The organism is Actinoplanes sp. NPDC051388, assembly GCF_055586225.1.
Genome location: NZ_JBVJIP010000001.1, coordinates 190226 through 247461, shown reverse-complemented (window position 1 = coordinate 247461; position 57236 = coordinate 190226). Strand labels below are relative to the sequence as shown.

Annotated in this window: 49 protein-coding genes and 1 pseudogene (1 of these 50 cut by a window edge); 22 read left to right on the top strand and 28 right to left on the bottom strand. The window is 70.8% G+C overall.

What is annotated here, in order from left to right:
• Window positions 1–539, bottom strand: partial view of an SDR family NAD(P)-dependent oxidoreductase gene (locus ACZ6TI_RS01230; protein ID WP_465342958.1) — the 5' portion only. 355 nt of this gene lie to the left of the window's left edge; only the first 539 of its 894 coding nucleotides appear in the window; its start codon is at window positions 537–539; the stop codon falls past the left edge of the window.
• Between the two features lie 89 nt (window positions 540–628).
• Here ACZ6TI_RS01230 and ACZ6TI_RS01225 point away from each other — a divergent pair, with 89 nt between their 5' ends.
• Complete coding sequence (locus tag ACZ6TI_RS01225; RefSeq protein ID WP_465342957.1) at window positions 629–1171, top strand: TetR/AcrR family transcriptional regulator; 543 nt, start codon at window positions 629–631, stop codon at window positions 1169–1171.
• Here the strand turns inward: ACZ6TI_RS01225 and ACZ6TI_RS01220 are convergent.
• Window positions 1168–2835 carry an acyl-CoA mutase large subunit family protein gene (locus ACZ6TI_RS01220; RefSeq protein ID WP_465342956.1) on the bottom strand — a complete coding sequence of 556 codons (1668 nt, stop codon included), beginning with the start codon at window positions 2833–2835 and terminating at the stop codon, window positions 1168–1170. The two genes, ACZ6TI_RS01225 and ACZ6TI_RS01220, sit on opposite strands and share 4 nt — an antisense overlap.
• Before the next feature lie 54 nt (window positions 2836–2889).
• Between ACZ6TI_RS01220 and ACZ6TI_RS01215 the strand changes: the two genes are divergently transcribed.
• On the top strand, window positions 2890–3750 hold the full coding sequence (locus ACZ6TI_RS01215) for a DNA-3-methyladenine glycosylase family protein (RefSeq protein WP_465342955.1): 861 nt from the start codon (window positions 2890–2892) through the stop codon (window positions 3748–3750).
• A gap of 15 nt (window positions 3751–3765) precedes the next feature.
• Here the strand turns inward: ACZ6TI_RS01215 and ACZ6TI_RS01210 are convergent, their stop codons facing one another.
• Window positions 3766–4362, bottom strand: a complete 597-nt coding sequence (locus ACZ6TI_RS01210; protein WP_465342954.1) for a DUF416 family protein — start codon at window positions 4360–4362, stop codon at window positions 3766–3768.
• The gene (locus tag ACZ6TI_RS01205; protein ID WP_465342953.1) at window positions 4363–12252 is read right to left on the bottom strand and encodes a ricin-type beta-trefoil lectin domain protein; all 7890 of its coding nucleotides are present in this window, start codon (window positions 12250–12252) and stop codon (window positions 4363–4365) included.
• 449 nt (window positions 12253–12701) lie between these two features.
• Between ACZ6TI_RS01205 and ACZ6TI_RS01200 the strand changes: the two genes are divergently transcribed.
• Window positions 12702–15854 carry a DNRLRE domain-containing protein gene (locus ACZ6TI_RS01200; protein ID WP_465342952.1) on the top strand — a complete coding sequence of 1051 codons (3153 nt, stop codon included), beginning with the start codon at window positions 12702–12704 and terminating at the stop codon, window positions 15852–15854.
• Between the two features lie 68 nt (window positions 15855–15922).
• Window positions 15923–16927: an acetamidase/formamidase family protein gene (locus tag ACZ6TI_RS01195; RefSeq protein ID WP_465342951.1), complete on the top strand. Its 1005-nt coding sequence runs from the start codon at window positions 15923–15925 to the stop codon at window positions 16925–16927.
• A gap of 876 nt (window positions 16928–17803) precedes the next feature.
• On the opposite strand, the gene ACZ6TI_RS01190 is transcribed toward ACZ6TI_RS01195, so the two are convergent.
• Window positions 17804–19075: an FAD-dependent oxidoreductase gene (locus ACZ6TI_RS01190; RefSeq protein WP_465342950.1), complete on the bottom strand. Its 1272-nt coding sequence runs from the start codon at window positions 19073–19075 to the stop codon at window positions 17804–17806.
• A 62-nt stretch (window positions 19076–19137) separates the two neighbouring features.
• Between ACZ6TI_RS01190 and ACZ6TI_RS01185 the strand changes: the two genes are divergently transcribed.
• A complete protein-coding gene (locus ACZ6TI_RS01185; protein WP_465342949.1) occupies window positions 19138–19710 on the top strand; it encodes a PadR family transcriptional regulator in 573 nt (190 codons plus the stop codon).
• Here the strand turns inward: ACZ6TI_RS01185 and meaB are convergent.
• Together meaB and ACZ6TI_RS01175 are read right to left on the bottom strand one after the other, a co-directional pair.
• Entirely contained in the window at window positions 19707–20702 is a 996-nt protein-coding gene (meaB, locus tag ACZ6TI_RS01180; protein WP_465342948.1) for a methylmalonyl Co-A mutase-associated GTPase MeaB, read from the bottom strand. The genes ACZ6TI_RS01185 and meaB overlap by 4 nt on opposite strands.
• A complete protein-coding gene (locus tag ACZ6TI_RS01175) occupies window positions 20648–21832 on the bottom strand; it encodes an acetyl-CoA C-acetyltransferase (protein ID WP_465342947.1) in 1185 nt (394 codons plus the stop codon). The genes meaB and ACZ6TI_RS01175 overlap by 55 nt, the downstream gene beginning before the upstream one ends.
• A 47-nt stretch (window positions 21833–21879) precedes the next feature.
• On the opposite strand from ACZ6TI_RS01175, the gene mce reads away from it, so the two are divergent.
• From mce to ACZ6TI_RS01155, 4 genes are all read left to right on the top strand, one after another.
• Entirely contained in the window at window positions 21880–22314 is a 435-nt protein-coding gene (gene mce, locus ACZ6TI_RS01170) for a methylmalonyl-CoA epimerase (protein ID WP_465342946.1), read from the top strand.
• 279 nt (window positions 22315–22593) lie between these two features.
• Complete coding sequence (locus ACZ6TI_RS01165) at window positions 22594–23901, top strand: DivIVA domain-containing protein (protein ID WP_465342945.1); 1308 nt, start codon at window positions 22594–22596, stop codon at window positions 23899–23901.
• 215 nt (window positions 23902–24116) lie between these two features.
• The gene (locus tag ACZ6TI_RS01160; RefSeq protein WP_465342944.1) at window positions 24117–25568 is read left to right on the top strand and encodes a coiled-coil domain-containing protein; all 1452 of its coding nucleotides are present in this window, start codon (window positions 24117–24119) and stop codon (window positions 25566–25568) included.
• 22 nt (window positions 25569–25590) lie between these two features.
• Window positions 25591–26727, top strand: a complete 1137-nt coding sequence (locus tag ACZ6TI_RS01155; protein WP_465342943.1) for an AI-2E family transporter — start codon at window positions 25591–25593, stop codon at window positions 26725–26727.
• Between the two features lie 37 nt (window positions 26728–26764).
• Here ACZ6TI_RS01155 and ACZ6TI_RS01150 read toward each other — a convergent pair whose 3' ends face one another.
• Together ACZ6TI_RS01150 and ACZ6TI_RS01145 are read right to left on the bottom strand one after the other, a co-directional pair.
• Window positions 26765–27565 carry an alpha/beta hydrolase gene (locus ACZ6TI_RS01150; RefSeq protein ID WP_465342942.1) on the bottom strand — a complete coding sequence of 267 codons (801 nt, stop codon included), beginning with the start codon at window positions 27563–27565 and terminating at the stop codon, window positions 26765–26767.
• A gap of 4 nt (window positions 27566–27569) precedes the next feature.
• The gene (locus ACZ6TI_RS01145; protein WP_465342941.1) at window positions 27570–27902 is read right to left on the bottom strand and encodes a hypothetical protein; all 333 of its coding nucleotides are present in this window, start codon (window positions 27900–27902) and stop codon (window positions 27570–27572) included.
• A 38-nt stretch (window positions 27903–27940) separates the two neighbouring features.
• On the opposite strand from ACZ6TI_RS01145, the gene ACZ6TI_RS01140 reads away from it, so the two are divergent.
• The 3 genes from ACZ6TI_RS01140 to ACZ6TI_RS01130 are packed head-to-tail and all read left to right on the top strand — an operon-like array spanning window position 27941 to window position 31577.
• Window positions 27941–29434, top strand: coding sequence for an aldehyde dehydrogenase family protein (locus ACZ6TI_RS01140; protein ID WP_465342940.1), 1494 nt, complete (start codon window positions 27941–27943; stop codon window positions 29432–29434).
• Between the two features lie 23 nt (window positions 29435–29457).
• Window positions 29458–30093: an ABC transporter ATP-binding protein gene (locus tag ACZ6TI_RS01135; RefSeq protein ID WP_465342939.1), complete on the top strand. Its 636-nt coding sequence runs from the start codon at window positions 29458–29460 to the stop codon at window positions 30091–30093.
• Window positions 30090–31577 carry a DUF6297 family protein gene (locus ACZ6TI_RS01130; RefSeq protein ID WP_465342938.1) on the top strand — a complete coding sequence of 496 codons (1488 nt, stop codon included), beginning with the start codon at window positions 30090–30092 and terminating at the stop codon, window positions 31575–31577. Before ACZ6TI_RS01135 ends, ACZ6TI_RS01130 begins: the two co-directional genes overlap by 4 nt.
• Window positions 31578–31594: 17 nt before the next feature.
• Here ACZ6TI_RS01130 and nucS read toward each other — a convergent pair whose 3' ends face one another.
• Window positions 31595–32254 carry an endonuclease NucS gene (gene nucS / locus ACZ6TI_RS01125; protein WP_465342937.1) on the bottom strand — a complete coding sequence of 220 codons (660 nt, stop codon included), beginning with the start codon at window positions 32252–32254 and terminating at the stop codon, window positions 31595–31597.
• A gap of 56 nt (window positions 32255–32310) precedes the next feature.
• On the opposite strand from nucS, the gene ACZ6TI_RS01120 reads away from it, so the two are divergent.
• Genes ACZ6TI_RS01120 through ACZ6TI_RS01105 form a run of 4 tightly spaced genes read left to right on the top strand, consistent with a single transcriptional unit; the run spans window position 32311 to window position 37651 of the window.
• A complete protein-coding gene (locus ACZ6TI_RS01120) occupies window positions 32311–32910 on the top strand; it encodes a DUF4126 domain-containing protein (RefSeq protein ID WP_465342936.1) in 600 nt (199 codons plus the stop codon).
• Between the two features lie 9 nt (window positions 32911–32919).
• Window positions 32920–34272 (top strand): hypothetical protein, encoded by a 1353-nt coding sequence (locus tag ACZ6TI_RS01115; RefSeq protein ID WP_465343517.1) that lies wholly within the window; start codon window positions 32920–32922, stop codon window positions 34270–34272.
• Between the two features lie 57 nt (window positions 34273–34329).
• The gene (locus tag ACZ6TI_RS01110; RefSeq protein WP_465342935.1) at window positions 34330–36933 is read left to right on the top strand and encodes an FtsK/SpoIIIE domain-containing protein; all 2604 of its coding nucleotides are present in this window, start codon (window positions 34330–34332) and stop codon (window positions 36931–36933) included.
• Window positions 36920–37651 carry a hypothetical protein gene (locus ACZ6TI_RS01105; protein WP_465342934.1) on the top strand — a complete coding sequence of 244 codons (732 nt, stop codon included), beginning with the start codon at window positions 36920–36922 and terminating at the stop codon, window positions 37649–37651. The genes ACZ6TI_RS01110 and ACZ6TI_RS01105 overlap by 14 nt, the downstream gene beginning before the upstream one ends.
• Window positions 37652–37728: 77 nt before the next feature.
• Here the strand turns inward: ACZ6TI_RS01105 and ACZ6TI_RS01100 are convergent, their stop codons facing one another.
• Entirely contained in the window at window positions 37729–38142 is a 414-nt protein-coding gene (locus ACZ6TI_RS01100; RefSeq protein ID WP_465342933.1) for a hypothetical protein, read from the bottom strand.
• Window positions 38143–38253: 111 nt separating this feature from the next.
• On the opposite strand from ACZ6TI_RS01100, the gene ACZ6TI_RS01095 reads away from it, so the two are divergent.
• Both ACZ6TI_RS01095 and ACZ6TI_RS01090 read left to right on the top strand, forming a co-directional pair.
• Window positions 38254–39117, top strand: coding sequence for an ABC transporter ATP-binding protein (locus ACZ6TI_RS01095; RefSeq protein ID WP_465342932.1), 864 nt, complete (start codon window positions 38254–38256; stop codon window positions 39115–39117).
• Entirely contained in the window at window positions 39114–39905 is a 792-nt protein-coding gene (locus ACZ6TI_RS01090) for an ABC transporter permease (protein WP_465342931.1), read from the top strand. The genes ACZ6TI_RS01095 and ACZ6TI_RS01090 overlap by 4 nt, the downstream gene beginning before the upstream one ends.
• Here ACZ6TI_RS01090 and ACZ6TI_RS01085 read toward each other — a convergent pair.
• The gene (locus tag ACZ6TI_RS01085) at window positions 39902–40750 is read right to left on the bottom strand and encodes a 3-hydroxyacyl-CoA dehydrogenase family protein (protein ID WP_465342930.1); all 849 of its coding nucleotides are present in this window, start codon (window positions 40748–40750) and stop codon (window positions 39902–39904) included. The two genes, ACZ6TI_RS01090 and ACZ6TI_RS01085, sit on opposite strands and share 4 nt — an antisense overlap.
• Before the next feature lie 126 nt (window positions 40751–40876).
• On the opposite strand from ACZ6TI_RS01085, the gene ACZ6TI_RS01080 reads away from it, so the two are divergent.
• Window positions 40877–41224, top strand: a complete 348-nt coding sequence (locus ACZ6TI_RS01080) for a hypothetical protein (protein WP_465342929.1) — start codon at window positions 40877–40879, stop codon at window positions 41222–41224.
• Window positions 41225–41227: 3 nt separating this feature from the next.
• Here ACZ6TI_RS01080 and murA read toward each other — a convergent pair whose 3' ends face one another.
• Window positions 41228–42514: a UDP-N-acetylglucosamine 1-carboxyvinyltransferase gene (gene murA, locus ACZ6TI_RS01075; protein ID WP_465342928.1), complete on the bottom strand. Its 1287-nt coding sequence runs from the start codon at window positions 42512–42514 to the stop codon at window positions 41228–41230.
• A 41-nt stretch (window positions 42515–42555) separates the two neighbouring features.
• Between murA and ACZ6TI_RS01070 the strand changes: the two genes are divergently transcribed.
• Window positions 42556–43128 carry a cob(I)yrinic acid a,c-diamide adenosyltransferase gene (locus ACZ6TI_RS01070; RefSeq protein WP_465342927.1) on the top strand — a complete coding sequence of 191 codons (573 nt, stop codon included), beginning with the start codon at window positions 42556–42558 and terminating at the stop codon, window positions 43126–43128.
• Window positions 43125–43514: a VOC family protein gene (locus tag ACZ6TI_RS01065; RefSeq protein ID WP_465342926.1), complete on the top strand. Its 390-nt coding sequence runs from the start codon at window positions 43125–43127 to the stop codon at window positions 43512–43514. The genes ACZ6TI_RS01070 and ACZ6TI_RS01065 overlap by 4 nt, the downstream gene beginning before the upstream one ends.
• Here the strand turns inward: ACZ6TI_RS01065 and ACZ6TI_RS01060 are convergent.
• The 13 genes from ACZ6TI_RS01060 to ACZ6TI_RS01000 form a co-directional block, all read right to left on the bottom strand.
• Entirely contained in the window at window positions 43481–43954 is a 474-nt protein-coding gene (locus ACZ6TI_RS01060; RefSeq protein ID WP_465342925.1) for a DUF2550 domain-containing protein, read from the bottom strand. The genes ACZ6TI_RS01065 and ACZ6TI_RS01060 overlap by 34 nt on opposite strands.
• 6 nt (window positions 43955–43960) lie before the next feature.
• Window positions 43961–44242, bottom strand: coding sequence for a F0F1 ATP synthase subunit epsilon (locus ACZ6TI_RS01055; RefSeq protein ID WP_465342924.1), 282 nt, complete (start codon window positions 44240–44242; stop codon window positions 43961–43963).
• 69 nt (window positions 44243–44311) lie between these two features.
• Complete coding sequence (locus ACZ6TI_RS01050) at window positions 44312–45460, bottom strand: LCP family protein (RefSeq protein ID WP_465342923.1); 1149 nt, start codon at window positions 45458–45460, stop codon at window positions 44312–44314.
• Window positions 45461–45616: 156 nt separating this feature from the next.
• Window positions 45617–47059 carry a F0F1 ATP synthase subunit beta gene (gene atpD, locus ACZ6TI_RS01045; protein ID WP_465343516.1) on the bottom strand — a complete coding sequence of 481 codons (1443 nt, stop codon included), beginning with the start codon at window positions 47057–47059 and terminating at the stop codon, window positions 45617–45619.
• A complete protein-coding gene (locus ACZ6TI_RS01040) occupies window positions 47059–47988 on the bottom strand; it encodes a F0F1 ATP synthase subunit gamma (protein WP_465342922.1) in 930 nt (309 codons plus the stop codon). The genes atpD and ACZ6TI_RS01040 overlap by 1 nt, the downstream gene beginning before the upstream one ends.
• 2 nt (window positions 47989–47990) lie before the next feature.
• Window positions 47991–49643, bottom strand: coding sequence for a F0F1 ATP synthase subunit alpha (gene atpA / locus ACZ6TI_RS01035; RefSeq protein ID WP_465342921.1), 1653 nt, complete (start codon window positions 49641–49643; stop codon window positions 47991–47993).
• 62 nt (window positions 49644–49705) lie between these two features.
• A complete protein-coding gene (locus ACZ6TI_RS01030; RefSeq protein WP_465342920.1) occupies window positions 49706–50527 on the bottom strand; it encodes a F0F1 ATP synthase subunit delta in 822 nt (273 codons plus the stop codon).
• Window positions 50527–51069 carry a F0F1 ATP synthase subunit B gene (locus tag ACZ6TI_RS01025; protein ID WP_465343515.1) on the bottom strand — a complete coding sequence of 181 codons (543 nt, stop codon included), beginning with the start codon at window positions 51067–51069 and terminating at the stop codon, window positions 50527–50529. The genes ACZ6TI_RS01030 and ACZ6TI_RS01025 overlap by 1 nt, the downstream gene beginning before the upstream one ends.
• 35 nt (window positions 51070–51104) lie before the next feature.
• Window positions 51105–51338, bottom strand: coding sequence for a F0F1 ATP synthase subunit C (locus ACZ6TI_RS01020; RefSeq protein WP_465342919.1), 234 nt, complete (start codon window positions 51336–51338; stop codon window positions 51105–51107).
• Window positions 51339–51432: 94 nt separating this feature from the next.
• Window positions 51433–52224: a F0F1 ATP synthase subunit A gene (atpB, locus tag ACZ6TI_RS01015; protein ID WP_465342918.1), complete on the bottom strand. Its 792-nt coding sequence runs from the start codon at window positions 52222–52224 to the stop codon at window positions 51433–51435.
• Between the two features lie 15 nt (window positions 52225–52239).
• A complete protein-coding gene (locus tag ACZ6TI_RS01010; protein ID WP_465342917.1) occupies window positions 52240–52473 on the bottom strand; it encodes an AtpZ/AtpI family protein in 234 nt (77 codons plus the stop codon).
• Window positions 52474–52679: 206 nt separating this feature from the next.
• Complete coding sequence (locus ACZ6TI_RS01005) at window positions 52680–53177, bottom strand: hypothetical protein (protein ID WP_465342916.1); 498 nt, start codon at window positions 53175–53177, stop codon at window positions 52680–52682.
• Window positions 53174–54442: a serine hydroxymethyltransferase gene (locus ACZ6TI_RS01000; RefSeq protein WP_465342915.1), complete on the bottom strand. Its 1269-nt coding sequence runs from the start codon at window positions 54440–54442 to the stop codon at window positions 53174–53176. The genes ACZ6TI_RS01005 and ACZ6TI_RS01000 overlap by 4 nt, the downstream gene beginning before the upstream one ends.
• 79 nt (window positions 54443–54521) lie before the next feature.
• On the opposite strand from ACZ6TI_RS01000, the gene ACZ6TI_RS00995 reads away from it, so the two are divergent.
• Window positions 54522–56027 (top strand): SDR family oxidoreductase, encoded by a 1506-nt coding sequence (locus ACZ6TI_RS00995; RefSeq protein ID WP_465342914.1) that lies wholly within the window; start codon window positions 54522–54524, stop codon window positions 56025–56027.
• Here ACZ6TI_RS00995 and ACZ6TI_RS00990 read toward each other — a convergent pair.
• Window positions 55960–56871, bottom strand: coding sequence for an L-threonylcarbamoyladenylate synthase (locus ACZ6TI_RS00990; RefSeq protein WP_465342913.1), 912 nt, complete (start codon window positions 56869–56871; stop codon window positions 55960–55962). The two genes, ACZ6TI_RS00995 and ACZ6TI_RS00990, sit on opposite strands and share 68 nt — an antisense overlap.
• Window positions 56868–57236 (bottom strand): annotated as a pseudogene (locus tag ACZ6TI_RS00985) (arsenate reductase/protein-tyrosine-phosphatase family protein); the annotation flags it as partial. The pseudogene ACZ6TI_RS00985 and the gene ACZ6TI_RS00990, both read right to left, overlap by 4 nt.

Here is a 57236-nt window from a genome sequence, read left to right as displayed (position 1 = left end):
TCCAGCTCCAGTCCGAACAGGAGGTTGGCGAGCTTGCTCTCGTTGTATGCCGCGGACGCCGAATAGCCCTCCCGGACGGCCGGATCGGCGAGCGGCAACCGCTTGGCGAACAGGGCGAGGCCGGACGAGACGTTGACCACGCGGGCGCCGCCGCGCAGGTGGGGCAGCAGCAGGCCGGTGAGCGCGAAGTGCCCGAGGAAGTTGGTGGCGAACGTCGACTCGATGCCCTGCGGGCTGAGGCGCCACGGGACGAGGCTGATTCCGGCGTTGTTGAGCAGCAGGTCGACCGGGCGGTCGCCCCAGGCGTCGGCGAAGGCGCGCACCGAGTCGAGGTCCTCGGTGTCGAGCCGGCGGATCTCCACGCCGGTGGGGAACAGCCCCTCGGCCTTGGCCACGTTGCGGACGGCCACCACCACGTCGGCGCCGCGGGCGGCCAGCTCGCGGGCGGCGACCAGCCCGAGCCCGCTGGTGGCGCCGGTCACGACCGCGGTGCGGCCGGTCTGGTCGGGGATGTCGTCGAAGGTCCAGGTCACCGGCATGGCAGCGCCTCCCGCTCGGAAGTCTGAACGGATTATCTATCCGCTCAGCGTCGACCGTAGCACTAAGCGGATGAGTTATCCTCTGAGACGTGCCTCTCCGTTCCGACTCCGCGCGCGTCCGCGACCAGATGCTGGCCGCGGCCCGGCGCCGGGTCGACGCGGGCGACCTCGACCTGCCGATGAACGCCGTGGCAAAGGACGCGGGCGTCGGCGTGGGCACGGTCTATCGGCACTTCCCGAGCCGGTTGGCGCTGCTCGAGGCGCTCGCCGAGGCCAGCCTGGCCGAGATGGCCGCCGCGGCCGACCGGGCCGCGGCCGACCCCGATCCGGCCACCGCTCTGGCGGACTACATCCGGTCCGCTCTGCGCTGCCTGCGCACCGATCCGGCCCTGGCGCTCGTGCTGGCCGCCTCCGACGCCGCCTGCCCGGCCACGCTGGAGCTGGGCGGCCGGTTGCTGGCCAGCCTCGACCGGCTCCTCGCCCACGCCAAGGCCGAGGGGCTGATCCGCGCCGACATCACCGGCGACGACGTGCGCGCCCTCGTCTGCGGCGTGCAGCACGCCGCGGACGTGGCCGGCGCGCAGCACTCCGACCGCTACCTGGCGATCCTGCTGCAGGGCCTCAAGCCCTAGAAACGGGCGGGCTCGCGATAGATGCCCCACTCGCCCTTGAGGGCGTCGCAGATCTCGCCGAGCGTGGCTTCGGCCCGGGCCGCCTCGAGCATCGGGGGGATCATGTTCTCGGCGGTGCGGCTCGCCTCGATCAGGCGGCGGAGCGCGGCTTTCACCCGTACCCCATCGCGGTTGGTCTTGCGAGCGATCAGCTCGCCGCGCTGCACCACCTCGACCTCGTGGGAGACGCGCAGGATCTCGAGCTCCTTGGCGACCGTGCCGGTGTGCGCGTTGACCCCGACTATCTTCTTGTCGCCCTTCTCCAGCGCCTGCTGATAGACGAACGCGGCCTCGGCGATGTTCGCGGTGAACCAGCCGTCCTCGATGCCGCGCAGGATGCCGGCCGTCATCGAGCCGTCGTCGCCGAGCTCGCGGATGCGGGTGAAGATCTCCTCCGCCTCGGCCTCGATGCGGTCGGTCAGCTCCTCCAGGTACCACGAACCGCCGAGCGGGTCGGCGACGTTGGTCACCCCGGTCTCCTCCAGCAGCACCTGCTGGGTGCGCAGGGCGATCTCGGCGGACTCGTCGGTGGGCAGCGCGAGCGTCTCGTCCAGGGCGTTGGTGTGCAGCGAGTTGGTGCCGCCGAGAATCGCGGCCAGCGCCTCGACCGCCGTGCGCACCACGTTGTTGACCGGCTGCTGCGCGGTCAGGCTGACCCCCGCGGTCTGCGTGTGGAACTTGAGCCAGAGCGCCTTTTCGCTGGTCGCGCCGTAGTCGTCACGCAGGTGCCGGGCCCAGATGCGGCGGGCCGCGCGGAACTTGGCGATCTCCTCGAAGAAGTCGATGTGCGCGTCGAAGAAGAAGGAGAGACCGGGGGCAAACGTGTTCACGTCGAGGCCGCGGCTCAGGCCCAGCTCGACATAGCCGAAGCCGTCGGCCAGCGTGTAGGCCAGCTCCTGCGCGGCGGTCGAGCCGGCCTCGCGGATGTGGTAGCCGCTCACCGACAGCGGCTTGTAGCGCGGGATCTCCCGGGCGCAATATTCCATCAGGTCGCCGATCAGGCGCAGGTGCGGCTCGGGCGGGAAGAGCCACTCCTTCTGCGCGATGTACTCCTTGAAGATGTCCGTCTGCAGCGTGCCGTCGAGGTCTCTGATCGAGGCGCCCTGCCGCTCGGCGGCCACCAGATACATCACGAAGACCGGCACCGCCGGGCCGGAGATGGTCATGCTGGTGGTCACGTCGGCCAGCCGGATGCCGTCGAAGAGCACGTCCATGTCGGCGGCCGAGTCGATCGCCACGCCGCAGTGGCCGACCTCACCGAGCGACTGCGGGTCGTCGGAGTCGCGGCCCATCAGCGTGGGCATGTCGAACGCCACGCTCAGCCCGCCGCCGCCGGCCGCGAGGATCATCTTGTAACGCTCATTGGTCTGCCTGGCGTTGCCGAACCCCGCGAACTGGCGGATGGTCCAGGTGCGTCCGCGATAACCGGTCGGATAGAGACCCCTGGTGTACGGGAACTCGCCCGGCCAGCCGATCCGCTCGAAGTCCTCATGATCGCCTCGCGGCCCGTAGACCGGGTCGACCGGCATGCCGGACAGCGTGGTGAAGTCGGCGTCCCGGGTGCGCGCCGCGTCAAAGCGCTGCTGCCAGCGCTCGCGACCGGCGGCGATGTCGGCTGCGTCCATGCCGCCATCCTAGAGGCATTTCCTGAACGATTATTAAGCTGGTTGGATGCTGGGGTGACGTTTTCCCTGAAGGCACGTGGGCCGTTCGCGCTCGCGGAGGCCGCCCGCTTCCAGGAGACCTTCCCCGGCTTCCACGGCGACACCTCCGGAGAGCCGCATCTCGATCTTGCCTTTCCGGCGGACGGCTCGTGGCAGACCGTCGGCGTGCGGGTCACCGAGGACCTGACCGGGCACGTCGTCGCCAACCCCGGCCGGCTGCCCACGTCCTCGATCAAGCACGAGGTCGAGCGGATCCTGTCGCTCGACGTCGACGGCCGGGGGTTCTCGTCGATCGGCGACCGCGATCCGGTCGTCGGCGATCTGCAGCGGCAGTTCCCCGGGCTGCGGCCGGTGCTGTTCGGGAGCCCCTACGAGGCGGCGGCCTGGGCCCTGCTCACCCACCGGATCTCGATGGTCCAGGGCGGCACGCTGCGCCGGCGGCTCTGCGACGACCTGGGCGAGAAGGTGGACTTCGGCGACTACGTGCTGTCCGCCTTCCCGCCGCCGGAACGGCTGGCCGCACTCGACCCGATGCCCGGCATGACGATCCGCAAGGTGGAGAACCTGCGGGCGCTCGGCGAGGCGGCCGCGGCCGGCGAGCTGGACGTCGACCGGCTGCGCGAGATGTCGATCGAGGAGGCGCTGGCGCATCTGGAGAAGCTGCCCGGGATCGGCCCGTTCTCGGCCGAGCTGACCCTGATCCGCGGCGCCGGTCTGGTGGATCTCTTCCCGAGCCAGACGCCGCGGCTGCACCGGGCGATGGGCGAGCTCTACGATCTGGGCCCGGAGCCGCCGCTGGCCCGGCTGCGCGCGATCGGCGAGGGCTGGAAGCCATTCCGCGGCTGGGTGGCGTTTCTGCTCCGCAACGCCGTCTAGGCGCCGGGCGAACTGCTAGCCGCCGATCGGTGACCGCGCCGCGTCCCCGCGCAGTTGTGCGATCACGGCCGGGCCCGCGGCGGGGTCCTGCAGGAGTCGCATCGCGTCCACCTGACGCTGCAGCTCGGTCTGGATCGAAGAGGACTCCAGGAGCGCCTCACGGCCGGCGGCATCGAGCACCTCCAACTCCTGCTCACGAGCCTCGAACTCGTCCGCTCCCGCGTAGGCCCGCTGGGCCGTGTAGGCCGCGAGATCGACGTCGTCGTTCTCCAGCAGCTGCAACAGGTAGACCAGTGCCGCGATCGCGTCTTCCGCCTGCGGCGCCCACTCGTTCCAGTCTTCCTCTTCCGGCAGCAGCTCCTCCGCCGCCTCCGACGAAGGCAGCTCGCCGGCGACGACGCCCCGGTCGGGGCTTTCCAGCCCCGACCAGACGGCGTCGATCGCGGACCGGACGAGACCGGGTTCACCGGTCTCCTCCAGATCGCAGAACTTCACATACGCCGGCCACAGCACCTCGGCACAGCTGGCGGCGAACGCGATTCGCTGCCAGTGAGCAAGGGTGGCGAGCTGCTCCCGCAGCCGCTCCGGCTCGAAGTGCACTGTGGCCGGCATCTATTCCTCCTTGAAGGAGCGCATTACCGCACTCATCCCGTCCGACGTGACTGTATAGCCCTCTTCCTCGAGGTACTCCTGGCAGGCCGGGCAGATCGGATGCGGGAAGCTGGACAACGCCCGCGGCTTCAGTCCGAGGTCGATCGCCCGCAAGTTCGCGGTGACCTCGGCGTGCTGGCCGGGCAGCCGAGCCTCGAGCTCGGAGCCGCCCAGTTCGGCCCGCTGCGTCGGGTCGACGTCGCGCACTCCGGAGGCCACCAGGTCGGGCCCGTTCTCGGTGCTCATCACCACGGTGTCGCGGTTTTTGGCGGCGATCGGGTCGAGCGTCTGGTTGATGCGCTGCGCACTGCGTTCCAACCGGGGCAGATCGCAACTCCGTGCGGTCACCCCCGCGTCTTCGTTGTGGGTGAGCAGCGGCTGGTTCCCGGCCAGCACATAGAAGGTGTGAATGTTGCCGACGGTCAGGTTGTGGACCTGCTGACGCGGGCTGGTGCGGTGGGAGACAGCGGTGATCTGCGCCCAGGCACCGGCGCTCGTCCGGAGCCACTGGCCGGCTTCCAGGTCACCCGCGTCGACCCACTCACGCAGTTCGGGGACCCAGAAGGGGTGGTTGGCGGTCGCGGTCGTCTTGGTCACCCCGCCCTTGGCGGCCGGGTCGCCCTTGGCCTTGACCGAGATGGTGACCAGACGCTTCTCGCCGTCACCTCGAATCGCCGCCGTGACGGTCTCGGAGCTTTCGCGCCGGGTCTCCGGGTCGGTGACCCGGACCTTGTCCCCCGGTTTGACGTCCTCGATCCGCTTCGTTTTCCCATCGGCCATCAGAACCCGGGTGCCGGGAACGAAGCTGTTGCAGGAACCGCCGCCGCCACCGCCGCTCGCCCGACCGCTGTTGCCGCTGCCGCTGGCGCCGCCGTTGCCACGGGACGAAGCTCCGGCGTTGCCACCCGGTTTGTTGCCGCCGGCCTTCCCGCCGCCTCCGCCGGCGGCGGTGGAGCCCTTGGGGTTGGCCTTCCCCTGGGCGGCCTTCTGAGCCGGGTTGCCGGTCTTCTTCGCCTTGTTGACGGCGTCGTCGCTGGTTCTTCTCGCCTGCTCGGCGGCCTTCTTCGCGGCCGCTTGAGCGGCGCGTTTGGCCCGCTCGATGGCTGCTTTCTTGGCCGCCAGCGCCACCCGTTCCGCTGCTCGCGCCGCGGCTAGAACTGCCTCGGCCGCCTTGCGGGCCGTGCGCCACGCCATGATCGCGTTGATCGTGGCGTTGATCGCCTTGGCGATCTTCGGCAACTTGACGATCTTGCCCCATGGGATGGCGCCCAGGATCAACGAACCGCACGCCCACAGATCACCGGCGAAGCAGTTCATCGCGTCGTTGATGCCGAGGAGCTCGGACAGGATGCCCCAGGCCGCACCCAGGATCACCGACACCAGCGACGTGTTCATCGCCGATTCCGCCTGGGCGACCTGCGCTGCCGACAGGCCCGCACCGGCCAGCGCCGCCGCTCGCTCGGACGCGGTCAGCGAGATCGACAGGCCGGACGGGTCCGAGTGCGTGACCGGATTGTTGTGCCCATAGGTGAATCCGTTGTTCTGCGCCGGATCCGCCAGGTCCAGCACCGGGTCCGGGGAGAGGAACCGGCCGACCTTCGGGTCGTACCAGCGTGCGCCCAGCATCACGAAGCCGGAGGGGTCGTCCCGGTCCGCCCCGAGGAAGCCCTTCTGGGTCTGCATGGTCGAGCCGCGCCCGGCCAACTCGCCACGCTCATTGCCGAACGCGTCCTGCTTGCGGATCCGGACCGGCATTCCGTCGGTCAGTGAGACTTCGGCGTACGGCGTCCCTTGATGATCCGTGGTGACCGCGACAAGCGTGCCGCTCCCGCCGGCACCGGACTGGTACCGCGTGATCATGCCGCCCGGCGTCGGGTACGTCCGCTGGGTGCTGATCAGGGTGCCGTTGGGGCGGGTCACGACCTGAACCTCGCCGAGGTTCAGGGTGGCCTGTCCGGCCTGCAGCGAAAGAACGCGGCTGCCGTCGGGGGTGTAGATGTGCCGGGTGTCGGACTGCGAACGCCAAACCTGGCCGCCGCCGGTGGTCGTGTCACAGGTGGCCAGGACCAGCGGCGTCGCGTCCGTGGTCACGCTGCCCTGCACCGCCATGCAGAGCCCGGACGCCTTGTGCTTGAGATGGGCGTCGTTCGTCCGCACGAACTCCTGCGCGGCGGACCCGTCGCAGGATCGGACCTGGGCCGCCGATCCGGCGGTGTTCGCGGCCGGCTGGACACACCAGTTGCTGTGCACCGAGAGCGTGCCGACGTTCGCGTCGGCCTGACCGCCGGTGGCGGTGAACGCCCACTTCTGCGCCACGGTGTTGTTACAGGTGTACAGCTGGATCGGCTGGTTCGCCTGGGCCTGGCCGCTCTTCAGGTCGATGCACTTGTCGGCCAGGCCGATCCACGACGCCTTACCCTGTGCGCCCTGGCCCGCGATCCGGTCGACCTTGCCGTCGTACGTCCAGGAGATCGCCTGGCTGTCGCCGGTGCCCAGATCGGTGACCGACTTCGTCTCGCCGGTCAGCTCGTAGAGCCGCGCCGCCTCGGCCTTGATCCGCGCGCCGGACGGGGCGGTGTAGTTCTTCTCGGTCTTGGTGAGCGTCCGCGGCTGGGCGCCGTCGGCCTTGCCGTAGGTGTAGGTGGTGATGGCGTCCTTGGTGCTGTCGCCGCTCAGGTTCTTCTCGGTCAGCTTCTTGCGGTTGCCGAGCAGGTCGTACTCGTACTCCTGCCAGTAGCCGGACTTGTCCGCGCCGACCGCGACGTTGCCGGCCGGCCCGGATCCGCACGACGCCTGGTCGGCAGACGTGTACGCGGTCTTCAGCTGCCCGATCGGGTCGTAGCGGAAGCACTGCCGCTCGGCGATGCCGGTCGACTCCTCGCGGATGCTGGTGACATTGCCGGCGTCGTCGTAGCCGAGGCTGCGCTTGCTGACCTGGTTGCCGCCGACGATGGACTGGTCACCGGATTTCTCCCGGTAGACCTCCTGACCGTCGAGGGCGCCGCTGGCCGGGTCGTACTTGTTGTAACTCCACACCCGGTAGGGCTGCGAGCCGAGCGTGGATCGGATCACCTGCCCGTACGGCGAGTAGGTGGTCTCCGCGCCGTACCAGTCCTTGCCGGAGATGGAGACGGGCTTGCCGTCGGTCGTGTACCGGGCGATGAGCTGCTCGGACGGGAAGGCGCCGGCGGCCGGCACCGTCATCACGCTCGGCAGCCCGGTGTCCGTGTACGAGTACCGGTACGTGTAGCTGGTCTGCAGTCCCCACTGCTGCGCGATGGACGCCGGCAGCGTGAGGGTCGTGTTCGTCGGCTGATAGTCCTCGGTGTAACCGCCGATCGACTGCGTGTAAGGCAGGCCGTCGGTGTACCGGGTCGCGGTGGCGGGCAGCCCTTTGCCGCCGGCCACCGTGTCGTAGGTGTATTCGGCGAGCAGGGCGCCTGCCGAGTTGCCGAGCCGCTGAGCCGTGGGGCGGGACAGCTTGTCGTAGCCGTTCCACACCGTGACACCGCGCTGGTTGGTGACCTGCAACGGCCGGTCGCGATGGTCGTATGCGGTCGTGGTCGAACCGGTGTCCGGGTCGGTCGCGCTGATGACCCGGCCACGCTTGTCGTAGGACCAGGTCCACGGGTGCGTCCGGTCCGCCGAGTGGTCGGCCTGGTCCAGTCGGCCCACGCTGTCGTAGCGGTAGCGCATCGAGGTGAACGTGGACCGGTCGGCGCTGGTGAACGTGTCGACCCGGCTGCTGCGGCCGAGCGCGTCGGTGAACACCCGGTAGGACGAGGCGCCGTTCGGGTTGATCACGGTGGAGTGGTCGTTGGCGTAGCTGTAGTGGGTGGCGCGGGCGGCGAACTCGGTGCCACCGAGCACCGGCATCTCGATGAGCACCCGGCCCAGACCGTCGTACGTGTACCGGGTCGCGTTCGGCACGGCCAGGTCGGACAGCGGGGTGAACAACGTCGTGGACGCGCCACCACTGGCGAAGTAGGCGTTGTTCGTCTGGATGATCTCGCCGGACCGGTTGTAGAGGGTGTCGGTGATCAACCGGCCGCCGCCGGTCGCCGGCTCCTGGGTCTGCCGTTCCCGGCCTAGGCCGTCGAAGATCGTCACCGACGTCTGCAAGCGGCTCTCGTGCCCGCGGGCCTGCGTGGTGATCGTCGGCGGCTTCCCGGCCGGCGTCGAATAGGTGGCCTGGAAGTCCGGCGTCGAGGTGGTGGCCCGGCCGGGCGCCCATGCCTTCGTCATCCGCCCGAGCGGATCGAACTGGGCGTTGCTGACATGGAGGTTGGGGTCGCTGGTCGCGGTCGTCACGGCCCGGCCCGGGTCCAGGTCCTGGATCTGCTGGTGCCCGGCCGAATTCGTCTCCACCACTCGATATGCCTGGCCGGTGGACGGCAGGTAATCGATCGTGGAGGTGTTGTTGTCCGGGTCGGTGCGCGAAACGACGCGACCGATCCCGTCGAATCCGGTGGTGCCGTCGAGCTGCACTCCGCTGCCGTCCGCCTTCAGCGACCACGTCTGGGTGGCCAGGCCTCGGCTGGCGGCGATCAGCGGCGTTCCGTAAGGCTGGCTGTCGTAGCCCACCCGGGTGACCCGGGTCAGCGTGGCCAGGTTGTCGAACTGCGCGGCCAGACAGGTGGTCGGGCTCCCCCGGACCTGCTGGCTCATGCCGATCAGGTGCTTGTTGATGTGGTGCTGATAATCCATCTTGGTGCAGGACTCGTCACCGTCCACCCCGGTGTCACCGAGCACCTCGACCAGGGTCGGCAGACCGTAGGTGTCGTCGAAGGTGGTGCGGGTGTCGGTGACGCGCACCGGCCGCTTGTCGTCGCCGACCGTCGAGCCCTTCGTGTACGTGAGCTGCCGGACATCGGTGACCCGCCAGGCCTTCAGCGGGGAGAGTCCGTCCTCACGGTTGCGAGACGCGAGTTCCCGGGCGCTCGGCACGGTGACGCTGCGGGTCAGCCATCCGTCCTTGGTGTCGTCGCCCGCGTTCAGGTAGGTGAGCTCCTCGGCCACCCGCCCGGCGAACGCCTCCCGGTCCTTGGCGATCTCCTGGTCGTTGGAGTCCCGGACCGGGGTGGTCTCGCTCAGGCCCTGGAAGTAGCGGGTCACCGCCTTGGTGCGCCGGCTCCGGGTCGCCGACTCGTCCGCGCCGGTGTAGACCGCCACCTGGCTGAAACCGGCGAACTGCGAATAGGTCCGGGTGGACTTCTTCGTGAACTCCTGCTCGGCCAGCTTCCACCGCGGGTTGTCGTACGAGTACTCCGTGACCGTGCTGAAGACGCCGTCCACATTGGGCAGCTCCTCGACCGACTTCACCACGTACTTGTGGAACCAGTCGATGTCCTCGGCCGACGGGTCCGGATGCCAGAAGACCGGGTAGCACAGCCGGTTGTTGTCCCGGAGCGCGGCAGTGTCGCCCTTGCCCGGCAGGCTGCCCCGGCAGTTGGTCGACGGCTTCTGGTAGCGGATGACGGTCTCGCCGCCGTACTCGTTGACGACCCGCGACACCCGCAGCCGGGCGAAGCCGGGACGGTTGTCGTCGGCCACCCGGTTCGGCATGTTCTCCGGGTTGGCCTCGAACTTGACCGGGTTGAGCGACGCGGTCGTGGTGCCGTCGACGGCATAACCGGTGCGGCGGATCGACTCCAGCCACAGCGCGGTGTTGGGGCCGGTCTTCAGCGTCGGGAACGACTGCTTGAGCTGGTAGCTGTCGACCGGCGTGCGGGTGGCCGAGCCCTGCGTGCGCTGCGCCGAGGTGACGATCCGGTCCAGCCGCTTGCGCGAGAAGAACGCGGGCGCGGCGTTCCAGCACTTCTTGCCGGAGACGCAGTGCAGGTCGGCCGGCGTGTCGTACCAGGGGCGGAACTTGGCCGGATCGGTGCTGGCGAAGTTCGCGTCCGTGCAGGCGGCGCCGGCCTCGGCGTAGCACCGCTCGGCGACCTCGAACTTGACACTGGCCGGCGCCGTGGCCGAGAAGATGCTGTCGGCGCGCTGGCCGTAGTCGATGTGGTCGAGGTATCCGGCGCGGTGGTAGGGCACCGGCGCCTTGAAGTTGAAGTTGCGGGCGTAGTGGTTGGTCTCGCGGGCCCACCACAGGCTCATCGCGTTGCCGTGGATGTCCTGCACGTAGTCCAGGGACCAGCGCCAGGCCTGCTGGCAGAACGAGTTCTTCCACTCGGACTGGTAGCAGTCCTCGCCCGGGTGGTTGCCGTAGACCGGCACGGTCAGCACGCTGTTGGTGACGGCCTTGCCCTCGGTCCAGCCGGGCAGCCGGTGCTTGCCGAAGAAGTACTGGGTGCCGTCGCGGGTCGTGACGACCCAGTACTCGTTGTCGTTGTCGCCGTTGGCGAGGCCGGCGTCCTTCTTCAGCTCGACCTTGGAGCCGTCGCCGTTGGCGGTGGTCCAGGTGCTGCCGTTCCATACCAGCTCGGTGCTGGAACCGCCGAGGGACAGGGTGGCGTTCTCCGAGCCCCAGCACATGTCGCCGGTGCGGTGCGTCTTGTTGTTCGAGCCGGCCCGCGTGGAGTCCTGCCGGCAGTTCGCATAGGTCCTGGTGATCGAGCCGGCGCTGTAGTCCCAGCCGTCACCGATCCAGGAGGCCTGGTTGTTGGTGGCCGACGTGCGCCCGTCCACCGACTGCGAGGAGTACGACAGGCCCACCTTGGGGCTCAGGCCGCCGGCCGTCTCCGGCACGTTCACCTGGTACGAGTATGTGAAGGCGCCGGACGACGAGCCGGCCGCCCAGGAGCCGGACGACTGCAGCGGGGTCGCGGTGTAGTCACCGGCCGCGGAGGCGCCGGTGTCCAGGGCACCGACCACACCGGACTCACCGGCGAGGCGCGCGGACTTGGCGGACTTGCTGCCGGCGGTGCCGCCGTTCTCCGGACCGGACAGCAGCTGCCCGACCGAGAAGGCGCCGCTGACGATCCGGCGCAGCTCGGGCTGCTCGGGGTCCTCGGGATCGGGGTTCTCGCCATCGGGGTCGTCCGGGTCGCCGGAGTCGCCGGGCCCGCCGGTGTCCGGCGGGTCGGAGCCCTCCGGGTCGGGCGCCGGGCCGGGCTCGGGCTCGTCGGAGGGCTCCGGCTCCGGGCTCGGGCCGGTCGACGGGTCGGGGGCGGGCGGGTCGGGCTCGTCGGCCGCGGCCGCCTGCTTGCCGCTCGCGATCCGCTTCTCGTCCTCGGCACGCAGCGCGGAGACCTCGGCGGACCGCTTGCCCGCGACGGCGATCTCGGTCAGCGCCTCGTCGGCCGGGACCAGCGCCACTTCGCTGGGCACCGTGGAGAAGCCCTCGGCCGGCTGCTCCGGGTCGGCGACGCAGTCGCCGGTGTTCGGGCTGTCATAGACACAGTTGGGCAGCATGACCAGGCCGAACCGGTCGGCCGCCTCCGGGCCGTACAGGTCGCCGAAGGCCGTGTAGTCGACGCTCAGCGCGACCTCGGCGGTGGCGTCCGCGGTGTCCGGCGGGGTCACCTTCAGCACCAGGCCGGGCACCCCGGCGGTCTGCGACACCCCGGGCGCGGCCAGGGCGACCTGCCAGTCGCCGGCCAGCTTGGCGGGGTCGGCGCCGATCGGCACGCCGAGCGCGACCGGCAGGTTGCCGACCTGCTCGGTCTCGCCGGGCGCGAGGGTGCTCGGGTCGACCGTGCCGGTGCCGGGCGTCCACGCCTGCAGGTTGGCCGGCGCGTACTCCACCACCGGAACGTCGGGGGCGGTGGTGAGATCCGCCTCCGCGTCCGCGTCGAGCGCGACGGTCTTCTCCGGGGTGATCTTCGGAAGATCGACCGCGATCTTGTCCATATCGGAGCCCGGGATCGCCCACGCCGCCGGCGCGAACGTCACCGTCATCAACGCGCACGTCGCTGTCGCGACCGCGGCACGCATGCCCTGACGCCAGAAGAACGGACCTCTACCACGCATATGCGCCGACACCTGCCGAAGGAGAGAGCGGATTGCACGCCACGGACGAGCGCGTGCGCAGGAACTGTCCGACAGGAATCACCGCGCCGCCAAGGTAACGGAAAGTAACTTAAATGAAATATAAGGTGATCTGCGTCACTCATATATCGGTCTTAATGGCTTTCATCCACCGCGCAACATCGGTGATCGTCCGAAAGCCTGCGCAACCCCTGTGAGGCGGGTGATAAATCGACTCCACATCGGAGTGTCTTCACCGATCTTCGCTTGCGCTGGGTGTTGGTCACGGATAGATAACAGTCACGGGGTCGCCCCGACGCATCGAGCCGTGTGATCGTGTGCGCGCTCAGTTCGCCCTGGCTCACCGGGAGTCGACTACCGTGACAGTGCTTCGTTCATTCCGTCCCTTGGTGCGCACTCGCGCCCGTCTGGCCGCCACCCTGGCCGCACTGCTCGCGGTGACCTCGGGTGCCGCCGGAGTCCTTTGGTGGCAACACGATTCCGGGTCCGGCGCGCCCCCCGCCGCCACCGCACCGTCCGGCCCGCGCGACGAGGACGCCGCCTTCACCGAGGCGAAGAGCTCCGGCGCAGAGGTGCTTGTGGACACTGCGACGACCGAGACGAGCCAGACCTGGCTGCGCCCCGACGGACAGGCCCGCACGGTCATCCACGCGCTGCCCCAGCGGTCCCGCGTCGCCACCGGGCAGTGGGCGCCGATCGACGCCACGCTCGCCCGGGACGCCGAGGGGATCAAACCCAGAAACCCGGTCTTCCCCGTACGCTTCGCCGGCCGCGGCACCGGTGCGGCCCCGGCACCGTCCACATCGGGCAGTGGCGGCCAGGGCGGCGGCGCAGCCGGCGACTCGGTGCTCGCCGAGGCGACGATCAGCGGACACAAGATCAGCTACACCTGGCCCGGGCCGCTGCCCGAGCCGGTCCTGGACGGCGTCCGCGCGCTCTACCCCGAGGTGCTGCCCGGTGTCGACGTGCTGATGGTGGCCCGGGTCGAGGGCGGCTTCAGCCAGCTGCTGATCGTCAAGACCCCCGAGGCCGCCACGCAGGCCGCGGTCCGCACCCCGACCTACGGGCTCGAATCGGACACCGTGATCTTCCAGCACGACCCCGCCACCAAGGGCGTGCGTGTGCTGGACAAGTCCACCGGCGCGGAGATCACCACGATCTCGACGCCGTTCGGCTGGGACGCCGCCGGCCGTGACGTCGAGGCGCCGCCCGGCACCGCACCGCGCACCTCGGTCGCCACCCCGGCCGACGTCCTGCGGCTGTCCGGGCTCTCCGGCATGGAGCCGGGCGCCCACACCGCGGCGCTGCCCACCAGCCTGGCCGGCGACGGCACCGGCGACGTGCGGCTCAGCCTCGACGTGGCCACCACCGGGCTGCTCACCGACCCGGACACCCGCTACCCGGTGTTCCTCGACCCGACGCTGAACAGCGGCCGGCAGGCCTGGACCCTGGTGCAGAAGCTGCACCCGAACAGCAACTTCCTGAACGGCACCAACTACAACGGCGGCACCAGCGAGGCCCGCGTCGGGCACGAGGACGACGACAACGGCACGGCCCGCTCGTTCTGGCGGATGGGCTACGCCAACCTCAAGGGCGCGAAGATCAGCTCGGCGAAGTTCAAGGTGCTCAACGTCTGGTCGTGGAACTGCACGAACCGCCAGCACGAGCTGTGGATGACCGGCGCCATCGGCTCCGGCACGACCTGGAACAAGCAGCCGGCCTGGAGCCGGTTGCAGCAGAAGAAGTCCTTCGCCTACGGCTACAACGGGTCCTGCGACGACGACTACGTGGACTTCAACGTGGCCGACGCCGCGCAGAACGCCGCCAACAACAGCGCGACCAGCATCACGCTGGGCATGCGCGCGACGTCCGAGAGCGACACGCTGACCTGGCGCAAGTTCACCGCGTCGACCGCCGCGCTCGAGGTCACCTACAACCGCCCGCCGCGGGAGCCCACCGGCGGCACCCAGACGCCGGGTGGCAACTGCAGCACCGCCGGGATCACCGTGGCCAAGACCAACCTGGTCCTCGCCGCCAACTCGTCCGACCCGGACGGCAACCTCAGCAAGCTGCGGTTCAAGTTCTGGAAGTCCGGCACCACTCCCCCCGGCGGCACCGCGGCCACCACGAACAGCGCCGGCCGGGCCAGCCTCACCATCCTGTCCACGGCGCTGACGGACAAGGCCGTGTATTTCTGGGAAGTGCAGGCCGAGGACACCTCGGCCGCGGTCTCCACCTTCTTCCCGCCGGGCACCAGCCCCTGCAAGATCACGGTCGACGCCTCGGCGCCGCCCGCACCCGACATCGTCAGCGACGTGTTCCGCGAGACCACGCCCGACGGCGCGACGTGGGCGACGGTGAAGTTCGGCCAGACCGGCGCGGTCACCTTCATCGCGGAGGGCGCAACCAAGTTCGGCTACATGGTGGACAACAGCCCGCTGACCTATGTCAACGCGGTGAAGCCGGTGGCCGACCCGACCAAGCCGCTCGACGAGCAGGACCTGCGGCCGCGCGCCACCGTGCCGAACCTGGCGCCGATCCACGCCGGCCCGACCTGGATCCAGGCCTATGCCTACGACTCGGTCGGCAACCCCAGCGTGATCACGCAATACGTCACCTTCGTCCCGCCGAGGGACGAGCCCGACGGTCCCGGTGACGTCACCGGGGACAGCATCAACGACCTGATGCAGATCTCCTCGTCCGGCGCCCTCTACACCTATGCGGGTGGCAACAAGGGCGATCTGCACGGTGGGCTCATCTCGAGCTACAACACCGCCGGCACCCTCAATCCGGGCAGCTACTGGATGTCGAACGGAGTCGCGTCGCTGATCACCAAGCACACGGACGCCTATCCCGGTGACGGCAACACCGACCTGTTCTGCCGCCACCCGGACGGCTCGTTCTGGCTCTACCCGGGCGACGGTTACGGCAGCTTCAACGTGGACAAGCGGCTGCGCGTGCTGCTCACCTCGTCGATGCCCAGCCCGAGCACCTGGATCCAGGTCAAGGCGGTCGGTGACATCACCGGCGACAAGCTGTCCGAGCTCGTGGTGCGCTCCGGCACCCAGCTGGTCGTCCTCGGCGGCTGGTCCGGCGCCACGTTCACGCAGATCACCACGATGGACGGCAACTGGAGCCGGCTGGAGATCGTCAACCTGGCCGACGTCGACCTGGACGGCACTCCCGACCTGACCTTCCGCAACCTCGACACCGGCGCCCTGTCGCTGCGTTACGGCAAGCCGGGCACGGTCGCCGGCAGCGTCGACCTGAACTCGCTGAAGAACGCCGCGGCCTCCCGCACGGGCAGCGACTTCGCCTACGGAGTCAACTGGCACACCGGTCTCGACATGGTGATGGGCATCCCGGACGTCAACGGCGACCGCATCCCCGACATCCTGGCCCGCCTCTCGGCGACCGGCCAGGTCCGCCTCTACTACATGACCAAGACCCCGAGCTTCACCCACATCCTCGCCCTGAACGGCAACTACAGCACCATCAAGGGATTCGGCTGACGGATCCGGACCGATCGGCTCCGAGGCCGCGCTGCTGAATCCGAGCAGCGCGGCCTCCGCGTCGCCGGGTGGTGCGCGATGATGCCGGGGTGGAGTTCTTCGAGGCGGCCGACGACACGGTGGGATACACGTTCGGCGGGCGGGCGGCCATCGCCGAGGTCCGGCCCGGTGAGCCGTTCCGGCTCACCACGCTGGACTGTTACGGCGGACGGGTGCGCGGTGTCGGCGATCTGCCCAGCCGGGTCTGCGAGTTCCCCTATCTGAATCCGGTCACCGGCCCGTTCCACGTGACCGGCGCCGAGCCCGGCGACACGCTCGCCGTGCACGTCGTCGCACTCACCCCGAACGCGCCGCGCGGGATCTCCAGCACCTTCCCGCACTTCGGGGCGCTCACCTCGACGACCCGCACGGCCACCCTGCAGCCGCCGCTGGAGGAACGCGTCTGGGTCTACGACGTGGATCTCGCGGCCGGCACGGTCCGGTTCGCCGCCCGGAACTCCGACCACGTCCTGGACCTGCCGCTCGATCCGATGCTCGGCACGGTCGGGGTGGCGCCGGCCGGCGGCGAGGTGCGGGCCACGCTGGTGCCGGACGCGCACGGCGGCAACCTGGACACCCCGCTGCTGCGAGCGGGCACCACCCTCTATCTGGGCGTGAACGTGCCCGGCGCGCTGCTCGGGATCGGCGACGGACACGCCCGGCAGGGTGACGGCGAGGCGTGCGGGGTGGCGGTCGAGATCGCCATGGACGTGACCCTGGTGCTGGACGTGATCAAGGGCGCCGGCACGCCGTGGCCGCGACTGGAGGACGACGCGCGGCTGATGTCGGCGGGGGTGGCGCGGCCGTTGGAGGACGCATACCGAATGGGTCAGACCGACCTCCTGCACCAGGTCGCGGCGAGCACCGGGATGGACACGCTGGACGCCTATCAACTGGTGTCCCAGGCCGGGACCAGCCACATCGCCAACGTCTGCGACCCGGACTACGTGATCGTGGCAGCCATCGAGAAGCGACTGCTGGGCGCGCCACCATACGGCGGCACCCACGACCGGCTGCGGGCACTCGGGAGCTGACCGCGAACGCGCGGACCGCGAACGCACAGGACGGCAAGCGCAAGCGCGACCGCGAAGGCGCCGACCGCGAAGGCGCAGACCGCGAAGGCGCTGAGCGCAAAGGCGCAGGACCGCGAAGGCGCTGAGCGCAAAAGGCGCTGAGCGCGAGCGCAGGGCAGGGCAGAGTAATGAAGAAAGGAAATCAGGCGCTGATCGGCACCTGCGGCGTGGAGTTGGGCTTGCGCGGCCGCCGCGTCCCCAACAGGTGCAGCCGGATCACCGCCGCGAGGGCCGCCGCGGCCGGCACCGTGCCGGCCATCAGCCAGCCCGCGCCGACCGAGTCCGGCGGCGGTTCCCGGCCGCCGTGCCCAGCACGGCGGACAGCAGTATCGAGACGCCACCGGCCAGCCCGGCGCCGACCGCGAACCGCGGACGCCCCGACGCCACCGCAAAGAGCGGACGCCCCGACGCCACCGCGTGGAGTAGGCCCGCCCAGACGCCACCGCGTGGAGTAGGCCGCCCAGACCCACCGCCCCGGCCAACCCGAGCGGCACCGCGCCGACCGGCGCCAGCGGATCCGCCGGCGCCGACCCCAGCTGGAACATCTCGCCCAGGCACAGCGCCCCGCCGGCGACCGCCCCGCTCAGATAGAAGCCGGCGGATCGGCTCGCTCGGCTCGTCCCGGCGCAGGGTCAGCGCGAGCACGCCGCAGAGCAGGTGCATGACCGCGGTGATGAACCAGCAGATGACCAGTTGGGCGGCCGGCGCCGCGCGATCCAGCGCATAGCCCGTCACGGCCACGCCGGCTAGCAGGCCGACGCAGAGCAGCACGGGATCCAGGCGCGCCCTCCACCGATCCACAGCGCGCTGATCGGCGGCTGTGCGAAGAACTTTGAGTCAGACCCGGTGGTCGACGATCCAGGACTGCGGGTTTCCGTTCCGATAGAGCATCCGCATGATCAGCGGAGTCATCGCGTCCCGGATGGCCGCCCCGATCGGCCCGGCCGCCTTGCCGCTGCCATTGCGCCGCCCGGCCGCGACCACCTTCTCCACCCGCTTGCGGCGCTTCCGCTCATAGTCCGCCAGCGCCTCCGCCACTCCGGTCCCCGCGGAGAGGCGCTGCCCGGAAAGGGACTGCGCGGAAAGGGATTGTGCGGAAAGGGATTGTGCGGAAAGGGATTGTGCGGAGGAGGACTGCTCGGAGAGGGACTGCGCGGAGAGACACTGGCCCAGCGTCACCGCGTCCTCGATCGCCATCGATGCGCCCTGGCCGGAGGACGGCGAAGCGGCGTGCGCGGCGTCCCCGAGCAGCACGACGCGGTCCGTCCGCCAGGTGCGCACCCGCGGCAGGTCATAGGTGTTCCACGGGCCCAGCACCTCGGGCGTGGCCTGGATGATCGCCGCCGCCGGGATCCGGTCCTCGGCGACCAGGTCGATCAGCTGCTCGCGCCAGGCTTCCATCGTGGGGCCGGGACCGGTGTGCGGCGTCTTCGAGCCCGGGTTCGCGAACCACCAGACCGAGCCGTCCGGCGCCATGCTCCACCCGAAGAAGCACCGCCGCCCGAAGGTCATGTGCACCACCCCCGGCGTCGGGTCCAGCTCGGCGTCGATCGGCCCGGCGGTGAACCCGCCGGCATTCAAGAGCCCGAGATAGCGCGGCCCGGGTGCGTCCGGATCCAGGATCTTCCGGGTACGCGAGTGCAGCCCGTCCGCCCCCACCACCAGGTCGCCCCGAGCCGTGTCGCCGTCCGCGAACCGGGCGACCGCGCCGTCCAGGGCGACCAGCTTGTGCCCGTACCGGATGGGGATGCCGGCCTCGATCGCGGCCTTGCGCAGCGCCGCATAGAGATCCACCCGCCGGATCGTCGTGGTGGTGACACCGTCCTTGCCGGCGCCGCCCAGCGGCAGCTCGGCGAGCCGTCGCCCGGCGCCGTTGCCGAGTGTCATCCGCGGCGTCGGATAGCCGGCCGCCAGCACCGTGGCCGGGTCGAGCCCGAGCCGGCGCAGGGCGGCCAGTCCGTTCTCCGCCACGGTCAGGAAGGCGCCCCGCTCGTCGGCGCCCTCGGCGCGGGCCTCGTGGATCTCGGCCGTCCAGCCGGCGCGGTGCAGGGCGACCGCGGCCACGGTGCCCGCGATGCCTCCGCCGATCACAACTGCTGTCTTAGTCATAGAATGACTATGCATCCCATGACTATGCCGAGCAACCCTGAAAGAACCCCTAGTCTGCTGTCATGACCACTGCCGGGCCGCGTCGCTCACCGCTGTCGGTGGTGCTGCTGGCGCTGCTGGCCGAGGCGCCGATGCACCCCTATCGGATGCAGCACGTGATCAAGGAGCGCGGCCAGGATCAGCTGGTCAACGTGGCGCAGCGCAACAGCGTCTATCAGACGCTGGACAAGCTGGTGCGCGACGAACTGGCCCGGCCGACCGGCACCGAGCGTGACGGCGGGCGGCCGGAGCGCACGACCTATGAGATCACTCCGGCCGGGCTGGACACGCTGCGCCGCTGGGTGGGCGACATGCTGCCGGCGCCGGCTCGGGAGTTCCCCGAGTTCCCGGTCGGGCTGGCCTTCGTGGTGCTGCTCGAGCCGGCCGAGGTGCGCGCGGCCTTCGACAAGAGGATCGCCGAGCAGGAGGAACGGCTCGCGACCATGCTGGCGAGCGCGCCGCCGGACGTTCCGCGGCTGTTCCTGATCGAGGACGAGTATCGGGCCGCCCTGCTGCGCGCCGAGATCTCCTGGCTGCGCGCGATCGCCGCGGAACTGGACGACGGCAGCCTGCGCTGGGACCGCTACGAACGTTAGAGGCGTTTCAGCAGTTCGTCGGCGGCCGCATACGGGTCCAGCTCGCCCGCCGCCACCCGGGACGCGAGCGTGCTGAGATCCGTACCCTCGCGAAAGGAGCCCATCCGGGCACGCAGCGTGCCCAGCGCGATCGCCTCGACCTCGACGGCGGCCCGCCGCTCGCGCGCCACCGTCAGGTTGCCGGAGGTCTCCAGCCAGGCGCGGTGCTTGTCGATCGCGGCCACCACGTCGTCGATGCCCTCATTTTTGACCGCCACCGCCCGCACCACCTGCGGCCGCCACTCGCCCGCGGCCCGCTCGCCCAGCGCCAGCATGCCCTGGATGTCACGGTAGGTGTTGTCCGCGCCCGGCCGGTCCGCCTTGTTGACCACGAAGACGTCGGCGATCTCCAGGATGCCGGCCTTGACCGCCTGGATCGCGTCGCCCATGCCCGGCGCCAGCAGCACCAGCGTGGTGTCGGCCAGCGACGCCACCTCGACCTCGGCCTGCCCCACCCCGACCGTCTCGACCAGCACCACGTCGCAGCCCGCGCCCTCGAGCACCCGGACCGCCTGCGGCGTGGCCGCGGAGAGCCCGCCGAGCTGACCCCGGCTGGACATCGAGCGGATGTAGACGCCCGGATCGCCGGTGTGCTCCTGCATCCGGATCCGGTCGCCGAGGATGGCGCCGCCGGTGAACGGGCTGGACGGGTCCACGGCCAGCACCCCGACCCGGCGGCCGGTCTGCCGCAGGGCGCGGACCAGCTCGTTCGTGGTGGTCGACTTGCCCACGCCGGGCGCGCCGGTCAGGCCGATCACCTGAGCCGCGCCCGCGTGCGGCGCCAGAGCGGCGGCCACCGCCGGCAGCTCGGGCGCGCCGTCCTCGACCATGCTGATCAGCCGCGCGACCGCCCGGGCGTTTCCCTCCCGGGCGCGTGCGACCAGCGTGGGCACATCCCTCACGCGGCGGGCACCTCGATGATCAGCGCGTCGCCCTGACCGCCACCGCCGCACAGGCCGGCCGCGCCCAGGCCGCCGCCGCGCCGGCCCAGCTCCAGCGCCAGCGTCAGCACCAGCCGCGCGCCGGACATGCCGATCGGGTGGCCCAGTGCGATCGCGCCGCCGTTCACGTTCACGATGTTCTCGTCCACCTTGAGCTCGTGCATCGACTGCAGCACCACCTGGGCGAACGCCTCGTTGATCTCGATCAGGTCGAGGTCCTCGACGGTCTTGCCGGCCTTGCCCAGCGCGTGCTTGATCGCGTTCGCCGGCTGCGACTGCAGCGAGTTGTCCGGACCGGCCACGTTGCCGTGCGCGACGATCTCGGCGATCCAGGTCAGACCCAGCTCCTCGGCCTTGGCCCGGCTCATCACCACGACCGCGGCGGCGCCGTCCGAGATCGGCGACGCGCTGCCCGCGGTGATCGTGCCGTCTTTGGCGAACGCCGGGCGCAGCCTGCCGAGCGACTCGGCAGTCGCGTCCGGGCGCACCCCCTCGTCGGTGTCCACCAGCTGGTCGGCCTCCCGCTGGCCGGCCCGGATCGGCACGATCTCGGCGGCGAAGTGGCCGTTGCGCTGCGCCTCGGCGGCCCGCTGGTGGCTGAGCGCGGCGAACGCGTCCTGCTCGGCGCGGGTGATGCCCAGCTTGGCGCCGCTGCGCTCGGTGGACTCGCCCATCGAGACGCCGTCCCACGGGTCGGTCAGGCCGTCGAACGCGGTGTGGTCGCGGACCAGCACGTCGCCGAACTTGTTGCCCTGACGGTGGTTCATCAGCAGGTGCGGCGCGGACGTCATGGACTCCATCCCGCCGGCCACCACGATGTCGAACTCGCCGGCCCGGATCAGCTGGTCGGCCAGCGCGATCGCGTCGAGCCCGGAGAGGCACACCTTGTTCACCGTGACCGCGGGGGTGGTCATCGGGATGCCGGCCGCCACGGCGGCCTGGCGCGCGGTGATCTGCCCGGTGCCGGCCTGCAGCACCTGGCCCATGATCACGTATTGCACCTGCTCCGGCCGCACGCCGCCGCGCTCGAGGGCGCCGGCGATCGCGTGCCCGCCGAGCGCGGTGCCCGAGAGGTTCTTGAGGTTGCCGAGAAGACGACCCATGGGAGTGCGGGCGCCGCTGACGATCACCGAGGTGGCCACAGGTCCTCCACTGCCTGAACGATGGTTAGGGTGCCAGACTATCCGGCATGGCTGATCTTCCTGTCGTCGGATTGTTGCGCATCGACCACGTCGGCATCGCGGTGCCCGACCTGGACGACGCCGTGGCGTTCTATGCCGAGACGTTCGGCCTGCGGCTCGTGCATCAGGAGACGAACGAGGAACAGGGCGTCCGCGAGGCGATGCTGGCGGTCGGCGACGATCCGGACGGCCCGCGGCTGCAACTGCTCGCCCCGGCCCGGCCGGACTCGGCGATCGCGCGATTCCTCGATCGGTCCGGCCCGGGATTGCAGCAATTGGCATACACGGTGCGCAATGTCGAGGAGACGAGTGCCGCTTTACGCGCCCGCGGTTTGCGTCTGCTCTATGAAGTGCCGAAGCGGGGCACGGCCGGCTCGCGAATCAACTTCGTGCACCCCAAGGACGCCGGCGGAGTGCTGGTCGAATTGGTGGAACCAGCCTAGTTCGTACGCCTTACGGGTGAAACGTCCTGACGACGCCCGCGTGGCCTGGCAGGATCGTGACCATTGAGGAGCGCCGAACGGCCATCCTGATGGGACGATCATCGGCCAAACCCTGACAACGCAGGTGAAGCCGCAGCAAGGCCGTGCACGTGCGGCCGGAGGGCGACCGGCCGAACGGCCGAGCGTGACCTGCGACAGGTGGTCGAAGCTGATCTAGTTTGCGATTTCGACGCCGTTCTGCCCCTTGCGTGCCCCAGGGTGGTTCGCAAAGATGGCGCAATGCCCCAGCAGCAGGACCAGAATCTCGCGTTCTTCGAGCACGCCAATTCCCAGACCGATTTCACCGTCGTGCTGCGCGGATATGACCGCGGGCAGGTGGACGCGCACCTCGGCCGGGTGGTCGCCGCGCTGAACCAGTCCGAGCAGGCGCGCGCCGAGGCCGAGCAGCGGATGAACGACGCCCAGCGTCGGCTGCGGCAGGCGGAGCAGCGGCTCAACGCGCTCGAGCAGAAGCTGGCGGACAGCAACAAACAGCTCGAGGAGAACAACCGGCCGACGCTCTCCGGGCTGGGCACCCGGGTCGAGCAGATCCTGCGGCTGGCCGAGGAGCAGGCCAACGATCACCGGAGCGAGGCCAAGCGGGAGTCGGAGGGCATCCTTTCCGCGGCCCGCCTCGAGGCCCGGGAGATCACCGACAAGGCGCGGGCCGAGGCCGCCGCGATGAAGGCGACCGCCGAGCGCGAGGCCGGCCAGTTGCGCACGCACGCCGAGCGCGAGGCCGCCGAGGCGCGGGTGCAGGCCCGCCGCGAGGCGGACACGCTGCGCGGCGACGCCGACCGCGAGACCAAGCAGCTGCGCACGGTCACCGCGCACGAGGTCGCCGAGCTGAAGTCGACGGTCGAGCGCGAGGTCAACTCGCACCGCGCGACCGCCGAGCGTGAGATCACCCAGCAGCGGGCGAAGGCGGCCCGCGAGGCTGAGGAGAAGCGCGCCGAGGCGACCAAGATGCTGACCGACGCCCGCGACAAGCGCGACAAGGACCTGCAGGCTCTGGCGCTCGAGGTCGCCGAGCGGCGGGAGAAGTCGGAGCGCGAGGAGGCCCAGCGGCACGCCGCCCAGGTCAGCGCGACGCAGAAGATGGTGTCCGAGGCCGAGGAGCGCGCCCGGGCCGCCGAGGACCGGGCCAAGGAGATCGAGCAGCGCGCCGAGTCCCGCCGGGTCGAGGCCGAGCGCAGTGCCACCGAGACGGTGGAGAAGGCGCGGGCCCTCTCCGACAAGACGGTGACCGAGGCGCGGGCCGAGGCCAACCGCCTGCTGAGCGAGGCGCGCACCGAGGCCGAGCTCACCACCCAGGCCGCCCGCCGCGAGGTGGAGGACCTGACCCGTCAGAAGGACGCGGTCACCAACCAGCTCGGTCAGATGCTCTCCGGCCTTTCCGGCCTGGTGCCGTCGGTGGGCGCCGCGGCCAAGGCGGCGGTGGAAAATGCCACCAAGCCGGCCACCGCGGACAAGGCGGAGACCCCGGCGCAGCGCAACGGCGAGGACGCCGACTCGGACAAGTCGGTGGCGGCGAAGACGAATTCCTGAGTCCTTCCCCACGGCGCTCTGAGGTTGCACACCTGGGTCAGGTGCGCGAACGTTGAGCGGTGGTAGGCATCGATGCGGGCCGTATCGGAGAATCCTCCGGTGCGGCCCGATCGTTTGCCGACCCGAGACCCTGACAATCACGACCAGCGCAATGTCCGGTCAAGCTGGTGTGTATCGGTACATCAACGGACGATGCGTATGTGAGGATGGACAGCATGTCGCACGGCGGTGAAATCTTCGGTCTCGGTGGGGATGCGGCCTCCGAGCCCAGCTTCGAGACCGCCCTGCGGGGATACGAGAAGAAGCAGGTCGAGCGCTACGTCGCCCGGGCGGAGAACGAGATAGCCGCACTGGCGACCGAGCGGGAGCAGGCATACCAGCAGATCCAGGCGCTGGCCGGGCAGGTCGACCGGCTGCAGCAGGAGGTCACGCAGACCCGCCGGCAGGGTGGCGTCGGCACCGAGGTGTCCTTCCGCCATCTCGGGCCCAAGGTCGAGCAGATCCTGGCCACCGCGGAAGAGGTGGCGGCCGACATCAAGAACTCGGCGACCGACGACATCGCCGCCCGCCTGGCCGAGGCCGAGCGCATCCGGGCCGAGGCCGAGGCGCACGCGCACGACGGCATCCGTGACTTCGAGATCACGCTGGCCGCCCGTCGCGCCGAGGAGGAAAAGGCGGACGCCGCCCGCCGCCAGGCCGCCGAAAAAGCGGTCACGACGAGCCGGCAGGCCGCCGAGCAGATGCGCGCCGAGGCGGAGTCCACTTTGGCCCGTGCCCGCGCGGAGGCTCAGCAGCACACCGAAAAGACCGCGCAGGACGCCCAGCGGGTCCGCAGCGAGGCCGACGGTTATGCGAAATCCACCCGCGTTCAGGCCGACCAGGAGGTCAAGGCCCTGCGGGACAAGGCGCAGCAGGAGCTGACCGCCCAGCGCACCGCGGCCGAGCGCGAGCGCGGCGAGCTCAAGTCGACAGTCGAGCACGAGCTGGTCAAGCGTCGGCAGGAGGTCGTGCAGGAGCTCGGCCAGCTGCGGTCCGGCGTCGAGAAGCAGTGCGCCGACCTGCGCAGCGAGGCGGACAAATACGCGGAGGAGATCCTCCGCAAGTCCGACGAGCAGGCCACCGCGGTGCGCAAGGAGATCGAGGCGCAGCAGCAGAAGCTGGCGCAGGCCACCCGCGACCTCGAGGCGGCGCACGCCAAGGTCGAGGCGGCCGAGCGCAAGGCCGCCGAGGCCACCGAGCGGGCACAGCGCGCCGAGCGCGAGGCCGACCGGGTGCAGCAGCGGCTGTCCGACGTGCAAAAGGAGCTCGAGGCCGAGCTCGAGCACGTGGCCGACGCCAAGCGCGCGGGGCAGGCCGCCGAGCGGCACGCCACCGACGTGCGGCGCCAGGTGCAGAAGGAAGCAAAGCGAGTGGCCGAGCTGGCCGCTGCCGCGGTGCTGGCCGCGGCCGCGTCGCCCGGTGACGACGATGACGACGACGACGACGAGGCCCAGGTCCTCGAGCCGGCCGCGGTCGCACCCACGGCGGTCGCCGTCGCGGAGGCGCCGGCAAAAGTCGGTCAACACGCGGCCGACAAGGCGCAGACGCCACCTCCGGCCAAGGTCACGGCGTCGGCTAAGGTGACGGTCCCGCCGTCGGCGAGCCGCGTCGGGGCAGACGCCGACTGATCGTTCCCGCTGGGAGGCACCGGTGAAGGGCGACGCAAAGCCGCCGGGACCCGACGAGTCGGCGGCGGAGATCAAGCCGCCGCCGAAAGACGTCGAGGAGCCTCCGACTTCACGCTTCGGCGAACCCGGCCCGCCGCTCAACCGGCGCAACCCGTTCTACATCGGCTTTCTCGGCGGCATCGGCCTGTTGCTGGCCTATGCCGCCTTCACCGGCATCCGCAACGCCGGCTCGATCCTGGTGCTCATCTTCGTGGCGATGTTCCTGGCCATCGGGCTCAACCCGGGGGTCACCAGGATCCAGCGCTGGGGCGTGCCGCGGCCCGGCGCGGTCGCCATCGTCGCGCTGCTCGGGCTGGCCGTGCTGGTCGGCGCGGTCACCGCCCTGGTGCCGCCGCTGGTCACGCAGACCGGGGAGCTGATCCAGAACATCCCGGGTTACATCCAGAGCCTGCAGCGCAACGAGGCGATCAACGACCTGGTCCAGCAGTACGACGTGGTGAACAAGGTGCAGAGCGCGATCAGCGCGAGCACCGTGGGAAACACGCTGGGCGGGGTGCTGGGCGCGGCCGGGCTGATCTTCGGCACCATCTTCAACGTGCTGACCGTGCTGGTCCTCACCATCTATTTCATGGCCGCCTTCGAGCGGATCAAGCGCGGGACCTACCGCCTGGTGCCACAGTCACGGCGCGAGCGGGTGCAGCTGCTCACCGACGAGATCCTCACCAAGGTGGGCGCCTACATGGTGGGGGCGCTGGCGATCGCGCTGCTGGCCGGGGTGGCGACCTGGGTGCTGGTGCTGATCCTCGGGCTGGCCTATCCCTTCGCCCTGGCCGTGGTGGTCGCGGTGCTCGACCTGATCCCGCAGATCGGCGCGACGCTGGGCGCGGTCGTGGTGAGTCTGGTCGGGCTCGCCCACTCGCTGACCGCCGGGCTGGTCTGCGCCGGGTTCTTCATCCTCTATCAGCAGGTCGAGAACTACTTCATCTATCCGAACGTGATGCGCCGCTCGGTGAAGGTGAGTGACGTGGCCGCGGTGGTGGCGGCCCTGCTCGGCGCGGCGCTCTTCGGCGTGATCGGCGCGCTGGCCGCGATCCCGATGGTGGCCGCGATCCAGCTGATCGGCCGCGAGGTGTTGCTGCCGGCCGCCGAGCGCCGCTGACCCAGAGCAACAACGAGAGTGGTAGCCCACTCTGCTCTTAGTCCGCGAGCGGCTTCGGCACCGGGACGTTGCTGAACGACGCCACCGTGCGGTTGGCGTAGGCGTTCATGTCGCCGGTCTCCATCGGGCCGTCCCAGGTCGTCGGCAGCGGAAGGGGAACCTCGGGCGCGACCCGGCGGACGATCTCGTCCAGCGCCGTCTCGGCGTCGCCGACCCACAGATGCTTGGCGCCGTCGACGCCGATCACCTCGGCCTGCGGGATCGCCGCGAACCGCTCGACCGCCTCGGCCGGCCGCAGGTAGTCGTCCAGCTCCGGGACCAGCGCGATCACCGGCTTGCCGGCGGTCGCCCAGCGCTCGAGGTCGGCCGGCTGGGAGAAGCGCAGCGGCGGGGAGAGCAGGATCGCACCGGTGACCGCCGGGTCGAGCCCGTGCATCAGGGTCAGGTCGGTGCCGAACGACCAGCCGAGCAGCCAGACGTTCGGCAGGTCGTGGAACTCGGCGTATTCGATCGCGGCGGCCACGTCGAAGCGCTCGCCGACCGCGTTGTCGAAGGCGCCCTCGCTGGTGCCGCGGACGCTGCTGGTGCCGCGCGTGTTGAAGCGCAGCACCGCCACCCCGGCCAGCGCGGGCAGCCGCCAGGCCGCCTTGCGGAAGACGTGGCTGTCCATCATGCCGCCGTGGGTGGGCAGCGGATGCAGGCAGACCAGGGTGGCGACCGGCGGGCGGTCGAGCGGCACCGCCAGCTCGCCGACCAGGGTCAGGCCGTCGGCGGTCTCCAGCTCGATGTCCTCGCGCTCGGCGGGCAGCACACTGTTGGCGCGAATCGGGTTGCTCACCGACCTATCCTCGCCCATAGCGCGGGGCGTTGCGGGATCGCTCCACGCCGGGACCGCGCCGGTCCCGGGCCCGCCAGCAGCCGGTGTGCCAGTGCCGCCGGTCGCTCTCGTCGCCGCGGTCGTCCACCGGCCAGGCCACCACGTGCGCGATGCCGGGGCGGATGTCCTGCATGCAGCCGGGGCAACGGTAGGTCTTGGTGGCCGCGCCGCCGAAGATCGACCGGACCATCCACTCGCCGTCCTGATATTGCTGGACGCCCTCGACGCCTTTGCGCACGCGCTCGTCGCCCAGCGGGGACGACGTCGGGCGCCGCGGGCGATTTCGGCGAGGGCTCACAGCTGAAAAGAATACTTCTGCGAACTAGGCTCACGTTCATGACGTCGACGCGTACCCCAGGGCTTCCGGTGGTCGAGGACGGCCTGTTGATCTCGACGAACCCGGCGTCCGGCGCCGAGGCCGGCCGGGTGCCGGTGGCCGATGAGGCCGCCGTCGGCGCCGCGGTGGCCGACGCCCGCCGGGCGGCCGTGTGGTGGGCCGGGCTCGGCTTCGACGGCCGCAAGGACCGGTTGCTGCGCTGGCGCGCGCTGATCGTCGACCGCATCGAGGAGCTGGCCGAGCTGGCCCAGCTCGAGGGCGGCAAGCCGCCGGCCGACGCGATCGTCGAGGCGAGCGCCGCGATCGAGCACATCGACTGGGCCGCCCGCAACGCCAAGCGGGTGCTCGGGCCGCGCCGGGTCCGCAGCCGGCTGGTGCTGCTCGAGCACTCCGGGCACCTGGAATATCAGCCGGTCGGGGTGGTCGGCGTGATCGGGCCGTGGAACTACCCGATCCTCACCCCGATCGGGTCGATCTCCGGCGCGCTGGCGGCGGGCAACGCGGTGGTGTTCAAGCCGAGTGAGTACACGCCGATGGTCGCCCAGTGGCTGATCGACACGTTCGGCGAGGTGGTGCCCGAGCAGCCGGTGCTGCAGGTGGTGCACGGGCTGGGCGAGGTCGGCGGGGCGCTGTGCCGGGCCGGGGTCGGCAAGATCGCGTTCACCGGCTCGACCCCGACGGCCAAGAAGGTGATGGCCGCCTGCGCCGAGACGCTCACCCCGGTGGTGATCGAGGCCGGCGGCAAGGACGCGCTGATCGTGGACGCCGACGCGGACATCCCGGCCGCGGCCGAGGCGGCGGTCTGGGGCTCGATGACGAACGCCGGGCAGACCTGCATCGGCATCGAACGGGCCTACGTGGTGGCGCCGGTCTACGACGCGTTCGTCGCGGCGGTCACCGAGAAGGCCGGCAAGCTGCGGGTTGGCGAGGAGATCGGGCCGATCACCATGCCACGGCAGACGGAAATCATCCGGGCGCACATCGACGACGCGCTCGATCGGGGCGGCGAGGCGGTGCTCGGCGGGCGGGACTCGGTGCGGGAGCCGTACGTGTCACCGACCGTCCTGGTCGACGTGCCCGACGACGCCCTCGCCGTGCGCGAGGAGACCTTCGGGCCGACCCTGACCATCACCCGGGTGGCGAACGCCGACGAGGCCGTGGAAAAGGCGAACGCCGTCCCCTACGGCCTGGGCGGCGCCGTCTTCGGCAAGGCGAACGCGATCCGGATCGCCCGCCGGATGCGCAGCGGCATGGTCGCGGTCAACTCGACGCTGACCTTCGTGGGCATGGCCGGCCTGCCGTTCGGCGGCGTCGGCGACTCGGGCTTCGGCCGGATCCACGGCGACGACGGGCTGCGCGAGTTCGCCCGGTCCAAGGCGGTGGCGGTGCGCCGCGGGCCGTCGCTGCTGCCCTCGATGACCTTCGAGCGCACCCCGGCTCAGGTGCGGCGCATCGTCAAGACGCTCAAGATGCTGTACGGCCGAAAGAGCTGACCGCCGCTGCTAGCGTCGAACGGGTGGAGGATCACCCCGCGGTCGAGGTCGCCGGCCTGGTGGTCGGCTACGGTTCGACGCCCGTGCTGACCGGCGTGGACCTGGTCGTCCCGGCCGGCTCCGGCGTCTGCGTGACCGGCGAGAACGGCATCGGCAAGTCCACCCTGCTGCGCTGCGTGGCCGGGCTGCAGCAGCCGGACGAGGGCGAGATCCTGGTCTTCGGCGGCACCCCGGGGTCCACACCGGACTTCTGGCGCGCGGTGGTCACCACGGTCGAGCCGCCCACCTGGTACCCGGGCCTGACCACCCGCGAGCACGCCGAGCTGGTCTGCCGCGCGCACGGGCAGGACCCGCAGGCGGCCGGCATCAATGAGGCGCTGGACCGTTTCGGGCTCACCGGGCACCGCGACGCCATCCCGCCGTCGCTCTCCTCCGGACAGAAGCAGCGCCTCACCCTCGCGCTCACCATGCTGCGGCCCAGCTCGCTGCTGATCCTGGACGAGCCCGAGCAGCGCCTGGACCGGGACGGCCGGCTGCTGGTCGCCGAGCTGCTCGCGGAATACCTGAAGTCCGGCGGCTCGATCCTGATGGCCAGCCACGACGACGTGTTCGCGGGGAACTCCGGCGCCGAGATCACCACGATGGAGTCGCTGACGTGACCACGGTCGCGATCGCGCCGGTCCGCCGCTGGGTCCGGCGCACCCAGGCCGCGCACAAGGAGCGCGGCGAGCGCCTCGGCAACTTCTACTTCGCCGTCCTCTTCGTGCTGATCGTCGGCGGCATGGTCTACAAGCAGCTGCGCGCGATCTTCTGGCCGGTCGCGCCGGACGCGTCCGCCTTGACCGGCGCCTCGCTGGTGCTGGTCGCGCTGGGGGTCATCTATCTGGCGTTGCGCCGGCTCGGCCCGCTGGCGATCAGCCGGCCGGCCGCGTCCTGGCTGCTCACCGCGCCGGTCAGTCGTCGCCGCCTGCTGCTGCCGGCGCTGCGGCTGACCGCGATCGGGGCGGCCGCGGCCGGTGCGCTGGGCGGGGTGGCGGTGCTCGGGCACGCCGGTCCGCGGCCGGTGCCGGCGGTGCTGTTCGCGGCCGGGGCGCTGGCCGGGCTGGGTGCGGTGCTGGTCGCGCTGGCGGCGCAGGCCGGGCGGTGGTGGGGGACGGTGGCGGACAACGTCGCGTACCTGATCACCGCGGCCGGTCTGGCCGGCCTCGTCCTCGACTCGGCCACCGCGACGGCCCTCCCGCTGAGCGGGTGGCCCCATCTCGCGATGCTGGTCCCGCTGACCGGTGCGGTCACCGTCCTGGTCACCGCCTTCTTCCTGCTCCGGGTACGCGAAATCGGCCGCATCCCGAACGACCAGATCCTGGAGGCGTCCAAGACGGCGGGCACGCTCGCCGACTCGGCCTTCGGTGTGGAGCCGTCGTTCGTCGTGGACATGGTCGAGCGGCGCTACTGGGCCCGCCGCAGGCTGCGCTCGGCGCCGCTGTCGGGCCGGCTGCCGGTGCTCACCGCCCAGGACCTGCGACTCGCCCGGCGCCGCCCGCGCCGGCTGCTGTGGCTGGCCGGCGCGGCCGCTCTGCCCGCGTTGCTGGCCAACGCCCCGCACTGGCTGCTCGGGGCCGCGGTGCTGGTCGGCGCGTTCGAGGCGGCCGGCACCTCGACCGCCACGGTCCGCTCCGATGCGGCCAACCCGGTGCTGTTGCGCCTGCTCGGCATGAGCTCCCGCCGCGCGGTCGGCGAACGGCTGGTGGTGCCGGGCGTGCTGGCGGCGCTCTGGGGCGCGGTGGCGTTCGGGCTGCTCGCCTGGCTCGGCGCGGTGCCGGCCGGGCCGTGGTGGGCGCTCGGCCTGGCGCTGGGCCCGGTCGCGGCCGTGGCGGCGGTGCGGCGCGCCCGGGTCGGCTTCGTGGACAACTCGCTGCTGCCGCTGGACACCCCGATGGGCACGGTGTCCACCGGTCCGACGCTGGCCGCGATCGTCGGCTTCGACGCGCTGATCCTGGGGGTGCCCGCGGTGGTCGCGACCGCGCTGGGCGGACCGCTGTCCTGGACCACGGTGCTGGTGCAGGCGCTGGTGGCGGGGCTGGGCGCGCGCGCCTATCTGGTCGGCACCACGTCGCCCGACCGGGTGGACCTGGCCAAGCGTTAGCTTCGCTCGCGAAGCGTCTAGAACAGGGTCAGCTCGTCCTTGGCCATGCCGCGCAGCTTGTCGTAATCCACCACTACGCAGCGGATGCCACGGTCGGTGGCCAGCACGCGGGCCTGCGGCTTGATCTCCTGCGCGGCGAAGACGCCCTGCACCGGCGCGAGCAGCGGGTCGCGGTTCATCAGCTCGAGGTAGCGGGTGAGCTGCTCGACGCCGTCGATGTCGCCGCGGCGCTTGATCTCGACCGCCACCGCGCCGCCGTTCGCGTCCCGGCAGAGCAGGTCGACCGGGCCGATCGCGGTCATGTACTCGCGGCGTACCAGAACCCAGCCCTCGCCGAACGTCTCCGGGTGCGCGGCCAGCAGCTCCTGCAGGTGCGCCTCCACGCCGTCCTTCACCAGGCCCGGGTCGACGCCCAGGTCATAGGACGTGTCCTGGAAGATCTCCTCGAGCGTGATGCGCAGCTCCTCGCCGGCCTTGTTCACCACCTTCCAGACGCCCGGCGCCTCGGACAGCTTGCACGGCGGGCTCATCCAGTTCAGTGGCTTGTAGGCCCGATCGTCGGCGTGGATGGACACCGAGCCGTCCGCCTTCACCATCAGCAGCCGCACGGCGGGCGGCAGGTGGGCGGAGAGACGGCCGACATAGTCCACGGAGCACTTCGCGATGACCAGACGCACCCGACGAGGGTAACGGCCAGGCAACGAGGCGTGCGCGGCGGTGCCATGCTGACCTTGTGCTCGAAGCTCTGACCGGCACCGGCCTGGCCGCATCCGCCGGACTCAATGCCTACATCCCGCTGCTCACCATGGGTCTGCTGGCGCGTTACTCGGATCTGATCCAGCTGCCGTCCGGCTGGGAGTGGCTGTCCAACGGCTGGGTCGTCGCGATCCTGGCGGTGCTGCTCGCGGTCGAGGTGGTGGCCGACAAGGTGCCGGTGATCGACCACGTGAACGACGTGGTGCAGACCGTGGTGCGGCCGACCGCGGGCGGGCTCGCGTTCGGCGCCGGCTCCACCTCCGAGACCGTCACGGTCAGCGACCCGGGCAGCTTCTTCGGCTCGCATCAGTGGGTGCCGGTGGCGGCCGGCGTGCTCATCGCGCTCACCGTGCACGGGGTGAAGGCCGCCTCCCGGCCGGTGATCAACGCCACCACGGCCGGCGTCGGGGCGCCGGTGGCGAGCACCGCGGAGGACGTGTCCAGCATCGTGTTGTCCGTGCTGGCCATCCTGTTGCCGATCCTGGTGCTGCTCGCGCTGGTGCTGCTGATCTCCTCGGCGGTGTGGGTGTTCCGGCGACGCCGGCGCCTGAGGGTGTCGCGCGTCCGAGCTGTTTGATTGACTGACGTGGTGCCCGCGCTCGCCGTACCCGCCTTCGCCCTGACCTGCTGGCTGGCGTGTTACCTGATCGGCCGCGACCCCCGGCGCCGGGTGCTCTGGCGCACGGCGATCGCGCTGATCGCGTTCGCGGTGGCGGTCGCCGGGTGGACGGTGGCGCCGGGCAGCGCGGCGGCCCAGGTGCTGCTCTGCGTGCCGGCCCTGGTCTGGGCCGGCGTCGCGGTCGGGCTGCTGCCCGACGAGATGCCGGAACGCGCCATGATCGACCGCGGCTGGATCGGCCTGAGCCTGATCTTCCTGGCCGTGGTGGCCCTGCTGCCGGCCCAGGGGCGGCTGGTGTCGCTGGCCCCGCTGATCGGCGGGCTGGTGCTGCTCTGGCGGTTCCGCGACAAGGTGCGCCCGCGATCGATGCCGGCCGGCGTGACCGCGGCCGCCGTGCTCTATGCGATCGGCCTGGTCGTCCTGCTGCTGCCGATCGACCTGGGCGCGCCCGGCCTGGTGCTGGCCGCGATGGCGGTCGACGTGCTGGTGCTGGGTTATCTGGTGGCCGCCGCCGACGCTCTGGACTCGGGCGAGCGGCTGCTGCCGGACCTGCGCCGGGCGGCGGTCTCCGGGGTGACCGGCGCGCTGATCGTCGGCGGTCTGGCCACCCTGACCATGCTCGCCGTGCCGCGCGAACGGCTCGTGATCATCCTGCAGTTCGTGCTGGTGGGAGCCGTGATGGCATATTCCGGCCTGGTCGGGCCGGCGCGCCGCGGGCTGGACCGGATCGCGTTCCCGCACGACGACCGGCTGCGGCTGGACCGCGCGGCGCTGATGCTGCTCGCCGAGGCGCTGCCCCGGCGACGGGAGCGGCACACGCTGATCGCGCTCAGCGAGGAGGAGTTCCGCCGGCTCACCGCGCGGGCCCTCGACAACTACGGCGACCTGGGCCGGCTGTTGCGCAGCCCGCTGATCGATCTGCCCACCGTGGACCGCCGGCTGACCGGGCACAACGCGGAGAAGCCGCTGGCCCGGGCGCTGGAGCTGCGGGCGGTGCTGCAGGAGAGCGTGGCGCGGCTCAAGCCGGACGGGTTGTTCGGCACCAGCGAGGAGTGGCGGCACTACAACGCGCTGCATTACTGCTGCGTGCTGGGACTGCGGCCATATGAGCGGCAGCCGGAGACCGACGGGCTCGACCGCGATGCGCGGCGGGCGCTGGACTGGTTCCGCCGTTATGTCCCGCGGTCGTCGCTGCGGTTGTGGCAGCGCGAGGGCGCCGACCTGGTGGCCGCCCGGCTCTGGGGCGAGCTGATGCGCACCGACCCGCGCTGGCTGACCCGCGCCGGCACGCTGGCCGCACCGCCGACACGCAGCACATAATCGCTCAGATCGCACAAAAACGGTTAAAATCCCCCATCGTGATTTTCGGGGGACGCCGTGGGTAACCACCGCAACGCGCTGGTCGCCGCGGTCCGCCATGAGCTGGCCGAGGCGCGGGGCACGGCCCGGGCCGTGCTGGCCGCGGCCGAGACCGCGCGCGCCGAGGCGCAACGCCGGCGGCAGCTGGTCCGCGACGCGTACGCGACCTGCCTGAACCAGCTCGCCGAGGCCCGCGACAGCGCCCGCGACGGCATCCTGCGCCGCTTCCAGTCCGAGTCGCTCGCGCTGGCCGGCAACGCCGGCTCGGTGGCCGCCCTGTGCGCGCCGGGCGCCGCCGGATCGCCGTGGCGCATGTGGGCGCCGTCCGAACCGGACCGTGGCGGCCGCCCCGCGCTGCTGCGGATCGGCACCATCGCGTTCGAATCCACCACCATGCCCGGTCTGGTCCCGCTGCTGGACGCCGCGCATCTCAATCTGAGCGGCGAGCAGATCTCGGTGGACGGGGTGATCTCCGGGCTGCTGCTGCGGGCGCTGGGCACCACCCGGCCGGGCGACGTCCGGCTCACCGTCTACGACCCCGAGCAGTTGGGCGGCACACTGGCCGCGTTCGCGCCGCTGGGGCTCGCCTTCGTCGGGCCGGGCGGGCTCAGCGCGATGCTCGACGACCTGGTCGAACACATCTGCCGGGTCAACGAGACGGTGCTGGCCGGCGAGTACGCGTCCCTGGCCGAACTGACCGCGGCCGGCACCGGTCCCCGGCCCGAGCCGTGGCGCATCGTGGTGCTGCTGGTCGACCCGGCCAGCGTGGACGAGATCACCGCGTCCCAGCGGGCACAGCTCGACCGCATCGTCCGCACCGGCGTCGCGTGCGGCGTACACCTGGTGGTCCGGGGATTGGACCTGGCGCCGCACCCCACGGTGGAGCGCATCGCGGTGCGCGACGGACACGCCACCTGCGACACCACCGGGCCGCTGCCGGTCCGCCTCGATCCGCCACCACCGGCCGAGCGGATCGCGGCCTTCTGCCGCGCCGTGGCCGAGCGCCTGCGCGAAGGCCCGCCACCGGCCCGGCTGAGCGACCTCGAGCCGGAGAAGCTGTGGACCGAGACATCCGCGCACGGGCTGGTGGCGCCGATCGGCGACGGACCGGACGGCGAGCACGTGCTGCTGCCGCTCGGCGACGACCCGCCGCACGCGCTGATCGGCGGGCCGTCCGGCTCCGGCAAGACCAACCTGATCTACGCGTGGCTGGGCTCGCTCGCGGCCCGCTACGGACCCGCCGAACTCGCGCTCTACCTGCTGGACTTCAAGGAGGGCGTGTCGTTCGCGCGGTTCTCCCCCGGGCCGCGGGATCCGAGCTGGCTGCCGCAGGTGCGGCTGGCCGGCGTCAACGTGAACAACGACCGCGAGTTCGGCCTGGCCCTGCTCCGGCACCTGGGCGACGAGTTGCGGGCCCGGGCGCAGGCGGCCAAGCGGCACGAGGCGTCCAAGCTGGCCGAACTGCGCGCGGAGGATCCGTCCGGGCACTGGCCGCGGATCGTCGCGGTGATCGACGAGTTCCAGGTGCTGCTGGCCGGCCGGGACGCGGTCGCCGATGAGGCCGTCACGCTGCTCGAGGACCTCGCCCGGCGCGGCCGCTCACAGGGCATCCACCTGGTGCTGGCCTCGCAGGACGTGTCCGGCATCGAGGCGCTCTGGGGCCGCTCCGGCCTGATCGGACAGTTCACCCTGCGGATCGCCCTGCCCAAGGCCCGCCGCATCCTCTCCGACACCAACCTCGCGGCGGCGGTGATCCCGCGCTTCCACGCGGTGGTGAACACCGACTCCGGGGTGGCCGGCGCCAACCAGATCGTCCGGCTGCCGGACGCCTCGGACCGCACATCCTGGCGCGATCTCCAGCGTCGCCTGTGGCATCAGCGCCCGGACGGCTGCGAGCCGCCGCGTCTCTTCGACGGCGACGCCGTCCCACGCCTGCCGTCGTCGTTCCGGCATTTTCCGGCGGTCGCCGAGGCCGGCGCTTCGCCGGGCGCGGTGCTGGGCGAACGGATCGACGTCGCGGCCCGGCCGGCCCGGCTGCGGCTGGGCCGGATGCCCGGCCGCAATCTCGCCATCCTGGGTACGCGGGTGGACGAGGCGTGCGCGATCCTCGCCTCGGCCGCACTGTCCCTGGCAGCGCAGGGCCCGGCCCACTTCAGCGTGATCTGCCCGCTCCCCGAGGCCCAGCACGCGGCCGCCCGCCTGGTCGCCGAACTGCCCGAGGCCGACTGGTACGACGAGGCGGACCTGGCCCAGCTCTTCGACGTCGTGCCGGACAGCGTCCCGCACTACATCCTCGGCTACGGCCTGGACGCCATCCGCACGCACAAGGACCGTTTCCGCACCCTGCTCGCCGACGGTCCGGCCCAGCGCACCCACGTGCTCGGCTGGTGGCGCTCGGCCGCCCGCCTGCGCGACGACCTGGGCGGCCCCGGCGCCCGCTTCGACTCGGTGGGCGCCTGGGTCGCGCTCGACATCCAGGGCGCCGACCTGGGCCCGCTCTGCCCGCAGCCCGGCGGCCCGATCTGGTTCCCACGCCCCCGCCGGGCCCTGTTCTTCGACCGTTCCGTGCACCGCGTCCCCGAAGTGATCGTCCCTTACGAGGTGAACAATGACCACGCGTGATCGCGACTACCAGCTGATGATGAACGCCCTGGCGGACATCACCCGCCGCCGGGACGCCGACCTGGAGAGCGCCGAACAGGCCTACCAGGACAGCACCGCGCGAGCGGCCGGCGAACTGGCCCGGGCCGAGGGCGAGGCCGGCTCGGCGGACCGCTGGGCGGCGGCCGCCGCGGCCCAGGTGCTGGACGTGGACCGCGAGGCGGCCCGCCTCTGGGACCAGCTGCGCCGGGCCCGCGGCCTGCGGGTGCGCGCGCTGGGCGAGATGCCCGACCCGGCCCCCGTCGAGTCGCTCCCGCGGGTCGCGTTGCAGCGCCAGCCCATCGAGAACGCCCAGCCACCCCGCGACTCGGCACGGGCGCTGCTGGCCCGAGCGGCGGAACGGATCGAGGTCACGGTGCGCCCACCCGCCCGCCGCCCGCTGCCGCGCTGGACCCTCCCGCTGCTTCCCCTGCTGGGCGCCCTCATCGCCGGCGCCACCGGCCTGCTGGCCGCGGGCCTGGTCACCATCGGCGGCGCCGACCTACCCGGCGGCGCCGTGATCCGCGGCATCGGCTGGCTCTGCTTCCTGATCGCCCCCTCAGCAGGCGTCCCGCTGGCGGCCGCCCTGGCCCACCGCCACCTGCAGGCCCGCCTGGACATCGGAGGAATCGGCCTGACCCTGCTGGGCGGCATGATCGCCGCCACGATGATGTCCCTGACGTTCGCCGCCTCCCACTGACCTGACCGGCGCACGGCCGCGCAGCCACCCGCCTTCGTCACCCGGTGACGCCCGCCCTCCACACCGCCGGAGCCCGATCAGCCAGGCCCCGCGCGACCCCTTGCTCTGCACACATATACGCAACACCGGCCGCCGCCTCGCGCAGCAGCTGAGCCCTCGGCTCGGGCGGTCGCCGGCACCGGCGTCCAGGACAGGACTAGCCAGGCCTCCTCTTCCGGGGCCCAGCCGGGGATCGGGAGGCCGTCCGACCAGTCGTTGCCCGGGCCGAGCAGATCCTCGGCGTCGGCGGCGAGCGCGCCGAGGTCGGCGTGCGGTGCGGTGGTCACGCGCAGCACCGGGCCGTCGAGGAAACCTGCCGCCACCGGCGTCTCGTCCTCGGTCCACAGGAACACGGCCGCGTCGTCGAAGCGCATCAGCCAGCCCACGTCGCCGGGGTGCAGGCTGCCTCGCGGGGCGTCGGGCGGCGTCCAGTCGGACAGCGCGCGCAGCACCGGGCCGGTTCGGCGGGGGTCAGGCGGCGCCTCGCAAGTGAGCCCATGGCGGCAGGCTAGCCAGCACGCCGCCGTCTCGCGAGGTCTTTGACCGGGCCGTAGGGTTCCGGCATGGGTGACGGGGACGCGGCGATCGTGGTTCGCGGGCTGCGCAAGGTATATCGGGACAATGTGGCCGTCGACGGCATCGATCTGGAGGTCGCGCGCGGCGAGGTGTTCGCTCTGCTCGGGCCCAACGGCGCCGGGAAGACCACGACGGTGGAGATCCTGGAAGGATTCCGCAAGCGCGACGGCGGCGACGTCACCGTGCTCGGGGTGGACCCGGCCACCGTGCAGAGCGGGCGCGACACCCGATGGCGGCAGCGGGTGGGCATCGTGCTGCAGGGCACCGGGGAGTTCGACGAGCTGACCGCCGGCGAGGTGGTCCGGCACTTCGCCCGGTTCTATGACGAGCCGGATGATCCGGCCGCGGTGTTGGCGCGGGTCGGGCTCGCCGGCAAGACCGGGGCGCGCACGCACACGCTCAGTGGCGGGCAGAAGCGGCGGCTCGACGTGGCGCTCGGCATCATCGGGCAGCCCGAGCTGCTCTTCCTGGACGAACCCACGACCGGCTTCGACCCCGAGGCCCGGCGCGAGTTCTGGGCGCTCATCAAAGACCTGCAGACCTTGGGTACGACCATCGTGCTGACCACGCACTACCTGCAGGAGGCCGAGGCGCTGGCCGATCGGGTCGGGGTGATCGCCGGTGGGCGGCTGATCGCGGTCGATGCCCCGCGGCGGTTGGCGAGTCGCGATGAGGCGATGGCGACGGTGTCCTGGCGTACCCGGGAAGGGGTGTGGGAAAGCTCGCAGAGTGCGTCGCCGACGGCCCTGGTCACCGACCTGGCCGCGCGGTTCGGCGGCGAGGTGCCGGGGCTGACCATCACGCGGCCCACGTTGGAGGATGTGTATCTCGAGATGATCGGGGCAGCATGAGCGCGGTGAAGCTCGGGTTGGCGCAGGGCGGGCTGGAGATCCGGCAGTTTCTGCGCAGCCGGGAGCAGGTGATGTTCACGCTGGCGTTCCCGGCGATCATGATTCTGGTGTTCGGGTCGATCTTCAAGGGCGAGATCGGCGGGGGCGTGAAGTTCACGCAGTACTTCGTGACCGGGATGATCGCGACCGGGCTGATGACGGCGGGCTTTCAGGCGCTGGCCATCCAGATCCCGGTGGAACGCGACCGCGGCGTGCTCAAGCGACTGCTCGGCACGCCGATGCCGCGCTGGGTCTACTTCGCCGGCAAGGTGCTGATGGTTGGGTTCATCGCGGTGCTCGAGACGGTCGTGCTGCTCGCCGTCGCGACGATGCTCTTCGGGCTGGACCTGCCGGACACCGGCGCGAAGTGGCTGACCTTCCTCTGGGTGTCCGCGCTCGGCATCACCGCCTGCACGCTCTGCGGCGTCGCCTTCTCGTCGCTGGCCCGCACCGGCCGCAGCGCCCCGGCGGTGGTCACGCCGGTGGCGCTGGTGCTGCAGTTCATCTCGGGCGTGTTCTTCCTCTTCACCAGCCTGCCGAGCTGGATGCAGAACGTCGCCTCGATCTTCCCGCTGAAGTGGATGTGCCAGGGGCTGCGAGCGGTTTTCCTGCCGGCTTCCTTCGGCGCCCAGGAACCGAGCGGCTCCTTCGACCTCGGCACGGTCGCGATCGTGCTCGGCGTGTGGTGCGTGGTCGCCCTCGCCCTGTGTCTCACCACGTTCCGGTGGACGACCAAGCGGGACGGCTAATACGTGTAGAAGCCCTTGCCGGTCTTGCGGCCCAGGTCGCCCGCCGTGACCATGCGCTGCAGCAGCTCCGGTGGGAAGAACTTCTCGTCCTGGGTGTCGCGGTAGACGTTGGTCGCCGCGTTGAGCATCACGTCGAGCCCGGTCAGGTCGACAGTGGCCAGCGGGCCCATCGCGTGCCCGAAGCCGAGCTTCATCACCGTGTCGAGGTCGGCCGGCGAGACCACGCCCGACTCGACCAGCTTGATCGCCTCGACCAGCAGCGCCGAGAAGAGCCGGTTGGAGACGAACCCGGCCACGTCGCGCTTCACCTCGACGCAGGTCTTGCCGACCTCCTCGGCGAAGTTGCGCGCCGCGGTCAGCGTGTCGTCCGACGTCTGGTAGCCCCGCACCAACTCGACCAGCTTCATCATCGGCACCGGCGAGAAGAAGTGGATGCCGACCACCGACTCGGGCCGGCTGGTGGCCGTGGCGATCTGGGTGATCGGGATGGCTGACGTGTTGGTGCCGAGCACCGTGCCGGACTTGCAGATCTTGTCCAGCGTCCGGAACACCTCGTGCTTGGCCTCGATCCGCTCGAAGATCGCCTCGACCACGACGTCCGCCTCGGCGGCCGCATCGAGGTCGGTGGTCGTGGTGATCCGGCCCAGGGTCGCCTCGACGTCCTCCTCGGTGATCTTGCCCTTGGCGGCGAACCGCCCGAGCGAGTCACGGATCGCGCCCAGCCCCCGGCTCAGCGAGGCGTCATCGATGTCGCGCATCGTGACCTGCCAGCCGGCCTGCGCCGAGACCTGCGCGATGCCGGAACCCATCAGACCCGACCCGATGACCGCGAGCCGACCCGCCATGGTGTGCCCTCCCTGCATTGAAGACCCTCAAGCAGGCAGCCTAGCCGCCCGTCCTTAACGCAAGCTCAGCACCTCTATCGGGGCAAATCTCGGGAAATCGGTGATCTCCGGTGCCAGACTGTGCGCATGGCCCCGAGCGACGGCTGGTACCTCTTCGGACCGCTGCTGGCCGTCGCACTCGTTGGCGTGCTCGGCGTGGTCTTCTGGCGCCTGGGCCTGCAGTGGATCGCGGAGACCGACGACGGGCACTTCCTGGGCGACCGCTACGGCCGCCTGTCGATCTTCGCCGACCCGGACGACTTCGGCCTGCTCTGCGCCGCCGCGATCACCGAGGGCCCGGCGGAGGCCGACGACATCAGGTCGCTGCTGGCCGAGGCCGGGATCCGAGCCACCGCCGGAATGCGGCGCGACGGCCGGGTGGCGGTGCTGGTCTTCGCCGAGGAGCTCGAGGCCGCCCGCCGGATCCTGCTCTAAAGTCTAAAAATCAAAGGTCGGCTCGGGTACGTCCGCCCGCTCGACCTCGACACCCAGGCTGGCCAGGTCGTTGACGAAGTCCGGGTAGCCCCGGTCGACGTGGTGCACCTCGCCGACCTCGGTCACCCCGTCGGCGCACAGCCCGGCGATGACCAGCCCCGCCCCGGCCCGGATGTCGGTGGCCCGCACCGGCGCGCCGGACAGCCGCGCCCGGCCCCGGACCACGGCGTGGTGGCCGTCGGTGCGGATGTCCGCGCCCAGCCGCACCATCTCGTTCACGAACATGAAGCGGCCGTCGAAGATGTTCTCGGTGATCAGCGAGGAGCCGTCGGCCACCGCGGCCAGCCCGATCGCCATCGGCAGCAGGTCGGTGGCGAAGCCCGGGAACGGCAGCGTCACGATGTCGACGGCCTTCGGGCGCTCGCTCATGCGTACCCGGAATTGGTTGTCGCCCGGCTCGACCACCGCACCCGCCGCGACCAGCTTGTCCAGCGCGATGTCCAGGAACTCCGCGCGCACGCCCTTGATCGTGACATCGCCGCGGGTCATGGCCGCGCCGAACGCCCAGGTGCCGCCGACGATCCGATCGCCGACCGTGGTGTGCCGCACCGGCTGCAGCGACTCCACGCCCTCGATCTCGAGGATGGAGGTGCCGGCGCCCTCGATCTTGGCGCCCATCGCGGTGAGCATCTCGCAGATGTCGACGATCTCCGGTTCCCGGGCCGCGTTGTCGATCTCCGTGACGCCCTTGGCCAGCACGGCCGCCATCAGCAGGTTTTCGGTGGCGCCGACGCTCGGGAAGTCGAGCCAGATCTTGGAGCCGCGCAGCCCGGCCGGCGCCGAGGCGATCACGAAGCCGTGCTCACCGGAGATCTCGGCGCCCATCCGGGCCAGGCCGGAGACGTGCATGTCGAGCCCGCGGGAGCCGATCATGTCGCCGCCGGGCAGGGCGACCCGCACATAACCCCGGCGGGCCAGCAGCGGCCCGAGCACGCAGATCGACGCCCGCAGCCGGCGGACCAGGTCGTAGTCGGCCTCGCTGCCCGGCTCGGCGGGCACGTCGATGGTCGCCGTGGTGCCCTCGAGCGTCACCTGGCAGCCCAGCCGGCGCAGCACCTCGGCCATGATCGCGATGTCCGTGATCCGGGGCACGTTCTCCACCACGCTGCGACCCTCCGCCAGCAACGCGACCGCCATCAGCTTGAGCGCGGAGTTCTTCGCGCCGCCGACCCGCACGTCACCCGCGAGCCGTGCGCCGCCCTTGACCCTGATCACATCCACCCGCGCCATGGTAGGGGTGCTCCGCCGCCCCCGATCCGTAGGGTGGACGCATGGCCGTTCACCTCACCCGCATCTACACCCGCACCGGCGATGCCGGGCAGACCCGCCTGGGCAACAACGAGGAGGTCGCGAAGACCGATCCGCGGATCGTGGCCTATGCGGACGCCGACGAGTGCAACGCCGCGATCGGGGTCGCCCTCGCTCTGGGCGGCCTGGCGGCCGACGTGCGGACGGTGCTCACGACGGTGCAGAACGATCTCTTCGACGTGGGCGCCGACCTGTGCAACCCGATCGCCGAGAATCCGCCCTACCCACCACTGCGGATCACCGAGGAGTACGTGACCCGGCTCGAGGGCTGGTGCGACGAGTACAACGAGGGGCTGGCCGCGCTGAACTCGTTCATCCTGCCCGGCGGCACACCCGGCGCGGCCCTGCTGCACGTGGCCCGCACCGTCGCGCGGCGGGCCGAGCGCTCGGCCTGGACGTTGCTGGCCGACGACCCCGAGCGCACCAGCACGCTGCCCGCGAAATACCTGAACCGGCTCTCCGACCTGCTGTTCATCCTGTCCCGCACGGCGAACCCGGACGGCGACGTGAAGTGGGTCCCGGGCGGTCAGCGGTGACCCTGCACCACGTCGAGATCTGGGTGCCCGATCTGGCCGGCACACTCGGGCCGTGGGGCTGGCTCTTCGGCGAGCTGGGCTGGACGGTGTTTCAGGAGTTCGACAACGGCCGGTCCTATCGGCACGGCGACACCTACATCGTGCTGGAGCAGTCGAAGGCGCTGACCGGCGGCGCCCATGACCGCTGCGCGCCGGGGCTCAACCACCTGGCCTTCACGGTGGCCGGCGAGGCGGAGGTCGACCGGCTGAGCGCGGCGGCCCCGGCGCACGGCTGGACGCTGATGTTCGCCGACCGGCACCCGCGGGCGGGCGGCCCGCAGTCCTACGGCGCCTATCTGGAGGACGCCTGGGGTTACGAGGTGGAGCTGGCCGCCGGGCCGCCGTGACCGCGCTGCAGTGTGGTGCCGCCGGGCTGACCGGGCGGGCCCGCCTCGAGCCATGAGCTGAAACCGGTCACCGTCGACTCGGCCATCGCGATCTCCACCCGCTCGTTGCAGCTGGTGCAGCCCAGGATGATCCAGTGGCCCGGCATGGTGAGCCGCTCGGGCCCCTCGGGCAGGCGGCGCAGGTCGACCGTGAAGCCGCGCCGGTTGAGCACCCGCTTGGGCCGGATGCCGAATGTGAAGATGCGGTAGAAGCGCAGCTCGTCGCCGACGAAGCGGCCGATGCCGGCGGACCAGCCGCGGCCCGGGACCATGGTGCTCACCCGGAACTGTAAGCGGATGGTGCCGCCGCCCTGCGCGAGCAGACGGCGGCGGAAGACCAGCGCGAACAGGAGAAGAAACAGCGCGATGACGCAGATTCCGGCAATCTCCAGAATCCGCATCGCGCGTCAGTGACTGTCAGGCTGAGCGGGCTGGGCGCTCTCCGCGAGCACCGTCACTCCGTCGGTGTCGATGGAGAGGAACCCGCCGGTCACGTCATAGGTCAACTGCTCGCCGCCGGCGAGCTTGACCCGCACCTGTGACGGCTCCTTGAGCAGGCCCAGCAGCGGCGCATGGCCCGGCAGAACGCCGATCTCGCCCTCGGTGGTGCGTGCGACGAGCATCTCGGCGTCGCCGGACCACACGCTCTCCTCGACGGCGACGACCTGGACGTGCAGCTGGTTGGCCACGCTGTCTCCTCAGCTCGGGGCGAAAACCCTGCCAGGCGAAGACCCTGACGGGTGAAAGTCTAAACGGGGTCAGGTGTTGTTGATGAACTCGGGGTGCGCCAACAGGAATGTCGCGATCGTGCCGTCCTTCACCGAAGAGAAGAACGTCTCCGCGCTCGGGTCCAGCTGCTCGCCCTGATAACGCCCGCCGACTATCAGGCCGCGGCCGGGCAGCTTGATCAGCGTCATGTTGCCGGGCCGGACGCCCTTGAGCGCCAGACCCCAGTCGACCACGTTGTGGCCGTTGCCGTCGAAGATCAGCGCCTTGCCGGCCGAGCGCAGCACCGAGTCGAGCTTGACCGGGTTGGTCACCACGTCCTTGCTCAGCGCCTGCGCGGCCATCGCCTTGACGAACTGCTGCTGGTGCCGCTGGCGGTCGTAGTCACCCTTGGGCAGGCCGTAGCGCTGGCGCACGTAGTCGAGCGCCTCCCAGGCTTCGAGGTGCTGGTTCTTGCCCTTCTTGTATTGCTTCTGCGGCCCGATGTAGGGGTGCTCGCAGTTGTTGCTGGCGCATCGGGCCAGCTTTTGCCGCGGCTCGCCGTTCGGCTGCAGGTGCTCGGACTTGACGTCCTGGTCGATGTCCATGGTCACGCCGTCCATGGCGTCCACGATCTTCTTGAACCCGCCGAAGTTGATGATCGCGCCGGCGTCGAAGGTCTTGATGCCGGTCAGCTGACTCACCGTCTTGGCCAGCAGGCTGAAACCCTGCGGCACGTCGTGCTTGCCGTTGCCGACCGAGCTGCCGTACGACATGGCGGCGTTGATCTTGGCGCGGCCGCCGCGGAACCCGGTCTTCTCGAACGCCGGAATGTCCACCAGCAGGTCGCGCGGGATGGAGAAGAGGTAGGCCTCGTCCATGGTCGCCGGGATGTGCGCGACGATGATCGAGTCGGACAGCGGGGCGGTCGCCGAGTCGCGCGGGTCGATGCCGACCAGCAGGATGTTGAGCGGGCCCTTGATGTCGCTGACCTTCTCCTTTTCCGCGCCGCTCGCCGCGTCGCCGAACAGGTTTTGAGTGTCCACCGCGCCCGCATAACGAGCGACCAGGACCTGGCTGGTGACCAGCGCGCCGCCGGAGAGCACCATCAGGATGCAGCCGAAGATGGCGCACAGCCGCGCCCAGAGCGGAGCTTTGCTCCGCAGAGCACGGCCCGTCCGAGGTTTGTTGCCCTTCGCCACCTGATCCCCAACCTGCCTGATCCGGCCATGGTCACCGGGACGCAAGGACCCAGACTATCCGACGAATCTGAGTGTTATTTGCGTCCGGATTTGTGTGGAAGACGCGTGAGCCGCGCCAGGGTCACCCCCGGCGCGGCTCACGATAGTAGCCGAAGATCAGCCCTTCATCAGCTCGTGCGCGTTCTTCTCCAGGTCCTCGAGACCGCCGCACATGAAGAAGGCCTGCTCGGGGTAGTTGTCGTACTCCCCCTCGGCGATCTTCTTGAACGCCTCGATGGTCTCCTTCAGCGGCACCGTGGAGCCCGGCACGCCGGTGAACTGCTCGGCGGCGTACGTGTTCTGCGAGAGGAAGCGCTCGATGCGGCGAGCCCGCTGCACCGTGACCTTGTCCTCCTCGGAGAGCTCGTCCATGCCGAGGATCGCGATGATGTCCTGCAGGTCCTTGTACTTCTGCAGGATCCGCTGCACCTCACGGGCGACCGCGTAGTGCTCGGCGCCGACGTATTCCGGCGCCAGGATCCGCGAGCTGGAGGCCAGCGGGTCCACAGCCGGGTAGATGCCCTTGTCGGAGATCGACCGCTCGAGGTTCGTGGTCGCGTCCAGGTGGGCGAACGTGGTGGCCGGCGCCGGGTCGGTGTAGTCGTCGGCGGGCACGTAGATCGCCTGCAGCGACGTGATCGCCTTGCCCTTGACCGAGGTGATGCGCTCCTGCAGCTCGCCCATCTCGTCGGCCAGGGTGGGCTGGTAACCCACCGCGGACGGCATGCGGCCGAGCAGCGTGGACACCTCGGAGCCGGCCTGGGTGAACCGGAAGATGTTGTCGATGAAGAGCAGCACCTCCTGGTTCTGCACGTCCCGGAAGTACTCCGCCATGGTGAGCGCGCTCAGCGCGACCCGGAGGCGGGTGCCCGGCGGCTCGTCCATCTGGCCGAAGACGAGGGCGGTCTTGTCGAGCACGCCACCCTCCTCCATCTCCAGGATGAGGTCGTTGCCCTCGCGGGTGCGCTCGCCGACGCCGGCGAACACCGAGGTGCCACCGAAGTTGCGGGCCACCCGGATGATCATCTCCTGGATGAGCACCGTCTTGCCCACGCCCGCGCCGCCGAACAGGCCGATCTTGCCACCGCGCACGTACGGCGCGAGCAGGTCGAGCACCTTGATGCCGGTCTCCAGCATCTCGGTCTTCGGCTCGAGGTCGGCGAACGCCGGGGGCTTGCGGTGGATCGGCCAGCGCTCCTGAATGTCCAGCGTGGCCGGGTCCGCGTTCAGCACCTCGCCGAGGGCGTTGAACACGTGGCCCTTGGTGACGTCACCGACCGGCACCGAGATCGAGGCGCCGGTGTCGGTCACCTCGGCGCCGCGGGTCAGGCCGTCGGTCGGCTGCATCGAGATCGCCCGGACCAGGTTGTCGCCCAGGTGCTGGGCGACCTCCAGGGTCAGCGTCCGCGTGCCCGCGGACAGGGTCACGTCGACGTGCAGGGCGTTGAAGATGCCCGGCATCTGGTCGCGCGGGAACTCGGCGTCGACGACCGGGCCGATCACCCGGACGACGCGGCCGACGGCGGTCTCCGCCTTGGTGGGCTCGGCAACAGCAGTCATCATCCATCACTTCCCGAGGTGGACAGCGCCTCGACGCCGCCGACGATCTCACTGATTTCCTGGGTGATCGCGGCCTGCCGCGCGGAGTTCATCTCCCGCGTGTACCGCTTGAGCAGGTCGTCCGCGTTGTCCGACGCGCTCTTCATCGCCCGCCGCCGGGACGCCGACTCGCTGGCCGCCGAATCCAGCAACGCCGCGTAGATCCGCGTGTTGAGGTATTTCGGCAGCAGCGCGTCGAGCAGCTCCTCGGCCTCCGGCTCGAACTCGTATGCCGGACGCAGACCCGGCTCGACCTCACGCTCCTCGACCTGCATCGGCGCCAGGAAATGCGCCTCCGCGGACTGGGTCATGAGGGACCTGAACTGGGTGCTGACGATGTGCAACTCGTCGACGCCCTGAATGCCGTCCGGACCGTGGTGCTCTTCGGTGTCGTCGGCGCCGGCCACGAAGGCCTCCAGCAGCGACTCGCCGACCTTGCGGGCGTCCTCGAAGGACGGCCGCTCGGAGAAGCCCGTCCAGCTGGCCTCGATCGGCCGGTTGCGGAACCGGTAGTAACCGACGCCCTTGCGGCCGATCACGTACAGCACCACGTCCTTGCCGTCCGCGCGCAGCCGGGCCAGCAGCTGCTCGCAGGTGCGGATGGCGTTGGCGTTGTAGGCGCCGGCCAGGCCGCGGTCGCTGGTGATCAGCAGGACGCCGGCCCGCCGCACCCGCTCGCGCGGGGTGAGCAGCGGGTTGTCGATCGACGCGTTGGACGCCAGGGCCGTCAGGACCTGGGTGATGGCCTCCGCGTACGGCTTGGAGGCCGCCACCCGCTCCTGGGCCTTGGCGATCCGGCTGGTGGCCACCAGCTCCTGCGCCTTGGCGATCTTCTTGGTCGACTTGACGGTGCGGATGCGCCGCCGGAGGGCCTGTACCTGACCGGCCATGGCTAGCTCTCGTCCTGCGCCGGGCGCCGGACCTCGCGGGTCACGGTCTCGTGGGTCTCCCGGCCCTCGGCCATCGCCTCGGCCTCGGGGTCGTTGACCTTGACGCCGGTCTCGCCCTGCTTGAACAGCTCCTTGAACTCGTTCAGAGCCGACTGCAGGGACTCGACGTTGTCGTCGGTCAGCTGACCGGTCGACTCGACGCTGGTGATCAGGTCGCTCTGGTGACGGTGCAGCCACTCGAGCATCTCCGCCTCGAAGCGCCGCACGTCGCCGACCGGCACCTCGTCCATCTGACCGGTGGTGCCGGCCCAGATCACGATGACCTCGTCGACCACCGAGTAGGGCGAGTATTGCGGCTGCTTCAGCAGCTCGACCAGGCGCACGCCCTTGTCCAGCTGGGCGCGGGACGCCTTGTCCAGGTCGGAGGCGAAGGCGGAGAACGCCTCCAGCTCACGGAACTGGGCCAGGTCGAGCCGGAGCCGGCCGGAGACCCGCCGCATCGCCTTGACCTGCGCCGAACCACCGACCCGCGACACCGAGGTGCCGACGTTGATGGCCGGGCGCACACCGGAGGCGAACAGGTCGCCCTCGAGGAAGATCTGGCCGTCGGTGATCGAGATGACGTTGGTCGGGATGTAGGCCGAGATGTCGCCGGCCTTCGTCTCGATGATCGGCAGGCCGGTCATCGAGCCGCCACCCAGGTCGTCGGAGAGCTTGGCGCAGCGCTCCAGCAGCCGGGAGTGCAGGTAGAAGACGTCACCCGGGTATGCCTCACGGCCCGGCGGGCGACGCAGCAGCAGCGACACCGCGCGGTAGGCCTCGGCCTGCTTGGTGAGGTCGTCGAAGACGATCAGCACGTGCTTGCCGTTGTACATCCAGTGCTGCCCGATGGACGAGCCGGTGTAGGGCGCGATGTACTTGAAGCCGGCCGGGTCGGACGCCGGGGAGGCCACGATCGTCGTGTACTCCAGCGCCCCGCGCTCCTCCAGCGTCCCGCGGATGCTGGCGATGGTGGAGGCCTTCTGGCCGATCGCCACATAGATGCAGCGGACCTGCTTCTTCGGGTCGCCGGACTCCCAGTTGGCACGCTGGTTGATGATCGTGTCCAGCGCGACGGTGGTCTTGCCGGTCTTGCGGTCACCGATGATCAGCTGGCGCTGGCCACGGCCGATCGGCGTCATGGCGTCGATCGCCTTGATGCCGGTCTGCAGCGGCTCCTTCACCGGCTGGCGGCCCATCACGTTGGGCGCCTGGAGCTCGAGCTCGCGGAAGCCCTCGCTCTCGATCTCGCCCCGGTCGTCGATGGGCTGACCCAGCGCGTTCACCACGCGGCCCAGGTAGGCGTCGCCGACCGGCACGGAGAGCACGCGGCTGGTCCGCTTGACCTGCTGCCCCTCCTCGATGCCGGTGGAGTCCCCCAGGACCACGACACCCATCTCGCGGATGTCCAGGTTCAGTGCCACGCCGAGGGTGCCGTCCTCGAACTCCAGCAGTTCGTTAGCCATGGTCGAGGGCAGACCCTCGACGTGCGCGATTCCGTCGCCCGCATCGGACACGATGCCGACCTCCTCGCGGGAGACCTCGGGCGAATAGGACGAGACGTAGCGCTCTAGCGCCCCCCGGATCTCGTCCGAGGAGATGGTCAGCTCGGCCATCCTCTGCCTTCTCTAGTCAGCTCGGGACGTCGCCGCCGCCGAGGGGCTGTTGCGGAAGTTAACTACTTGGCGAACGCTTGCTTGGCCTCGTTGAGCCGCCGCAGGATCGTGCCGTCGTAGAGGTCGGAGCCGACCCGGACGCTGACGCCGCCGATGACCCGCGGGTCCACGTCGACCTTCAGCGAAACCTGGCGGCCATAGAGTTCGGCCAGTTTGTCGCTCAGGCGCTGCTCGTCGGCATCGGCGAGCGGCTTCGCGACCGTCACATACGCCACCTCGCGGTCGCGCTTCGCGGCGGTCAGCTCGACCAGCCGGATCAGCGAGGTCTCGAAACCACGGCCACCGAATCCCTCGATCGCCACCTCGACCAGCCGCAGCGTGGCCGGCTGGGTCTTGCTCTTCAGCAAGTCCTCGACCAGCTTAACCCGGCGCTCGGTCGACGCACCGGGGTCACTCAGCGTGACCGCCAGCTCGGGGCTGCCGGAGACGATCTGACTGAACCGGAAGAGCTCGTCCTCGACGTCGGCCAGCTTGCCGGCCTTGTCCGCGGCGCTGAGCACCGCGTCCACGCCCAGCCGCTCGGTCGCGTCCAGCAACTCGCTCGGCCGCGACCAGCGACCGCCGACCAGCACCGCCATCACGTCGACCACCGTGGCGGAGACCTTGCCGCCGAGCAGCGCGACGATCAGCTCCGCACGGTCGGAGGTGCGCCGGGACGGGTCGGTCAGCGCGCGCCGCAGCCGGGGCTCGGCCCGGAGCAGCGCGGCCACCGACAGGATCTCGTCGGCGATCTTGGCCTGGCCCGCGGCCGTCGCCTTGGCGTTGCCCGCGGCGAGCTTCTCCGTGGCCTCGCCGAGCGACTCGCGGATCGCGGCCGGCGCCATCAGCGCCGCCCGCCCGTCGTGCTGTCCAGGTCGGCGATGAACCGGTCGACCGTGCCGCGGTTGCGGGCCTCGTCGGCCAGCGACTCGCCGACGATCCGGCCGGCCAGGTCGACGGCCAGCGTGCCGACCTCGGCCCGGAGCTCACGAACGATGCTCTCGCGCTGGGCGGAGAGCTGCTCGCGGCCGGCCGCGATGATCCGGTCGGACTCCTCGCGGGCTTTGGCGAGGACGTCCTGACGGATGCCCTCCGCGTCGGCGCGCGCCTCGTCGCGGATCCGGGCCGCCTCGGTGCGGGCCTCGGCGAGCTGCGCGCGGTATTGCTCGAGCAGCTTGTTGGCCTCGGCCTGCGCCTCCTCGGCGCGCTTGAGGCCGCCCTCGATGGCGTCGACCCGCGCCCGGAACGTCTCCTCCATGCGCGGGAAGACGAACTTCATCAGCACATAGCAGAGCAGACCGAAGGCGACGAAGCCGAGCACGACCTCCTGCCAGAGCGGGACGATCGGGTTGTGTTCCTCGGCAGCCTCTGCCAAAAGTTGAGTGATCAACGGACACCCTCCCTAACGAGTGAGAGCGGTGCTCAGCCGACCGGGTTGGCCCAGACGAAGCCGAACACGATGCCCAGCAGGGCGAGAACCTCGACCACGGCGAAACCGATCCAGAGGAACGGCTGCGTGATGCGGGCCGCCTCGGGCTGGCGGGCGGTGGACTGGATGTAGGCGGCGAAGACCAGGCCGACGCCGACGCCGGGGCCGATGGCCGCGAGGCCGTACCCGATGGCGGCGGTGCTACCCACAACTTCGGCGAGAGTCATTTCGGTATTCCTCCTGGTATCTCGCATGACGGTCATGCGGGACGACTACGGGGCCTTGCAAAAGGAAATCGGGGAGAGCTCGGTCGGGAGAGGCTCAGTGCCCCTCGGCGAGCGAGCCCTGGATGTAGCTCGCGGTCAGCACGGTGAAGATGTAGGCCTGCAGGCAGATGATCGCGAAGTCGAGGAACGTCAGCGCGATGGTCATGATCCAGGACAGGATCGAGACCGGCGTCAGCAGCGCGTTCGCGTTGATCATCGCAAAGCCGCCGAGCGTGAAGACCAGCAGGAGCATGTGGCCGGCGAACATGTTGGCGAAGAGCCGGATGGCCAGCGAGAAGGGCCGGACGATCAGGTTCGAGAAGAACTCGATCGGCACCAGGATCGGCAGGATGAACCACGGCGCCGGCGGCACCAGCACGACCTTCAGATAACCCACGAAGCCGTGCTTGCGGAAGCCGACATAGAGGAACATCGCGTAACTGATCAGCGCGAGAACCGCCGGGAAGGCGATGTGCGACATCGGCGAGATCTGCGCGAGCGGAATGATGCCCCAGAGGTTCATCACCAGGATGAAGGAGAAGAGCGACGCCAGATATGGCGCGAACCGCACGCCCTCCTTGCCGATCATCTCGACGGCGATGTTGTTGCGCACGAAGCCGTAGAGCGACTCGGCCAGCCACTGCTTCTTGGACGGCACCAGCTCCGGTTTCCGGTATGACGCCAGGAAGTAGATGATCAGGACCGCGACGGAGATCCAGAGCAGCAGCGTGATCTTGGTGAACCAAACCGAATGCTCGCCCCACGGCACGATGCTGGGCAGGTAAAAGTCTTCAACCGACGGCGGGAACGGAACCTCCGCGGCGAGGACAGTCGTCGGACCGGTCACCTTAGCCCTTCCAGGTCAGGCGCCCAGGCGGCGCGCGATCAAGTAGACGCCGGCCGCGCCGCCGATCACCGCGCCGATTCCCAACGCGATGCCCTCGGTGCCGAGCCACTGGTCCACCAGCCAGCCGATCCCGCCCCACACGAGCATTCCCCCGAGCAGGTAGCTGATCGCCGTGTAACCGGCCCCGGAATCGGGAGGCGGCGGGGCGTCGTCCTTGCGGGGTTCAGAAGGGGGCTGCTGACCGGCCATGACTGGGCGAACGATATCAGCAGGAAACGTGAGGCTAGGCAGGACCCCCCGGGCAACGGCGGGTTGCTCGGGCGACAGGTCGGCACTCAGGTTGGCGGAAGCGTACTCCTGCCGTTCAAGCGACGGCCACGAACGCCGCGTATCTGACACCCGAATGGGCGCCACCGTTTCACCCGGCTCCCGTGTGGAGCCGCTGAGCAGGCCTTTCACCGCGGGAGGCGCCGGTTGGCGATGCGCATCAGCCACCCCACCTGCACGCCGGTGAGCACCACCGCGCCGACCGCGATCGACCAGGCCATCGGCAGGCCGCCGGCCCAGCCACGATCGGCCACCACGACCAGCAGCGCCCCGATCAGCAGGAACTTGATCAGGTAGACGCCCAGGCCGACCGGCATCACCAGCTCGGGGCGGATCACGTCCGCCCAGGCGATCGCGAGGGTGGTCATGCTGATGCCGATCGTCACGATCAGCATGCCGACCGCGGCGCCCGCGGCGGCGACCGGCCCGCCCGCGAAGAAGCCGGCCGAGGCGGCGCACAGCACCAGGGCGAAGCCGACGGTCAGCACGAACGGCAGGTGCTCGATGCGCCAGCGCGGGTCCTCGGGCAGTGGCGGCAGGTCGGGCAGCGGGCGGTCGTCGTCCTCGTCGTCCTTGCCGAGGATCTGGGCGATCACGCCGTAGTGCTTCGGCGACTCCTGCGTCACGAATAGACCTCCTGCCTGGGATAGGCAGGGTAGCGCCCGACCAACTCGAGGACCTCGGCGGAGACGTCGCGGGCGCGGTCCGGCTCGTGCACGGCGGCCGCGATCAGACCGGCGATGCGCCGCATCTCGGCCACGCCCATGCCCTGCGTGGTGACCGCGGCGGTGCCGACCCGGATGCCGGAGGCCACGGTCGGGCGCCGCTCGTCGTACGGGATGGCGTTCTTGTTCAGGGTGATCCGCGCCCGGCCGCAGCGCTCCTCGGCCTCCGCGCCGGTGGTGCCGCCCGGACCCAGGTCGATCAGCGCGAGGTGGGTGTCCGTGCCGCCGGAGACCGGGCGCATGCCCGCCTCGGCCAGCCCGGCGGTGAGCGCCCGGGCGTTCGCCACCACCTGGCGGCCGTACGCCTGGAACTCCGGGGTGGCCGCCTCACGCAGCGCGACCGCCTTCGCCGCGATCGCGTGCATCATCGGGCCGCCCTGGGAGAACGGGAAGACCGCCTTGTCCACCCGCGCGGCCAGGCTCTCCCGGCACAGGATCATGCCGCCGCGCGGCCCGCGCAGCACCTTGTGGGTGGTGCAGGTGACCACGTCGGCGTGCGGCACCGGTGACGGCGCCACCTGCCCCGCGACCAGCCCGATGAAGTGCGCGGCGTCGACCATCAGATAGGCGCCCACCTCGTCGGCGATGGCCCGGAACGCGGCGAAGTCGATCAGCCGCGGATAGGCCGTCGCGCCACAGATGATCAGCGCCGGCCGGTGCGCCAGGGCCAGGTCGCGCACCTCGTCGTAGTCGATCAGCTCGGTGTCCCGGCGGACCGTGTAACCGACGTGGTGGAACCACTTGCCGCTGAAGTTGACCCGGCTGCCGTGGGTGAGGTGACCGCCGTGCGGCAGGTCCATCGCGAGCACCACGTCGCCCGGCTGCACCAGCGCCGCATAGGCCGCCAGGTTCGCCGACGCCCCGGAGTGCGGCTGCAGGTTGGCGTGCTCGGCCCCGAACAGCTCGCGGGCCCGGCGCGTGCCCAGTTCCTCGGCCCGGTCCACCTCCGCGCAGCCGCCGTAGTAGCGGGCGCCGGGGTAGCCCTCCGCATATTTGTTCGTGAGCGTCGAGCCGAGCGCGGCCAGCACGGCCGGCGAGGTGAAGTTCTCGCTCGCGATCAGCTGCAGCCCGGAGCGCTGGCGCTCGAGCTCGGCCAGGACGACGGCGGCGATCTCCGGATCGGTGCGTTGGAGCATGCCGAAGTCGGGACCCCAGAACGTGTCCATCGCCCGCTCCTCGCGTCGGCCTCACTGCCGTTTTCGAGCATATGGCGTATTACCCCCGGCCTGCGGGCACAGTGCGGTTATGCGTTGTCTGGTCACCGGTGCCACCGGCTATATCGGCGGACGCCTCGCGCCTCGGCTGGTCGCGGCCGGTCACTCGGTGCGATGCGTCTCGCGAAGCGTCAACCGTCTTCGAGATGTGCCCTGGGTGTCCCAGGTTGACGTCGTCGAGGCCGATCTGTCCGATCCGAGCACCCTGCCCGCGGCGTTCGAGGGCATCGAGGTCGCCTACTTCCTGATGCACTCGCTCGGCGTGAAGGACTTCGAGCGCCGCGACCGGGAGGCCGCCGAGAACTTCGCGGCGGCCGCGAAGGCGGCCGGGGTGCGCCGGATCATCTACCTCGGCGGCCCGGTGCCCCCGCAGGTCGGCGCCCCGTCGGCGCATCTGCGCTCGCGCGCCGAGGTGGCCCAGGTGCTGCTGGACAGCGGGGTGCCGACCGCCGTGCTGCGGGCCGCGGTGATCATCGGCTCCGGCTCGGCGTCCTTCGAGATGCTCCGCTATCTGACCGAGCGGCTGCCGGTGATGCCCACCCCGCGCTGGGTGCGCAACCGGATCCAGCCGATCGCGGTCCGCGACGTGCTGCACTACCTGATCGCCTGCGCCGCCCTGCCGGCCGAGGTGAACCGCGGCTTCGACATCGGCGGCACCGACGTGCTGACCTACGCCGAGATGATGCAGCGCTACTCCCGGGTGGCCGGCCTGCGGCCGCGGCTGATCATCCCGCTGCGCCCGCTCACCCCGCGGCTGTCCGCGCACTGGGTGGGCGCGGTGACCCCGGTGCCGAACGCGATCGCCAAGCCGCTGGTGGAGAGCCTGATCCACGAGGCCTTCGCCCGCGAGCACGACATCGCGGAATACGTGCCGGACGAGGAGCTGCTCGGTTTCGACGAGTCGGTCCGGGTGGCGCTCGGCAAGGTCCGCGACGACAACGTGGAGACCCGCTGGTCCAACTCCGCGCGCCGGGACGCGGCCGCCGAACCGCTGCCCAGCGACCCGGACTGGTCGGGCGGCACGCTGCACGTCGACGTGCGCACCGCGGACGTGGACGCGCCGGTCGGCACGCTGTGGCGGGTGATCGAGAGCGTCGGCGGGGTGAACGGCTGGTATTCGCCGCCGCTGGTCTGGGAGGTGCGCGGCCTGGCCGACCAGCTGATCGGCGGCGCCGGGCTGCGGCGCGGGCGGCGGGACCGGGAGCGGCTGCAGGTCGGCGAGGCGCTCGATTTCTGGCGGGTCGAGGAGCTCGAGCCGGGCACGCTGCTGCGGCTGCGGGCCGAGATGAAGCTGCCCGGCCGGGGCTGGCTCGAACTGCGGGCCGATCCGGACGGGCCGGACCGCAGCAAGCTGACCATCCGCAACGTGTTCCTGCCGCGCGGGCTGGCCGGACAGGCCTACTGGGCGTCGATCAAGCCGTTCCACGGCCCGATCTTCAAGACCATGGCGGCCCGGATCGCGCGGAAGGCTACTTCGCTGCCGCGCGCTGCAGACGATCGCGTACGGCCAGCCAGTCCTCGCCAGCCGGCGGGGTAAGAGCCAGGATCGTGGCGACGCCGGCGTCGTCCAGGCGGTGCAGGGCGGCGTAGAGGTCGGCGGCGTATTCACGGGGGTCGTCGCTGAGCAGTTCGGCCCCGGGGAAGTCGTGGTAGGTGAGGACGCCGACCGGTTCCGCGTACCCGTCGAGGTCTTTGATCTCGTCGACCAGCACCAGATCGGCGCGTGGCGCGTAGTGCCGCCGGCTCATCCCCGGCGACGGGCGCGCGACGCCGTCGTCCACGCCCTCGGGCAGCTCGACCGGGCCGATCACGTCGCGGATCGCGCGCAGCCCGAGCGCGCCCGGCCGCAGCAGCCGCGGCACCTCGCGGGTCAGGTCGAGCACGGTCGACTCGATGCCCCACGAGCTGGGCCCGCCGTCCAGCACCAGCGGCACGTCCGGCAGGCTGCGGACGACGTGCCGCGCCGAGGTCGGCGAGATGCCCTCCGAGCGGTTGGCGCTGGGCGCCGCCAGCGGGATGCCGACCGCGTCGAGCAGCCGAAGCGCGACGTCGTGCGCCGGGATCCGGACCGCGAGTGTGCCGGCGCCGCGCCGGAGCACCAGCGTGAGCGGCCCGGGCCAAAAGGCCGACGCGAGTTTCTCCGCGGGGGCCGGCCAGTCGTCGAACAACGCGCGCGCCGCGGCGACGGACGCCACGTGCACGATCAACGGATTCCACGCGGGCCGGTTCTTCAGGCGGTAGACCTCGGCGATCGCCTTGGCGGAGAAGGCATCCGCGCCCAGCCCGTAGACCGTCTCGGTGGGGAAGGCGACCACCGACTCGGCCCGCAGCAGATCGACGGCCCGGGCGATGCCGGCCTCGTCGGGCGCGACGACGGTCACGGAAGAAGGAGCGTGGCGAGCGGGACCGTGACGTCCTCGATCTCGTCGCCGATGCGCTGGAACGTCTGGTCCCCGCGGCCCCACGGGTCGTCGAGGTCGTCGCCGGGCTGTGGCGGATCGTCGCCGCGCAACGCGTGCACCGCCGCCACGATCGCCACGCCGCGGGCGTGCACCGCCTCCTGCTTCTCCGCGGCGGCCGGCAGCTTGGCCTGGTCCACCCCGCCGAGCAGCCGGGCGAACTCGCCCAGCACGAAGGTGGGGCCGGGCGCGGGCGGGGGGGAAGGGGCCCAACCGTTCGAACGGTCGGCGGTGGGGGTGAGGAGTAAGTTTGTCTCTTTCCGGAAGGCTCCCCGCCAGCCGGAGAA

Excerpts from the sequence above, each read along its gene's own strand:
- ACZ6TI_RS00995 (WP_465342914.1), top strand. The coding sequence starts at position 54,522 with ATGCGTTGTCTGGTCACCGGTGCCACCGGCTATATCGGCGGACGCCTC.
- ACZ6TI_RS01105 (WP_465342934.1), top strand. The coding sequence starts at position 36,920 with ATGACCACGCGTGATCGCGACTACCAGCTGATGATGAACGCCCTGGCG.
- ACZ6TI_RS01085 (WP_465342930.1), bottom strand. The coding sequence starts at position 40,750 with ATGGCGGGTCGGCTCGCGGTCATCGGGTCGGGTCTGATGGGTTCCGGC.
- ACZ6TI_RS01010 (WP_465342917.1), bottom strand. The coding sequence starts at position 52,473 with ATGGCCGGTCAGCAGCCCCCTTCTGAACCCCGCAAGGACGACGCCCCG.
- ACZ6TI_RS01185 (WP_465342949.1), top strand. The coding sequence starts at position 19,138 with ATGACCACTGCCGGGCCGCGTCGCTCACCGCTGTCGGTGGTGCTGCTG.
- ACZ6TI_RS01205 (WP_465342953.1), bottom strand. The coding sequence starts at position 12,252 with ATGACGGTGACGTTCGCGCCGGCGGCGTGGGCGATCCCGGGCTCCGAT.
- ACZ6TI_RS01190 (WP_465342950.1), bottom strand. The coding sequence starts at position 19,075 with ATGACTAAGACAGCAGTTGTGATCGGCGGAGGCATCGCGGGCACCGTG.
- ACZ6TI_RS01140 (WP_465342940.1), top strand. The coding sequence starts at position 27,941 with ATGACGTCGACGCGTACCCCAGGGCTTCCGGTGGTCGAGGACGGCCTG.
- ACZ6TI_RS01160 (WP_465342944.1), top strand. The coding sequence starts at position 24,117 with ATGTCGCACGGCGGTGAAATCTTCGGTCTCGGTGGGGATGCGGCCTCC.
- ACZ6TI_RS01040 (WP_465342922.1), bottom strand. The coding sequence starts at position 47,988 with ATGGCCGGTCAGGTACAGGCCCTCCGGCGGCGCATCCGCACCGTCAAG.
- ACZ6TI_RS01060 (WP_465342925.1), bottom strand. The coding sequence starts at position 43,954 with ATGCGGATTCTGGAGATTGCCGGAATCTGCGTCATCGCGCTGTTTCTT.
- ACZ6TI_RS01210 (WP_465342954.1), bottom strand. The coding sequence starts at position 4,362 with ATGCCGGCCACAGTGCACTTCGAGCCGGAGCGGCTGCGGGAGCAGCTC.
- ACZ6TI_RS01090 (WP_465342931.1), top strand. The coding sequence starts at position 39,114 with ATGAGCGCGGTGAAGCTCGGGTTGGCGCAGGGCGGGCTGGAGATCCGG.
- ACZ6TI_RS01070 (WP_465342927.1), top strand. The coding sequence starts at position 42,556 with ATGGCCGTTCACCTCACCCGCATCTACACCCGCACCGGCGATGCCGGG.
- ACZ6TI_RS01020 (WP_465342919.1), bottom strand. The coding sequence starts at position 51,338 with ATGACTCTCGCCGAAGTTGTGGGTAGCACCGCCGCCATCGGGTACGGC.
- mce (WP_465342946.1), top strand. The coding sequence starts at position 21,880 with ATGGCTGATCTTCCTGTCGTCGGATTGTTGCGCATCGACCACGTCGGC.
- atpD (WP_465343516.1), bottom strand. The coding sequence starts at position 47,059 with ATGACTGCTGTTGCCGAGCCCACCAAGGCGGAGACCGCCGTCGGCCGC.
- ACZ6TI_RS01030 (WP_465342920.1), bottom strand. The coding sequence starts at position 50,527 with ATGGCGCCGGCCGCGATCCGCGAGTCGCTCGGCGAGGCCACGGAGAAG.
- atpA (WP_465342921.1), bottom strand. The coding sequence starts at position 49,643 with ATGGCCGAGCTGACCATCTCCTCGGACGAGATCCGGGGGGCGCTAGAG.
- ACZ6TI_RS01165 (WP_465342945.1), top strand. The coding sequence starts at position 22,594 with ATGCCCCAGCAGCAGGACCAGAATCTCGCGTTCTTCGAGCACGCCAAT.
- ACZ6TI_RS01000 (WP_465342915.1), bottom strand. The coding sequence starts at position 54,442 with ATGGACACGTTCTGGGGTCCCGACTTCGGCATGCTCCAACGCACCGAT.
- ACZ6TI_RS01095 (WP_465342932.1), top strand. The coding sequence starts at position 38,254 with ATGGGTGACGGGGACGCGGCGATCGTGGTTCGCGGGCTGCGCAAGGTA.
- ACZ6TI_RS01080 (WP_465342929.1), top strand. The coding sequence starts at position 40,877 with ATGGCCCCGAGCGACGGCTGGTACCTCTTCGGACCGCTGCTGGCCGTC.
- ACZ6TI_RS01220 (WP_465342956.1), bottom strand. The coding sequence starts at position 2,835 with ATGGACGCAGCCGACATCGCCGCCGGTCGCGAGCGCTGGCAGCAGCGC.
- murA (WP_465342928.1), bottom strand. The coding sequence starts at position 42,514 with ATGGCGCGGGTGGATGTGATCAGGGTCAAGGGCGGCGCACGGCTCGCG.